Annotated in this window: 50 protein-coding genes and 1 other RNA gene (2 of these 51 running past the window's edge); 38 read left to right on the top strand and 13 right to left on the bottom strand. The window is 71.6% G+C overall.

Annotated elements, in window-relative coordinates; genetic code table 11:
• From aroA to trmD, 8 genes are all read left to right on the top strand, one after another.
• A protein-coding gene (gene aroA, locus ABC270_RS12285) for a 3-phosphoshikimate 1-carboxyvinyltransferase (protein ID WP_412881053.1) crosses the window boundary here: on the top strand, positions 1-142 show its 3' end. It extends 3083 nt beyond the left edge of the window; the window shows 142 of its 3225 coding nt (coding positions 3084-3225); its start codon lies off the left edge, out of view; its stop codon occupies positions 140-142.
• Positions 143-147: 5 nt separating this feature from the next.
• A complete protein-coding gene (locus ABC270_RS12280) occupies positions 148-1308 on the top strand; it encodes an acyl-CoA dehydrogenase family protein (RefSeq protein WP_412881052.1) in 1161 nt (386 codons plus the stop codon).
• A gap of 91 nt (positions 1309-1399) precedes the next feature.
• A complete protein-coding gene (locus tag ABC270_RS12275) occupies positions 1400-2260 on the top strand; it encodes an SDR family oxidoreductase (protein ID WP_412881051.1) in 861 nt (286 codons plus the stop codon).
• Positions 2261-2264: 4 nt separating this feature from the next.
• A complete protein-coding gene (locus ABC270_RS12270; RefSeq protein WP_412881050.1) occupies positions 2265-4370 on the top strand; it encodes an oxidoreductase in 2106 nt (701 codons plus the stop codon).
• Between the two features lie 144 nt (positions 4371-4514).
• Positions 4515-4937: a 30S ribosomal protein S16 gene (gene rpsP, locus ABC270_RS12265; protein WP_412881049.1), complete on the top strand. Its 423-nt coding sequence runs from the start codon at positions 4515-4517 to the stop codon at positions 4935-4937.
• 4 nt (positions 4938-4941) lie between these two features.
• On the top strand, positions 4942-5178 hold the full coding sequence (locus ABC270_RS12260; protein ID WP_412881048.1) for an RNA-binding protein: 237 nt from the start codon (positions 4942-4944) through the stop codon (positions 5176-5178).
• 19 nt (positions 5179-5197) lie between these two features.
• A complete protein-coding gene (gene rimM / locus ABC270_RS12255; RefSeq protein WP_412881047.1) occupies positions 5198-5755 on the top strand; it encodes a ribosome maturation factor RimM in 558 nt (185 codons plus the stop codon).
• Between the two features lie 4 nt (positions 5756-5759).
• Positions 5760-6473, top strand: coding sequence for a tRNA (guanosine(37)-N1)-methyltransferase TrmD (gene trmD, locus ABC270_RS12250; protein ID WP_412881046.1), 714 nt, complete (start codon positions 5760-5762; stop codon positions 6471-6473).
• A 353-nt stretch (positions 6474-6826) separates the two neighbouring features.
• Here trmD and map read toward each other — a convergent pair whose 3' ends face one another.
• Complete coding sequence (map, locus tag ABC270_RS12245; protein WP_412881045.1) at positions 6827-7618, bottom strand: type I methionyl aminopeptidase; 792 nt, start codon at positions 7616-7618, stop codon at positions 6827-6829.
• Between the two features lie 180 nt (positions 7619-7798).
• On the opposite strand from map, the gene rplS reads away from it, so the two are divergent.
• From rplS to ABC270_RS12200, 9 genes are all read left to right on the top strand, one after another.
• On the top strand, positions 7799-8155 hold the full coding sequence (gene rplS / locus ABC270_RS12240) for a 50S ribosomal protein L19 (RefSeq protein ID WP_058726668.1): 357 nt from the start codon (positions 7799-7801) through the stop codon (positions 8153-8155).
• Positions 8156-8309: 154 nt separating this feature from the next.
• The gene (gene lepB / locus ABC270_RS12235) at positions 8310-9053 is read left to right on the top strand and encodes a signal peptidase I (RefSeq protein ID WP_412881044.1); all 744 of its coding nucleotides are present in this window, start codon (positions 8310-8312) and stop codon (positions 9051-9053) included.
• Complete coding sequence (locus ABC270_RS12230) at positions 9050-9754, top strand: ribonuclease HII (protein ID WP_412881043.1); 705 nt, start codon at positions 9050-9052, stop codon at positions 9752-9754. Before lepB ends, ABC270_RS12230 begins: the two co-directional genes overlap by 4 nt.
• Before the next feature lie 63 nt (positions 9755-9817).
• Positions 9818-10141: a DUF2469 family protein gene (locus tag ABC270_RS12225; protein ID WP_058726671.1), complete on the top strand. Its 324-nt coding sequence runs from the start codon at positions 9818-9820 to the stop codon at positions 10139-10141.
• A 78-nt stretch (positions 10142-10219) separates the two neighbouring features.
• The gene (locus ABC270_RS12220; protein WP_412881042.1) at positions 10220-10573 is read left to right on the top strand and encodes a histone-like nucleoid-structuring protein Lsr2; all 354 of its coding nucleotides are present in this window, start codon (positions 10220-10222) and stop codon (positions 10571-10573) included.
• 149 nt (positions 10574-10722) lie between these two features.
• Positions 10723-11085: a YraN family protein gene (locus ABC270_RS12215; protein ID WP_412881041.1), complete on the top strand. Its 363-nt coding sequence runs from the start codon at positions 10723-10725 to the stop codon at positions 11083-11085.
• Positions 11082-12611 carry a YifB family Mg chelatase-like AAA ATPase gene (locus ABC270_RS12210; protein WP_412881040.1) on the top strand — a complete coding sequence of 510 codons (1530 nt, stop codon included), beginning with the start codon at positions 11082-11084 and terminating at the stop codon, positions 12609-12611. The genes ABC270_RS12215 and ABC270_RS12210 overlap by 4 nt, the downstream gene beginning before the upstream one ends.
• On the top strand, positions 12608-13915 hold the full coding sequence (gene dprA, locus ABC270_RS12205) for a DNA-processing protein DprA (protein ID WP_412881039.1): 1308 nt from the start codon (positions 12608-12610) through the stop codon (positions 13913-13915). The genes ABC270_RS12210 and dprA overlap by 4 nt, the downstream gene beginning before the upstream one ends.
• 16 nt (positions 13916-13931) lie before the next feature.
• On the top strand, positions 13932-14936 hold the full coding sequence (locus ABC270_RS12200) for a tyrosine recombinase XerC (protein WP_412881038.1): 1005 nt from the start codon (positions 13932-13934) through the stop codon (positions 14934-14936).
• Between the two features lie 140 nt (positions 14937-15076).
• Here ABC270_RS12200 and ABC270_RS12195 read toward each other — a convergent pair whose 3' ends face one another.
• On the bottom strand, positions 15077-15808 hold the full coding sequence (locus ABC270_RS12195) for a murein hydrolase activator EnvC family protein (protein ID WP_412881037.1): 732 nt from the start codon (positions 15806-15808) through the stop codon (positions 15077-15079).
• 430 nt (positions 15809-16238) lie between these two features.
• Here ABC270_RS12195 and ABC270_RS12190 point away from each other — a divergent pair, with 430 nt between their 5' ends.
• The 10 genes from ABC270_RS12190 (at position 16239) to ABC270_RS12145 (ending at position 24977) form a co-directional block, all read left to right on the top strand.
• Positions 16239-17678 (top strand): sugar porter family MFS transporter, encoded by a 1440-nt coding sequence (locus tag ABC270_RS12190; RefSeq protein ID WP_412881036.1) that lies wholly within the window; start codon positions 16239-16241, stop codon positions 17676-17678.
• Positions 17679-17958: 280 nt separating this feature from the next.
• Positions 17959-18861, top strand: a complete 903-nt coding sequence (gene rpsB / locus ABC270_RS12185) for a 30S ribosomal protein S2 (RefSeq protein WP_412881035.1) — start codon at positions 17959-17961, stop codon at positions 18859-18861.
• An 80-nt stretch (positions 18862-18941) separates the two neighbouring features.
• Complete coding sequence (gene tsf / locus ABC270_RS12180) at positions 18942-19769, top strand: translation elongation factor Ts (RefSeq protein ID WP_412881034.1); 828 nt, start codon at positions 18942-18944, stop codon at positions 19767-19769.
• Positions 19770-19880: 111 nt separating this feature from the next.
• Positions 19881-20600 carry a UMP kinase gene (gene pyrH, locus ABC270_RS12175; protein ID WP_412881033.1) on the top strand — a complete coding sequence of 240 codons (720 nt, stop codon included), beginning with the start codon at positions 19881-19883 and terminating at the stop codon, positions 20598-20600.
• 46 nt (positions 20601-20646) lie between these two features.
• Positions 20647-21201: a ribosome recycling factor gene (frr, locus tag ABC270_RS12170; RefSeq protein WP_412881032.1), complete on the top strand. Its 555-nt coding sequence runs from the start codon at positions 20647-20649 to the stop codon at positions 21199-21201.
• Positions 21201-22193 carry a phosphatidate cytidylyltransferase gene (locus ABC270_RS12165; protein WP_412881031.1) on the top strand — a complete coding sequence of 331 codons (993 nt, stop codon included), beginning with the start codon at positions 21201-21203 and terminating at the stop codon, positions 22191-22193. Before frr ends, ABC270_RS12165 begins: the two co-directional genes overlap by 1 nt.
• A gap of 79 nt (positions 22194-22272) precedes the next feature.
• Positions 22273-22821 carry a DivIVA domain-containing protein gene (locus tag ABC270_RS12160; RefSeq protein WP_412881030.1) on the top strand — a complete coding sequence of 183 codons (549 nt, stop codon included), beginning with the start codon at positions 22273-22275 and terminating at the stop codon, positions 22819-22821.
• 60 nt (positions 22822-22881) lie between these two features.
• The gene (locus ABC270_RS12155; RefSeq protein WP_412881029.1) at positions 22882-23892 is read left to right on the top strand and encodes an aggregation-promoting factor C-terminal-like domain-containing protein; all 1011 of its coding nucleotides are present in this window, start codon (positions 22882-22884) and stop codon (positions 23890-23892) included.
• 12 nt (positions 23893-23904) lie between these two features.
• The gene (locus tag ABC270_RS12150) at positions 23905-24207 is read left to right on the top strand and encodes a hypothetical protein (protein ID WP_412881028.1); all 303 of its coding nucleotides are present in this window, start codon (positions 23905-23907) and stop codon (positions 24205-24207) included.
• Positions 24204-24977 (top strand): alpha/beta hydrolase, encoded by a 774-nt coding sequence (locus ABC270_RS12145; RefSeq protein WP_412881027.1) that lies wholly within the window; start codon positions 24204-24206, stop codon positions 24975-24977. Before ABC270_RS12150 ends, ABC270_RS12145 begins: the two co-directional genes overlap by 4 nt.
• A gap of 106 nt (positions 24978-25083) precedes the next feature.
• Here the strand turns inward: ABC270_RS12145 and ABC270_RS12140 are convergent, their stop codons facing one another.
• Positions 25084-26955, bottom strand: coding sequence for a coiled-coil domain-containing protein (locus ABC270_RS12140; RefSeq protein WP_412881026.1), 1872 nt, complete (start codon positions 26953-26955; stop codon positions 25084-25086).
• A gap of 181 nt (positions 26956-27136) precedes the next feature.
• Between ABC270_RS12140 and ABC270_RS12135 the strand changes: the two genes are divergently transcribed.
• Together ABC270_RS12135 and ABC270_RS12130 are read left to right on the top strand one after the other, a co-directional pair.
• Positions 27137-28873 carry a DUF8094 domain-containing protein gene (locus ABC270_RS12135; protein ID WP_412881025.1) on the top strand — a complete coding sequence of 579 codons (1737 nt, stop codon included), beginning with the start codon at positions 27137-27139 and terminating at the stop codon, positions 28871-28873.
• Entirely contained in the window at positions 28870-29883 is a 1014-nt protein-coding gene (locus tag ABC270_RS12130; RefSeq protein ID WP_412881024.1) for a tetratricopeptide repeat protein, read from the top strand. Before ABC270_RS12135 ends, ABC270_RS12130 begins: the two co-directional genes overlap by 4 nt.
• Before the next feature lie 294 nt (positions 29884-30177).
• On the opposite strand, the gene glgB is transcribed toward ABC270_RS12130, so the two are convergent.
• From glgB to ABC270_RS12115, 3 genes are all read right to left on the bottom strand, one after another.
• Complete coding sequence (gene glgB, locus ABC270_RS12125) at positions 30178-32877, bottom strand: 1,4-alpha-glucan branching protein GlgB (RefSeq protein ID WP_412881023.1); 2700 nt, start codon at positions 32875-32877, stop codon at positions 30178-30180.
• Positions 32874-34874, bottom strand: coding sequence for an alpha-1,4-glucan--maltose-1-phosphate maltosyltransferase (locus ABC270_RS12120; protein ID WP_412881022.1), 2001 nt, complete (start codon positions 34872-34874; stop codon positions 32874-32876). Before ABC270_RS12120 ends, glgB begins: the two co-directional genes overlap by 4 nt.
• A 309-nt stretch (positions 34875-35183) precedes the next feature.
• A complete protein-coding gene (locus ABC270_RS12115) occupies positions 35184-37232 on the bottom strand; it encodes a glycogen debranching protein (RefSeq protein ID WP_412881021.1) in 2049 nt (682 codons plus the stop codon).
• A 78-nt stretch (positions 37233-37310) separates the two neighbouring features.
• On the opposite strand from ABC270_RS12115, the gene ABC270_RS12110 reads away from it, so the two are divergent.
• From ABC270_RS12110 to ABC270_RS12075, 8 genes are all read left to right on the top strand, one after another.
• Positions 37311-38495 (top strand): cysteine desulfurase family protein, encoded by a 1185-nt coding sequence (locus ABC270_RS12110; protein WP_412881020.1) that lies wholly within the window; start codon positions 37311-37313, stop codon positions 38493-38495.
• Positions 38496-38593: 98 nt separating this feature from the next.
• Entirely contained in the window at positions 38594-39703 is a 1110-nt protein-coding gene (gene prfB, locus ABC270_RS12105) for a peptide chain release factor 2 (protein ID WP_412881019.1), read from the top strand.
• A 99-nt stretch (positions 39704-39802) separates the two neighbouring features.
• Positions 39803-40561 carry a cell division ATP-binding protein FtsE gene (ftsE, locus tag ABC270_RS12100; RefSeq protein ID WP_058726342.1) on the top strand — a complete coding sequence of 253 codons (759 nt, stop codon included), beginning with the start codon at positions 39803-39805 and terminating at the stop codon, positions 40559-40561.
• Positions 40558-41472 carry a permease-like cell division protein FtsX gene (gene ftsX / locus ABC270_RS12095; protein WP_412881018.1) on the top strand — a complete coding sequence of 305 codons (915 nt, stop codon included), beginning with the start codon at positions 40558-40560 and terminating at the stop codon, positions 41470-41472. Before ftsE ends, ftsX begins: the two co-directional genes overlap by 4 nt.
• A 115-nt stretch (positions 41473-41587) precedes the next feature.
• Positions 41588-42064, top strand: coding sequence for an SsrA-binding protein SmpB (smpB, locus tag ABC270_RS12090; RefSeq protein WP_058726344.1), 477 nt, complete (start codon positions 41588-41590; stop codon positions 42062-42064).
• 94 nt (positions 42065-42158) lie between these two features.
• Positions 42159-42535, top strand: a transfer-messenger RNA (tmRNA) gene (gene ssrA, locus ABC270_RS12085).
• A 169-nt stretch (positions 42536-42704) separates the two neighbouring features.
• Positions 42705-43553: a hypothetical protein gene (locus tag ABC270_RS12080; protein WP_412881017.1), complete on the top strand. Its 849-nt coding sequence runs from the start codon at positions 42705-42707 to the stop codon at positions 43551-43553.
• 128 nt (positions 43554-43681) lie between these two features.
• The gene (locus ABC270_RS12075) at positions 43682-45349 is read left to right on the top strand and encodes an APC family permease (RefSeq protein ID WP_412881016.1); all 1668 of its coding nucleotides are present in this window, start codon (positions 43682-43684) and stop codon (positions 45347-45349) included.
• Positions 45350-45518: 169 nt separating this feature from the next.
• On the opposite strand, the gene ABC270_RS12070 is transcribed toward ABC270_RS12075, so the two are convergent.
• Positions 45519-46826, bottom strand: a complete 1308-nt coding sequence (locus tag ABC270_RS12070) for an LLM class flavin-dependent oxidoreductase (protein WP_412881015.1) — start codon at positions 46824-46826, stop codon at positions 45519-45521.
• Positions 46827-46828: 2 nt separating this feature from the next.
• The gene (locus ABC270_RS12065) at positions 46829-48238 is read right to left on the bottom strand and encodes an O-acetylhomoserine aminocarboxypropyltransferase/cysteine synthase family protein (RefSeq protein ID WP_412881014.1); all 1410 of its coding nucleotides are present in this window, start codon (positions 48236-48238) and stop codon (positions 46829-46831) included.
• A gap of 143 nt (positions 48239-48381) precedes the next feature.
• Between ABC270_RS12065 and ABC270_RS12060 the strand changes: the two genes are divergently transcribed.
• Entirely contained in the window at positions 48382-49596 is a 1215-nt protein-coding gene (locus ABC270_RS12060; protein ID WP_412881013.1) for an amidohydrolase family protein, read from the top strand.
• 20 nt (positions 49597-49616) lie between these two features.
• Here the strand turns inward: ABC270_RS12060 and ABC270_RS12055 are convergent, their stop codons facing one another.
• The 5 genes from ABC270_RS12055 to ABC270_RS12035 all read right to left on the bottom strand — a co-directional run.
• Positions 49617-50183, bottom strand: coding sequence for an NUDIX hydrolase (locus ABC270_RS12055; protein WP_412881012.1), 567 nt, complete (start codon positions 50181-50183; stop codon positions 49617-49619).
• A gap of 247 nt (positions 50184-50430) precedes the next feature.
• Complete coding sequence (locus tag ABC270_RS12050; protein ID WP_412881011.1) at positions 50431-51144, bottom strand: M50 family metallopeptidase; 714 nt, start codon at positions 51142-51144, stop codon at positions 50431-50433.
• 186 nt (positions 51145-51330) lie between these two features.
• Complete coding sequence (gene glmS / locus ABC270_RS12045; RefSeq protein WP_412881010.1) at positions 51331-53145, bottom strand: glutamine--fructose-6-phosphate transaminase (isomerizing); 1815 nt, start codon at positions 53143-53145, stop codon at positions 51331-51333.
• Positions 53146-53592: 447 nt separating this feature from the next.
• The gene (locus ABC270_RS12040; protein WP_412881009.1) at positions 53593-56292 is read right to left on the bottom strand and encodes a helix-turn-helix transcriptional regulator; all 2700 of its coding nucleotides are present in this window, start codon (positions 56290-56292) and stop codon (positions 53593-53595) included.
• A 608-nt stretch (positions 56293-56900) separates the two neighbouring features.
• On the bottom strand, positions 56901-57671 hold the 3' portion of the coding sequence (locus ABC270_RS12035; RefSeq protein ID WP_412881008.1) for an inositol monophosphatase family protein. Its footprint extends 12 nt past the window's final position; 771 of the gene's 783 nt are visible here — the last part of the coding sequence; the start codon falls outside the window, past its right edge — the gene reads right to left on this strand; the stop codon is at positions 56901-56903.

Here is a 57671-nt window from a genome sequence, read left to right as displayed (position 1 = left end):
GTACATCGACGAGCTGCCGCGCAACGCGGTGGGCAAGGTGCAGAAGAACGTGCTGCGTGACCGAGCGGCGGAACTCGTCGCGCGGGACGCAGACGAGCGCGTCGCACGGGACGCCGCGACGAAGGAGGACGGGACACGATGACCCTGGTGACGGAGACCGGAACCGAGCAGGACTTCGAGCAGCTCAAGGCCGATGTGACCGCGTGGGTCCGCGGCCGCGGCGAGGAGTGGGCCGAGGAGATCGAGCGCACCGGCCGGGTCGCTCCCGAGCTGTTCCAGGAGCTCAAGGAGCACGGCTGGCTCAGCCTCGCAGCACCGCCCGAGCTCGGCGGTGCGGGGATCCCGTTCTCGAAGTACCTCGAGGTCATGGAGATCGTCTCACGCTCGCACGCCTCGATCCGCATGCTCGTGCACGTGATCAACGGCACCTGGCGTGCCATGCAGCCGTACGCGACGCCGGAGCAGGTCGAGGAGGTCGTCAAGCCGAGCGTGGCGGGCGAGAAGCTCGTGGCGTTCACACTCACCGAGGCCACGGCCGGCACGGGCGCGGACATCCGCACGACCGTCCGCCGCGAGGGCGACACGTACGTGATGAACGGCGAGAAGCACCTCATCACCTTCGGGGTGAAGGCCGACTACTGGCTCATCGCGGCTCGTCTCGAGGGCAGCACCGGGCAGGACGGCACGGTCGCGTTCCTCATGCCGAACTCGGGCCTTCCGGGCGCCGAGGTGATCGACGACTCCGACACGATGGGCATCCGCGGCACCGACCACGCGATCCTGCGCTTCACCGAGACGCCGATCCCCGCCTCCGCCCGCCTCGGCGAGGAGGGCCAGGGCCTCGAGGTCGCGCTCGGCGGCTTCCTCCTGCCGAGCCGCGTGTCGGTCGCGATGAGCGCCGTCGGCCTCGCCGAACGCGCGAACGAACTCGCGGTCGCGTACGCGAACGAGCGCGAGACCTTCGGCAAGAAGCTCTCCACCCGCCAGGCGATCCAGTTCTACCTCGCCGAGAACTACGCCGACATCGCCGCCGCCCGGGCCCTCGTGCTCGAGGCCGCCCGCGCCTACGAGGAGGGCCGCCCCGACGCCGGCACGCTGTCCAGTGCCTCGAAGATGGTCGCGGTCGACATGCTCGCCCGGGTCACCGACAAGGCGCTCCAGGTGCACGGTGGACAGGGCTACTGGAAGCGCAACGCGATCGAGCGCGTCTACCGCGACGCGCGCGCGCAGCGCTTCGAGGAGGGCACCAACGAGATCCAGAAGCTGGTGGTCGGCCGTGCCGTCGTCACCGGCAAGGCCGGGTTCTGACGCGACCCGGCAGCGGACGGGAGGCCCGTGGCTGCCCCGCCACGGGCCTCCCGTCCGACCACACCTCCGCAACGCAACGACAAGGACCGCAGTGACCGACAGCACGACCGCTCCCATCGCCCTCATCACGGGGGCCTCACGCGGCATCGGCCGCCTGCTCGCGCAGAAGCTCGGCCAGCGCGGCGTCACCGTCGTGGTGACCTACAAGGGCAACGCCGACCTCGCCGAGGAGTCGCTGGCCGACGTCCGCGCCGCGGGTGGCGACGGCATCACGGCGCAGGTCGACATCGAGCAGCCGGAGTCGATCGACGCGCTGTTCGACCTGGTCCGGGACACCTACGGTCGTCTCGACATGTTCGTCGCGAACGCCGCCGCGAGCGCGTTCAAGCCCGTCGCCGACCTCAAGCTGCACCACCTCGACCGCAGCTACGCGACGAACGCCCGCTCGTTCGTCCTGGGCGCGCAGCGGGCCGCCGAGCTCATGGACCGCGGCGGCCGGATCGTCGTCGTGACGTCCTACGGCTCGCTCCGTGCGTTCCCGACCTACGCTGCCCTCGGTGCGGCGAAGGCGATGACCGAGGCGTACACGAAGTACATGGCGGTGGAGTTCGGGCCGCGGCAGATCACGGTGAACGCGGTCAACGGCGGCCTGATCGACACCGACTCGCTCGACTACTTCTACAACTCGGTCCCGGGGATGGCACCGATGGACTCCGTGCTCGAGAAGCTTCCGCTGCAGCGGCCGGGCACCGCGGACGACATGGCCGACGCCGTCGACTTCCTGCTGTCCGACAAGGCGTCCTACATCACGGGCCAGACGCTGTCCGTCGACGGCGGGCTCACCGTCATCGCACCGCCGTACTGGGCCGACACGACGTCGCCGCTGCGGGACGCCGTGCTGCCGGCCGCGGCGTCCGCTGCTGCGGGCACGGCCGCCGACACGGCAGAGTAGGGGTATGAGCACCGTCGCCATGCCCGACCTCGCCGTCGTCTCCTCGCCGTGGACCCTCGGCCCGCTGACCCTCCGGAACCGGGTGGTCATGGGGTCGATGCACACCGGGCTCGAGGTGCACGACGACGGGGGCGCGGGCATGGCGGCGTTCTACCGCGAACGCGCCGAGGGCGGAGCGGCGCTCATCGTCACCGGCGGCATCGCGGTGAGCGACGAGGCGCGCGGCGGCCCCGACTTCGCGGTGTTCGGCGTCGACGGCGCCGACGAGCGGTTCCGTGTCGCGGTCGACGCCGTGCACGACGCCGGGGGAGCCGTCCTCGCGCAGCTGTTCCACGCGGGCCGGTACGCGCTCGTGGACGGCATGGTGGACCGGCACGGACAGCCGCAGCGCGCGGTCGCACCGTCGGCACTGCCGTGGTCGGCCGCCCGCGGCGTCGTCCCCCAGGAGCTGACGACCGCGGAGATCGAGCGCACCGTCGAGGACTTCGCCGCCGCAGCGCGGTCGGCCAGGGACATCGGCTTCGACGGCGTCGAGATCATGGCGTCCGAGGGCTACCTCATCAACCAGTTCCAGTCGCCGCTGACCAACCTGCGCGACGACGAGTGGGGTGGCTCGCCCGAGCGGCGTCGACGCTTCGCGGTGTCGGTCGTCCGCGCCGTCCGGCAGGCAGTCCCCGAGCTCGCGGTGACGATCCGACTGTCGGGCGCCGACCTCATGCCCGGGTCGACGACCGACGACGAGGTCGACGCGCTCGTGCACGAACTGCTGCCGCTCGGCCTCGACGGGATCTCGGTCGGCATCGGGTGGCACGAGTCCCGGACGCCGACCGTGCAGGCCGCGGTGCCGCACGGCGCCTGGCTGTCGTACGCGAACCGGATCGCCGGCGTGGTCCGCGAGGCGGCGTACCCGGACGTCCGGGTGATCGCGTCCAACCGGATGACGGACCTGCGCGACGGGGAGGCCGTCCTCGCCGACGGGCTGGTCGACGCCGTCGCCCTCGCGCGGCCGTTCCTGGCCGACCCCGACCTCGTGCAGCGGTCCCTCGCCGGCGCGTACGACCTCGTGAACACGTGCATCGGGTGCAACCAGGCGTGCCTCGACCGGTCGATCGTCGGCGCGCCGGTTTCCTGCCTCGTGAATCCCCGCGCGGGGCGCGAGGTCGCGTTCCCGCTCCGACCGACTGCCGACCCGAAGCGCGTCGACGTGGTCGGCGGCGGGCCGGCCGGGCTCGCGGCGGCCGTCGACGCCGCTCGTCGGGGGCACGTCGTGACGCTCTGGGAGGCGTCGGACCGGCTCGGCGGGCAGTTCGGCCTCGCCGCTCTCGTGCCCGGCAAGGAGGACTACGCCGCCACCGTCCGGGCAGCGCGCGCGGAGCTCGCCGAGCGCGGAGCGACCGTGCACCTGGGACGGACCGCGACGCTCGACGACCTGGTCGGCAGCGATGCCGTCGTCGTGGCGGCCGGGGTCGTCCCGCGCGAGATCGACGTGCCCGGGGCGGACCTGCCGCACGTGCTGTCCTACGAGCAGGCGCTGCGCGACGGTGTCCCGTCGGGGACCGTGGCGGTCATCGGCGGCGGCGGCATCGGTGTGGACACCGCGGCGTTCCTCGTCGAGTCGCCGGACGAGGCCGCGCGGGCGGCGGAGTTCGGGCAGCGCTGGGACGTCGACGTCAGCGACGAGATCGTCGGGGACGTGCCGCAGCGGCTCCCGGCGGCGGCGCGGGTGCTGCGTCCGGGGAGCGCGGTCACGGTGCTCCGGCGCAGCGGCAAGTTCGGCGCAGGCATCGGCATCACGTCCCGCTGGGTCGCGGTCGGACGGCTCCGGGACGCCGGGGTCCGCATGGTCGGCGGCGTGCAGGAGTACCTCCGCATCGAGCCCGGTGCGCTGTGGGTCCGCGACGAGCAGGGCGAGGAGCGAGCCGTCCCGGCGGACACCGTCGTGGTGTGCGCCGGACAGGAGCGGCGGGGCGACGCGGACGAGCTCGTCGGGGGCCTGCGCTCGGCCGGCATCCCGTGCGAGGTCGTCGGGGGCGCGCGTGACGCCCGGAGCGTCGACGCCGTCCGGGCGACGAGCGAGGCACTCGAAGCGGTGCGTCGACTCGCGCCCTGACGCGGAATCTGCAACAATGAACGGTCGAATCGTGGCTGCTCGACCCTCTATCCAGCAGTTCACGACTTCCTTCGAGCTTCCACCGTGTGTGCCCCCACGCCCGCGGTTCCGGTTCAACCACAACAACACGCAACAGGAGCAATTGTGGCTGTCAAGATCCGTCTCAAGCGTCTCGGTAAGATCCGTGCGCCGTACTACCGTGTCGTCGTCGCCGACTCGCGCACCAAGCGCGACGGTCGCGTGATCGAGGAGATCGGCAAGTACCACCCCACCGAGGAGCCGTCGGTCATCGAGATCGACTCCGACCGCGCGCAGTACTGGCTCTCCGTCGGCGCGCAGCCGTCGGAGCAGGTCGCCGCGCTGCTCAAGCTCACCGGTGACTGGGCCAAGTTCAAGGGCGAGAAGGACACCGCCTCCAAGGTGAAGGTCGCGGAGCCGAAGCAGGCCTTCGTCGCCGACTCCTCGAAGAAGGCCGTCCTCAAGCCGAAGTCGGAGAAGAAGGCGGAGGCCCCGGCCGCTGCCGAGGAGACTCCGGCCGACGACGCAGCCGAGACGACCGAGGCGTAATTCCTTGCTCGAATCCGCGCTGACGCACCTCGTCAAGGGGATCGTCGATCACCCGGACGACGTGCGCGTCGCCAGTTCCACCTCCGCGCGGGGCAAGGTCCTCGAGGTGCGTGTGCACCCCGAGGACCTCGGCCGCGTGATCGGTCGCGCCGGACGGACCGCAAAGGCGCTCCGCACCCTCGTCTCGGCTCTCGCCGACGGCAAGCGGGTGCGGGTCGACGTGGTCGACACCGATTCCTAGGGAGACGACCCAGCTCCGGGTGGGTCGCATCACGAAGGCGCACGGGCTCAAGGGCGGCATCAAGCTCGAGCTCTACACCGACGACCCGGATCGTCGGTTCACGTCCGGAGCGACGTTCACGCTCCAGGTCCCGGACGACTCCCCGTGGTCGGGCAAGACCATCACGCTGGACGAACTCCGCTGGTACAACGGCCACCCGGTCGCCTTCTTCGAGGGCGTCGAGGACCGCACCGCTGCTGAGACCCTTGCGCGGGCGATCCTCTGGGTCGAGCAGGACACCGACGCCGAGACCGGCGAGGACGACGCCTGGTACGACCACCAGCTGGTCGGACTCCGCGTGCTCCGCGACGGCGTCGAGGTCGGCACCGTCGCACGGGTCGACCACCTCCCGGCGCAGGACCTCCTCGCCATCGACACCCCTGACCGCGGTGAAGTGCTCGTGCCCTTCGTCTCGGCCATCGTGCCCGCGGTGGACATCGCCGCCGGGACCCTCACGGTGACGCCGCCGACCGGGCTGTTCGAGGACCCCGAGGACACGTCGCGACCCGAGACGGTCGCACCGTCCGACCAGGGGTAGCGCCGTGCGCATCGACATCGTCACGATCTTCCCCGAGTTCTTCTCCGTGCTCGACGTCTCGCTGCTCGGCAAGGCACGAGTCGACGGGCTGCTCGACCTCCACGTGCACGACCTGCGCGACTGGACCACCGACCGGCACCGCACCGTCGACGACACCCCGTACGGCGGCGGAGCGGGCATGGTCATGAAGCCGGAGCCGTGGGCGCAGGCGCTCGAGTCGGTCTTCCGCGCGGACGGCACGTCCACCCTGGTCGTCCCGACGCCCGCGGGCACGCCGTTCACCCAGTCGATCGCGCGGTCGCTCGCCGCCACCGCCGACCACCTCGTGTTCGCCTGCGGGCGGTACGAGGGCATCGACGCGCGGGTGTTCGAGTGGGCGTCCGAGCGGGCGAACGTCGTCGAGTTGTCGCTCGGCGACTACGTGCTGAACGGCGGCGAGGTCGCGGCGATGGCCATGATCGAGGCCGTCGGGCGACTCGTCCCCGGCGTCGTCGGCAACCCGGAGTCGCTCGTCGAGGAGTCCCACGAGGACGGCCTGCTCGAGTACCCGTCGTACACGAAGCCCTCGTCGTGGCGCGGTCTCGACGTGCCCGACGTCCTGCTCAGCGGGCACCACGCCCGGGTCGCCGCGTGGCGGCACGAGCAGCAGGTGGAGCGCACGCGGCGCGTGCGGCCGGACCTGCTGCAGGACCCCGCGGAGCTGCGCAGCGCGGAGTAGCCGGCTCGGCCGTCTGCGCCGTCCCGGCTCCGCCGTCCGCGCCGTTGCGGCTTCGCTGTCTGCGCTGTTGCGGCTTCGCCGTCTGCCACGTTGCGGCTCCGCCGTTGCGGCCTGGAGGCGCGGGGCGGGGTCGCACCGTGCCTCCAGGCCGTCAGACGGGCGCGTCTCGGCGCGGTGGCTGCGCTGGTCCCGCTGGTCGCGCTCGCTGCGCTGGCTGCGCTGGGTGCGCTGGCTGCGCTGGCGGCATTGATCGCAGGATGTGTCGTCGGCGTCCGTGCGAGGCGACGCTTCCTGCGACCAGCGCGCTGCACGCGCGGCATGTCGCGCGACCACGTGGCGCCGCGCCGAGGTCGTCAGGAGGTCGTGCCGGCCCGCTGCGCGCGGCGCAGCGTGAGGATCTCGGGACCCGCCTCCGTCACGGCGACCGTGTGCTCGACGTGCGCGGCGCGCGAGCCGTCGGCGCTCTTCAGGGTCCAGCCGTCGTCGTCCTGGTAGAGCTCGTCCGTGCTCTGCATGAGCCACGGCTCGATCGCCACCACGAGTCCCGGCCGCAGCTTCAGGCCGCGTCCGGGTCGGCCGTCGTTCGGGACGTGCGGCTCGCCGTGCATCGTCCGACCGACCCCGTGGCCGCCGAACTGCGTGTTGACGTCGTAGCCGGCCTCGTGCGCGACGTGCCCGATGGCGTACGAGACGTCGCCGAGCTTGTTCCCGACGCGGAACTGCGCGATGCCGGCAGCCAGCGCCCGTTCCACCGTGTCCACGAGTCGCTGGTCGTCGTCCCGCGGCGCGCCGACCTGCACGGTCACGGCGGAGTCCGCGACCCAGCCGTCGACGCTCGCGGCGAAGTCGAGGCTGACGAGGTCGCCGTCGACGAGCACGCGGTCGTACGGCAGGCCGTGCAGCGCGGCGTCGTTGACCGAGGTGCAGAGGTTCTTGCCGAAGGGGCTCTTCCCGAAGGAGGGGTGGTAGTCGACGTAGCAGCTCTCGGCGCCGCGGTCGGCGATCATGCGGGCGGCGACGCGGTCGAGGTCGAGCAGGTTCACTCCGACGTCCACCGTCTCGAGCAGTTCGTCGAGGACGTCGGCGACGAAGCGCCCGGCGACGCGGAGGCCGTCGAGTTCAGCGGGCGTGCGGAGTTCGATCATGGGTCCATCCTGCCCGTGCTCCGCGGTGCGTTTTGTCTCCGGAGCGTCGTGTGGCAAGATTGTCCGCTGTGCCTTGGCTGGACTCTGCCACGGGGGAGTCGCCGACACCGGGCACCGACACCACACTTTCCGATACCGATCCGCGGCGACCCGTGTGCGTCCGCAGAGAGTAGACCCATCATGAGCCAGCTCCTCGACTCCGTCGACGCAGCGTCGCTGCGCACCGACGTCCCCGACTTCCGCCCCGGCGACACCATCAAGGTGCACGTCAACATCATCGAGGGCACGCGTTCGCGTATCCAGGTCTTCCAGGGTGTCGTCATCGCACGTCAGGGCCACGGCCTCGGCGAGACCTTCAAGGTCCGCAAGGTGAGCTTCCAGGTCGGCGTCGAGCGCTGGTTCCCGGTGCACTCGCCGATCATCGACCACATCGAGGTCGTCACCCGCGGTGACGTCCGTCGTGCGAAGCTCTACTACCTGCGCGAGCTCCGCGGCAAGGCGGCCCGCCGCAAGATCAAGGAGAAGCGCGACGCCTGATCGCCTTCGCAGTGGGCGGCCGCGAGACGGACGCCGCTGACGAGCCCTCGTCCATGTACGGTTGTGCGTGGACGGGGGCTCTTCCCGTTCCCGGACGCATTTCGTCGAACGGGGCCGCTGTCCGCGGGGGAGCCGTGCACGAACGAGAGTGGAAATGACCGACACGACGAAGGAACCGACGCTGCGGCCACGCTCGGGGAAGAAGCGGAACGGCGTCCTCACCTTCATCCGCGATCTCCTCATCATCTTCATCGCAGCGCTCCTCGTGTCGTTCCTCGTGAAGACGTTCCTGATCCGCTCCTTCTACATCCCGTCGGGGTCGATGGAGAACACGCTGCAGATCAACGACCGGGTCATCGTCAATGAACTCGTGCCGGACGTGGTCGCGCTCAAGCGCGGCGACGTGGTCGTGTTCAAGGACCCGGGCGGCTGGCTCACCGGCACGGACGTGCCGAACGTGACGCCGACGACACCCGTCGGCCGGGCAGCCGACTGGGTCCTCACCCAGATCGGCCTGGGTACCGGTGACAGCGACGACCACCTCATCAAGCGGGTCATCGGGCTCCCCGGTGACACGGTGTCGTGCTGCAACGATCTCGGGCAGATGTCCGTCAACGGCGTGCCGATCAAGGAGCCGTACCTCAAGCTGCCGGCTGGTGCGCCGGCGTCCGCGACGAACTTCTCCGTGACCGTGCCGAAGGGCACCATCTGGGTGATGGGCGACAACCGCAACGACTCGAAGGACTCGCGGTACAACCGGGACACCCCGTCGAAGGGCTTCGTCCCGCTGTCCGACGTCACCGGGCGAGCGTTCGTGATCTCCTGGCCCACCAGCCGCTGGACGTGGCTCGACGACTACCCCGACGTGTTCGCGGGCGTGCAGGAGCGGGACGAGTGACCGCTGTCAGACCCTCCCTGCGCGTCGAGAAGCGCCTGCTCGGTGACGGGCGGGTCACGGTGATCGGGATGGACGAGGTCGGTCGCGGTGCGATCGCGGGCCCGGTCGCCGTCGGTGTCGCGGCCGTGACGCTCGACATCGGCCGTGTGCCGAAGGGGCTCGCGGACTCGAAGCTCCTGAGCCCTGCCCGACGGGACGCGCTCGTGCCCGTCGTCGAGCGGTGGGCGCCGACGGCGGTGGGCATGGCGTCGGCCGAGGTCGTCGACCGGCAGGGCATCGTGCCCGCGCTCGGGCAGGCGGGTGCTGCGGCGCTCGGGCGGCTCGTCGACAGCGGGGTGTCCCTCGACGGCGCGGTGGTCGTGCTCGACGGGTCGTTCGACTGGCTGTCCCGTGCGGTGCCGGCGGCGTTGCTCGTCGGCTCCGACCCACTCGACGTCGTCGTCCGGGTCAAGGCGGACCGGGACTGCGCGTCCGTGGCAGCGGCGTCGGTCGTCGCCAAGGTCGCCCGAGACGCGCTGATGGTGGCCGCGCACGATGACGCACCGCACTACGGCTGGGCGTCGAACAAGGGGTACGGGTCGACCGCGCACTACGAGGGCATCCGGAGCGTCGGGGCGCACGCCCTGCACCGGAAGTCGTGGCTGCACCAGGCAACGACCGTCACGCTCGACGGGTTCGCGGAGCTCGACGCCGTCGGGTGACCGCCGCTCGTACCGTGCGGGTGTGGGACGCGCGTTCGGCATCGCCGTAGACTGTGGGGCGCGATGGATGACGACGAATTCGACGACTACGACCGCGAGGTCGAACTGGCTCTGTACCGCGAGTACCGCGACGTGGTGTCGCAGTTCCGGTACGTGGTCGAGACCGAACGACGTTTCTACCTGGCGAACGAGGTCGAACTCGTCCGCCGCGACACCGAACACGACTTCTACTTCGAATTGTCGATGAAGGACGTCTGGGTGTGGGATGTCTACCGTTCCGATCGATTCGTGAAATCTGTTCGAGTGCTCACTTTCAAGGACGTGAACGTCGAAGAACTGACGGCACGCGAACTGGAATTGCCGAAGGAACTCGCGCTCGACGAGTGAAACGCCGGGGCGCGGTGACCGAATGCATTTGTTTGCGATAATCTCCGGGAGAGGACTTTCCCCGATCAAGGAGTCGCAATGGCACAGAAGGTCACCGTCCAGCTCGTCGACGACCTCGACGATTCTCCGATCACCCCCGGCGAAGGCCGCACGGTCGAGTTCGCGTTCGATGGGTCGACGTACGAGATCGACCTCTCGAACGACAACGTCGACAAGTTCCGTGAGGCGATCTCGGACTACGTCGCTGCTGCGCGCAAGGTGAGCGGCCGGCGTTCCAGCGGCGGAGGGAGCGCGTCGAAGTCCGCGCCCAAGCGTGGCAACTCGGAAGAACTCGCGAAGATCCGCGAATGGGCGAAGGACAACGGGTACGAGGTCTCGTCCCGCGGACGCATCTCGACCCAGGTGCAAGAGGCCTACGCGGCCGCACACTAGCAAGACGACGAACGGGCTCGGGCGAGTGATCGCCCGGGCCCTTTCGTCATTCCTGCACAGCATTCTCCGTCTCGCTCACGGTCCACAATCCCCGTGCGGTCGGGCGCACCGGCCCCGACGATGTCGCAACCTGGCGTCGGAGGCGGAACATGGGAAACGGAACGACGACACCACTCGGCGCGCACGGCGAATCGATCGCGGCGGAATGGCTGAGCGAGCGCGGTTACGACGTGCTCGAACGCAACTGGCGCTGCGCCCGGGGCGAGATCGACCTGATCGCACGCGACGGCGACGCGCTCGTGTTCATCGAGGTGAAGACGCGGGCAGGGGGAACGACAGGCCACCCGTTCGAGGCGATCACGGCGGTGAAGGTCGCGCGCTTGCGTCGCCTCGTGCCCGCGTGGTTCGCCGAGCACCCCGACGTGTCCGCGCGCTCGATCCGGATCGACGCGGTCGCCGTGCACGTCGACGGCCCGCGGTACGCCGTCGAGCACGTGGCGGGCGTCGAGTGACGGGCATCGGACGGGCAGCGGCGGTCGCCCTGCTCGGGGTCACGGGGCGTCTGGTGGAGGTCGAAGCACACCTCACCAGCCAGCTGCCCGCGTTCCGGATCATCGGGCTGCCGGACACCTCCCTGGGCGAGGCCCGCGAGCGGGTGCGCTCGGCCGCGGCGAACGCGGGGTGCCCGCTGCCGGCGCGCCGCATCACCGTGAACCTCACGCCGGCCGCGGTGCCGAAGCGTGGGTCGGGGTTCGACCTCGCGATCGCCATGGCCGTGCTCGCCGGAGCGGGGAAGGCGCCCCGCGTGTCGCCGGAGACGGTCCACCTCGGCGAACTCGGCCTCGACGGACGGCTGCGACCGGTCGTGGGGATCATCCCGATGCTGCTCGCCGCGCGGAACGCGGGCATCCGCCGCGCGGTGGTCCCCACGGGCAACGTCGCCGAGGCCGAGATCGTCAGCGGCCTGACCGTCACGGGTGTGGACTCGCTCCGCGCAGCCGCGATCGACGCCGGTGCGGCGCTGCCCCCGGTCGAGGTCGATCCCGTGGGGGTGACCCTGCCCGAGCCGGATGCCGTGGACCGGCCGGTGTCGGAGCTCGGCGAGGTCGTCGGCAACGAGGTCGGTGTCCGTGCGGTCCTCGCCGCCGCCGCCGGGGGACACCACGTCCTCATGCTCGGGCCACCCGGTGCCGGCAAGACCATGCTCGCCGAGCGGCTCCCGGGGATCCTGCCGGACCTCGACGACACCGCGGCGCTCGAGGTCGCGGCCGTCCGGTCGGTCGCCGGTCACGGGGTGCGGTCCTGGACGCGCCGCCCACCGTGGGAGGCTCCGCACCACTCCGCCTCGGCCATCGCACTGATCGGCGGCGGGTCGGGTGTCATCCGGCCGGGCGCCGTGTCCCGAGCGACGCACGGTGTGTTGTTCCTCGACGAAGCGCCCGAGTTCCCGCGGGCCGTGCTCGACGCGCTGCGGCAACCGCTCGAGTCCGGGCGGATCAGCGTGCACCGCTCCGCGGGGACGGTCGAGTTCCCCGCGCGGTGCCAGGTCGTCCTCGCGGCGAACCCGTGCCCGTGCGGCAATGCGGGGGTCGCGCACGCCGCACCGTGCGAGTGCTCGCCGAACACCGTCCGGCGGTACCTCGCGCGGTTGTCCGGGCCGCTGCTCGACCGCATCGACATCCGCGTGCAGGTGCCGCGGGTCACGTCGGCAGCAGTCCGGAGCGCCGCATCCCGGGCGCCCACCACCGCGGAGGCCCGGGCGCTCGTCGAGGCGGCGCGCGCTCGGGCCGGGGTGCGCCTGGCCGGGACCGGGTGGAGTCGGAACGCCGAGGTCGCGGGCACGTGGCTCCGCCGCGAGGGGAGGGGCGATCCCGGTTCGACCGCCGTCATCGACCGGGCACTCGACCGCGGCACGATCACGATGCGCGGGTGGGACCGGGTCATGCGACTCGCATGGACGCTCGCCGACCTCGCGGAAGCGGACCGGCCGACCGCGGGCCACGTCGCGGGTGCGCTGGCGCTGCGGAGCGCGCTGTGACCCGGCACGGACGGCCTGAGCTCCTCGACGCGGTGGCGCGCGCGACGGGCCTCGGCCGCGCAGGCGGCGTCGGCGGTCCGGGCGGTCCCTGCGGTCCAGACGATGTCGACGCGGTCGAGGTCGTCACGCGGGTCGCGTGGTCGGTCGTCGCTGAACCCGGTGACGCGATCGCCGGCGGCCTCGTGGACACGCTCGGCGCGCCGCTGGCGTTCGAGTCGGTCCTCGCGGCCGTGGACGACGGGATCGACGGACTCCTCGGGATCTGTGTGGAGCGCGGGGTCGCCGGCACGGACGACCCCGGTGCATACGCCCGTGCGCTGACGAAGGCCGTCGAGCGGTGGCGTCCACGGTTGGACACCGCTGACGTCGGCGCGGTCCTCGCCGCCGCCGGGTCCGTGGGGGCCCGCCTGCTCGTCCCGGGGAGCCCTGGCTGGCCAGAGCGGGTCGACGACCTCGGGCACCATGCGCCCCTCGTGCTCTGGACCCGTTCGTCGCTCGGTCCGGCCCCGTCGGTCTTCGGCCCACCAGCGGTCGCGGTCGTCGGTTCCCGCGCGAACACGATCGCGGGCTCGGAGGCCGCGGCGGACGTCACCTCACGCGCCGTCGACTCCGGATGCGTCGTCGTCAGCGGCGGAGCGTACGGCATCGACGCCACGGCGCACCGGGTGGCGATCGCTGCCGGGGCGGTCACGGTCGCGGTGCTCGCCGGCGGGGTCGACCAGCTGTACCCGACCGGCAACGTCGAGCTGCTCCGCAACGTGGCGCAGCGCGGAGCCGTCATCGCGGAGTCACCACCGGGCACCCGTCCGTCGCGGTGGCGGTTCCTCGCCCGCAACCGCCTCATCGCCGCGTTGGCCGACGTGACCGTGGTGGTCGAGGCGGGAGCCCGATCGGGGGCGTTGAACACCGCGCACCACGCAGGGCAACTCGGTCGGACGGTGTTCGCGGTGCCTGGGGCGTTCTCGTCCGCCGCGTCCGTCGGGTGCCACCGGCTCGTGGCGCAGGGGCGGGCGCAGCTGATGGTGCACCCGGACGAGGCGGCTGCCGCGGCGATCGAGCAGCGCGGCGGCGTGGTCCCGCTGTCGTCGGGCACACCGTCGTCGGGCACGCCGTTGCTCGTGCACGACGACCCTGACGTGCTGCGGGCGCTGGACGCCCTCGGCCGTCGATCGCTCTCCATCGACGAGGTCGCGCGGCGGAGCGGGATGTCCGTCTCCGACGCGACCGATGCGCTGGCACTCGCGCAGGTGCAGGGGCTCGTCCAGCACGGGGTCGGCGGGTGGTCGAAGGTGGCGCAGCGGTGAGCCGTAGCCTGGGACCGTGGACGGTACGGGCGGCGAGCGGGATCTGGGCCGGGTGGTCGACGCCTTCCTCGGCCATGCCCGACACGCGCGCGGCCTCAGCGAGCAGACCGTCCGGGCGTACGCGAACGACCTCGGGCAGTTCGTGGACTTCGCAGCCGCCCGAGGCGCGGGGGAGATCGACGACGTCTCGCTGGAACTGCTCCGCGACTGGCTGTGGGAGGCCGACCAGCGTTCGGTCGCGCGGTCCACGATCGCCAGGAGGTCCTCGTCCGTCCGGGCCTTCACCCGGTGGGCGAGCGAGATCGGGGTGCTCGCATCCGACCCGGGCGTGCGGCTCCGAGCACCGAAGGGGGCGTCGCACCTGCCCCGCGTGGTCACGACCGACCAGGTGCGGACGGTGCTCGACGGGCTCGCGGCCAGAGCGGGGACGGACGACCCCGGCGCACTGCGCGACCTGGCCGTCGTCGAACTGCTGTACGCAGCGGCGATCCGGGTCAGCGAGCTCGTCGGCATCGACGTGGTCGACGTGGACCGGAGCCGCCTGACCGTCCGCGTGCTCGGGAAGGGCGGCAAGGAGCGGGTGGTGCCGTTCGGTGTGCCCGCGAGGGATGCGCTCGAGGCGTGGCTCGATCGGGGACGTCCGGTCCTCGCCGCCCGACGCACGACCGCTGGCGGACCAGGCGGTGCGGCTGGGTCGACGGCAACGGACGCAGCCGGGCACACCGTCGCGGCCGGACACGGCGAGCCTGCGCTCTTCCTCGGCGACCGCGGCGGCCGACTCGGGACGCGGAGCGCCTACCGGATCGTCGCCCGCCTGCTGCAGGACCTGCCGGGGGAGGGACCGAGCGGTCCGCACACCTTCCGGCACACCGCGGCGACGCACCTCCTGGACGGCGGAGCCGACCTGCGGGCGGTGCAGGAACTGCTCGGACACGCGAGCCTCGGGACGACGCAGATCTACACACACGTGTCCTCGGCTCGACTTCGCGAGGTGTACCGGACAGCGCATCCCCGCGCCTGACACCAGACCGCGCCTCCGCGCTTGACGCCGAACAGCGCGCCCCGCGCCTGACACGGGGCGCCCGCGCACCGAGTGGCGCGCGCGCCGGACAGCGAACCCCGGGCCTGACGCCCGGCATCCGCGGACCCGGCACGACAGCGTCAGCCTGGCCAAGCGGACTCCGGCAGCAGCACGGGCCACGCCGCCGCGGGCAGGTACCGCGTCGGGTCGACGTACCGGTCGTCGAGCCGCGCGCCCAGGTGCACGCAGGGATCGGTCGCAGGACAGTGCCCGACAGCGACCCGCCCGACCACGTCGCCCTGCGAGACGGTGTCGCCCCGCGAGACCTTCGGGCTGACCGAGTCCACCGTGCTGATGAGCCCGCCGCCGTGGTCGACGGACACGACGGACCTGCCGGCGACCGGGCCCGCGAACGAGACCGTGCCGTCCGCCACCGCGACCACCGGGGTACCGATCGACGCCGGGACGTCGATGCCCCGGTGCCCGGCCGAGTAGTCGTCGACTGGCGCCTCCCACGGGCGGACGACTACACGCGAATCCGTCGGCCACGCCCACGGTGCCTGACCGGCCGCGTCCGCCCCGTGGCCCGCCGCGAGGACGACGCCGACGTTGCCGACCGCGTGCCCGGCCACCGCATGCCCTGCCATCGCGTGCTCGGACGCCGCGTGCCCGGCCTCCGCGTGCCCGACCTCCGCGTGCCCGGGAATCGCGTGCCCGGCCACGGCGTGCCCGGCCCCGGCGCGCTGGAGCTCCGGCGCCGTCGCACGAACCGCCGCCCACTTGGACGCCGTGTCCGTCGGGTCGGCCATCGCAGCCACCACCATGGCCATGCACGCAGCGAGCCCGACCGTGATCCTCACCAGAACGTTCATGCGACCGATCGTCGCGTCCGCCAGCCGGCCACGGGCGCGACCGCAGCCCACCTGTGGGCGGTGAGCCGCGCCTCCTGGCCGGTGCAGGAGTCGTGGGAGACCCCGAAGCGCGCACGTTCCGACTTCGCACCGGTCGTTCGACGCATGCCGCGTCGAAACGCGCGCGTTTCATGGAACCGACCATGGAACCGACCACGGAACCGACCACCCGAGCCGACCAGACCACCGACTCGAGCGGAACCGATCACGCGACCTGACGCCCGCAGGCCGACCGCCCGACGACACCCGGACGAACCGGTTATGACCACACGGCGCGCGAGGAGTACAGTCGGGGCCGCTCCGGAACACGCAACGCCGCTCGGACGGCGAACCAGCCGACCGCCGGGGCACCGTGCGCCCACCCAGCACGGCGGCAAGAACCTGGAGCACCGTGTCGAACACGTCCACCCAGCACGGTGAGGACCGTGCGTTCAAGGGGAAGGTCACCGCGTTCGCGATCGCAGCAGCGGTCGGCGGCTTCCTCTTCGGATTCGACTCCTCCGTCATCAACGGAGCCGTCGACGCGATCAAGGGCGAGTTCGGCCTGTCCGAAGCCGCCAGCGGCTTCGCGGTCGCCTCCGCACTGATCGGCTGCGCCTTCGGTGCCTACTTCGCCGGTCGGCTCGCCGACCGCTGGGGCCGCACCCGGGTGATGTTCTGGGCCGCCGTCCTGTTCTTCGTGAGCTCGATCGGCAGTGCCTTCGCGTTCGCGACCTGGGACCTGGTGATCTGGCGGCTCATCGGCGGCCTCGGCATCGGGACCGCCTCGGTGATCGCTCCGGCGTACATCTCGGAGGTCGCGCCGAAGCAGATCCGCGGCACCCTGGCCTCGTTCCAGCAGCTCGCCATCACCATCGGTATCTTCGCCGCCCTGCTCTCCGACCAGCTCTTCGCCGTCACCGCCGGCGGCGCGTCCGAGGTCGTCCTCGGGCTCCCGGCGTGGCGCTGGATGTTCCTCGTCGGCGTCGTGCCGTCGGTGGTCTACGGCATCCTCGCGATCACGCTGCCGGAGTCGCCGCGCTTCCTCCTCGCGAAGGGGCGCAAGGAGGACGCCCGCGGAGTCATGGAGAAGATCGTCCCCCGCGACACGGTGAACACCAGCCTCGAGGAGATCCAGGACGGCATCGACAAGGAGGCCAACGAGAAGAAGGGCTCCATCCGGGGCAACCGCCTCGGCCTGCAGCCCATCGTCTGGGTCGGCATCATCCTCGCCGTGCTGCAGCAGTTCGTCGGCATCAACGTGATCTTCTACTACTCGACGACGCTGTGGCAGGCCGTCGGGTTCAAGGAGGACCAGTCCTTCCTCATCTCGACCATCACCTCGGTGGTGAACGTCGCGGTCACCTTCATTGCGATCTTCACGGCCGACAAGCTCGGCCGGAAGCCGCTGCTGGTCGCGGGCTCCGCGGGCATGTTCGTGTCGCTGGCGATGGTCGCGATCGCGTTCTCGCAGGCCACGATCGTGAACGGCGAGCCGCAGCTGCCGGGTGCGTGGGGCATCATCGCGCTGATCTTCGCGAACCTCTTCGTCGTGTCGTTCGGCGCCACGTGGGGTCCGCTCATGTGGGTCCTGCTCGGCGAGATGTTCCCCAACCGCATCCGTGCGACGGCGCTCGGCGTCGGATCGGCGGCGAACTGGATCGCGAACTTCGTCGTCACGATCTCGTTCCCGGTCCTCTCCGGCTTCAACCTCACCGTGACGTACGGCATCTACGCCCTGTTCGCACTCCTGTCCCTCTTCTTCGTCATCAAGAAGATCCCGGAGACCAAGGGTCGTTCGCTCGAGGAGATGGGCATCACCGCCGAGGGCGAGACGGTGGACGCCCGGTAACGACGTCGGGGAGCGACGCACCAGCTTCACCACCGGCCGGGAGGCGCGGTGCGGGTCCGTCCCGCACCGCGCCTCCCGTCTGTTAGCATTTGTCCAGCAGCGCGCTGAGCGCGCTGACTTCGCGTGTCCACACGCACCCCACGGCCACCGGTCCCGCTCTCGCGAGCGGGCGGCCGTCCGGGGTGGGGCACCAGGGGCCACGACCACCGGTCGTGACCGACACAACCGCAACCGTGCACGCGGCTCGAACAGCCGCGCGCCGAGAACAAGGAGGGACGGCATGGCCGTCGTCACCATCCGCCAGCTGCTCGACAGCGGCGTCCACTTCGGACACCAGACCCGTCGGTGGAACCCGAAGGTGAAGCGATTCATCCTCGCCGAGCGCTCGGGCATCCACATCATCGACCTGCAGCAGTCGCTGGCCTTCATCGACCGTGCGTACGACTTCGTGAAGGAGACGGTCGCGCACGGCGGCACGATCCTCTTCGTGGGCACGAAGAAGCAGGCGCAGGGCTCCATCGCCGAGCAGGCGACCCGCGTCGGCCAGCCGTACGTCAACCAGCGTTGGCTCGGCGGTCTGCTCACGAACTTCCAGACGGTCTCCAAGCGCCTAGCGCGCATGAAGGAGCTCGAGGAGATCGACTTCGACGACACGACGAAGGGCTTCACCAAGAAGGAGCTCCTCATCAAGAAGCGCGAGCTGGACAAGCTCCACAAGACCCTCGGCGGCATCCGCAACCTCACGCGGACCCCGAGCGCGCTCTGGATCGTCGACACCAAGAAGGAGCACCTCGCGGTCGACGAGGCGCAGAAGCTCGGTATCCCGATCATCGGCATCCTCGACACCAACTGCGACCCGGACGAGATCACCTACCCGATCCCGGGCAACGACGACGCGATCCGCTCCGTCGGTCTCCTGACCCGCATCGTCGCCGACGCCGCGGCCGAGGGCCTCAAGACCCGCCACAACGGCGGCGACGAGGAAGAGGCCGAGCCGCTGGCCGAGTGGGAGCAGGAGCTCCTCGGTGGCGAGCAGGCCGCTCCGGCCGCTGCTGAGGCCCCCGCCGCCGTCGCCGAGACGCCGGTCGAGGAGAACGACGCCGACGCGCAGGTCGCGGAGAAGGAGATCGGCGAGCCCGTCGCCGAGGCCTCCAAGAACGCGGACGCCACCCCCGCCGAGTGACCTCTCGGGGCGTCGGACCTCCACGGTCCGGCGCCCCGCTCCACGTCCCACACACGCAAGTCCAGAAAGGACTCCAGTCAATGGCAAACTTCACCGCTGCTGACGTGAAGAAGCTCCGTGACGACCTCGGCGCCGGCATGATGGACGCCAAGAACGCGCTCGTCGAGGCCGACGGCGACTACGACAAGGCCGTCGAGCTCCTCCGCATCAAGGGTGCCAAGGCCGTCGCCAAGCGCGACGACCGCGCCACCTCCGAGGGCATCGTCGTGGCCTCGGCCGAGAACGGTGCCGCGACCGTCGTCGAGCTCGCCAGCGAGACCGACTTCGTCGCGAAGAACGAGCGCTTCGTGGCACTCGGCGACAAGGTCCTCGCAGCCGTGGCGGCCGCCGGTGCGACCGACGTCGCGTCCGCGAACGCCGCCGAGGCCGACGGCAAGACCGTCCTCGACGTCGTGAACGAGGCCGCCGCGCAGCTCGGCGAGAAGATCGAGATCCGCACGGTCCGCCGTGTCGAGGGCTCGGCCTTCGAGATCTACCTGCACAAGACCTCGCAGGACCTCCCGCCGCAGATCGCCGTCGTCGTCGCCTACGAGGGTGACAACGCCGCCGAGGCACGCTCGATCGCGCAGCACATCGCCTTCGCGAACCCGACGTACCTCACCCGCGACGAGATCCCGGCCGAGGACATCGAGAAGGAGCGCGCGACCGTCGAGGCGATCACGCGCGAGGAGGGCAAGCCGGAGGCCGCCCTCCCGAAGATCGTCGAGGGTCGCCTGAACGCGTACCGCAAGCAGGTCGCGCTCCTCGAGCAGGACTACGCGAAGGACAACAAGATCTCCGTCGCGAAGGCCGCCGAGAACGCCGGCATCACGATCCAGGGCTTCGCCCGCGTCAAGGTCGGCGCGTAACGAACCCGTGACGGGGCTCGGAACCAGCATCTGGTTCCGAGCCCCGTTTTTCGCGCGCCGTCGTGTGCGCGAGTAGATTCCCACGAGACATCCGACGAAGGGTCCCACCACATGACGAACGAGAAGACCGGGCGACGCCGCGTCCTGCTGAAGCTGTCGGGGGAGGCGTTCGGTGCCGGGTCCCTCGGGGTGAACCCCGACGTCATCAGCACCATCGCCAAGGAGATCGCCTCGGTGGCACAGGAGGTCGAGGTCGCGATCGTCGTCGGCGGCGGGAACTTCTTCCGTGGAGCAGAGCTCTCGCAGCGTGGCATGGACCGTGGCCGCGCGGACTACATGGGCATGCTCGGGACGGTGATGAACGCCCTGGCGCTGCAGGACTTCCTCGAGCAGGCCGGCGCGGCGACGCGTGTGCAGTCCGCGATCAGCATGACCCAGGTCGCCGAGCCGTACATCCCGCGGCGCGCCGAGCGGCACCTCGAGAAGGGCCGGATCGTCATCTTCGGTGCCGGCGCGGGGCTCCCGTACTTCTCCACCGACACCGTCGCGGCACAACGTGCCCTCGAGATCGACGCGCACGAGGTGCTCGTCGCCAAGAACGGCGTCGACGGCGTGTACACGGCGGACCCGAAGAAGGACGCGTCTGCCGAGAAGCTGCACCACGTGACGTACCAGGACGCGCTCCTCAAGGGACTCAAGGTCGTCGACGCCACGGCGTTCTCGCTCTGCATGGACAACGGCATGCCCATGCACGTGTTCGGCATGGAGGGTGCGGGCAACGTCGCGGCGGCCATCCGTGGTGAGCGGATCGGCACGGTCGTCAGCAACTGACCGCGACCGCTGACTAGACTCGACGCAGTACCGAAGGAGAACCACCGTGATCAGTGATGTCCTGACCGAAGCCACCGAGAAGATGGCGAAGGCCGTCGACGTCGCCAAGGACGACTTCGCCACCGTCCGTACCGGACGCATCAACCCCGCGCTCTTCCAGAAGATCCCGGTCGACTACTACGGCACGCCGACGCCGCTCGCACAGCTCGCCGGCCTGCAGACCCCGGAGGCGCGCACGCTCGTCGTGACGCCCTACGACAAGTCCGCGCTCAAGGAGATCGAGCGAGCCATCGCGACGTTCCCGAACCTCGGGGCCAGCCCGTCGAACGACGGCGAGGTCGTCCGTGTGACGATCCCGGAGCTCACGCAGGACCGCCGCAAGGAGTTCGTGAAGCTCGTCCGTGGCAAGGGCGAGGACCACAAGGTCGTCGTCCGCAACATCCGCCGCAAGGCGAAGGACGACCTCGACGCGCTCAAGGGCGAGATCTCGGACGACGAGATCGCGCGCGGCGACAAGGAGCTCGACGTCATCACGAAGAAGCACGTCGACCAGATCGACGACGCGCTGAAGAAGAAGGAAGCCGAACTCCTCGAGGTCTGATGCGTCGTCACGACCAGGGCGGTGACCGCCCCACGACCCAGGAACCCGCCAAACGGGGACTCCGACAGGACTTCGACGCCCGAGCCAGGGCGGCGCGGGCCGACTTCGAAGCCTCGATCCAGCGGCGCCGGGCGGACTTCGACGCGCGCAACGAAGCACTGACGGCCCGGACCGGGCGCAACCTGCCGGCAGCGATCGGCATCGCGCTCGCGTTCGCGGTCGTCATGCTCGCGGCACTCCTCATCTGGAAGCCCGCCTTCATGGTGGTCGCGGCGTTCCTGCTCGGCGTCGGGGTCTACGAACTGACGAGTGCGATGCGGTTCGCGGGGCGCGACGTCCCGCGGATCCCGAGCGTGGGCGTCGCGATCGCGATCGTCCCGGCAGCCTTCGTCGGCGGCCAGGTCCCCGCGCTGTTCACGCTGATCGGCGGCATCGTGCTCATCAGCGTGTGGCGGCTGGGGGAGGTGGCGTTCCAGCGGACGAAGCCCCCGGCGGGCAACGTCGCGCGCGACCTCACGAACGGGTTGTTCGTGCAGGCGTACATCTCCCTGCTCGGAGCGTGCGTCGTCCTGCTCTCCCGTGAGGACCGCGGCCAGTTGTGGGTGATCGCGTTCATCCTCGTCGTCGTCGCGGTCGACACCGGCGCCTACGCCACGGGCCTCAACCTCGGCAAGCACCCGATGGCCCCGCGGATCAGTCCGAAGAAGACGTGGGAGGGGTTCGCGGGCTCGGTGGCGGCGAGCATCATCGTCGGCATCGTCGTGAGCACGCTGCTGCTCGGGCTGCCCTGGTGGACGGGTGTGGTCCTCGGGGTGCTCATCTCCGGGTCGGCGACCCTCGGCGACCTCACCGAGTCGATGATCAAGCGTGACCTCGGGATCAAGGACATCTCGTCGTTCCTGCCGGGGCACGGTGGACTCCTGGACCGGATCGACAGCATCCTGCCCTCGGCAGCGGTGGCCTACGTCCTGTTCCTCGTCGTCAACCACTGAGCCGAGCGACCGCGACTCCCTGAGGGGGCGGCCCGCGCGTCCAGGTCGCACCCGGGAACGGTGCTGGCAGAATGTCGCCGTGGCCACCACCTTCCCGAACGCAGCACGCAAGACCCTCGGGTACGACGTCGACGAGGTCGAGCGCTTCCTCGAGGACGCGCGTCGCGCCTACACGGCGAACGACACCGAGCCCGGGCTCGAGGCGGCGAAGATCCGCGCGACGGCCTTCTCGATGCGGAAGGGCGGGTACTCGACCGCACACGTCGACGCCGCGCTGGAACGACTCGAGGACGCGTTCGCCGCACGGGAGCGGGAGCGCGAGATCGCCGAGGGCGGCAAGAAGGCATGGTACGCCGAGGCGCGCGCGAAGGCCTCCGACGTCGTGGCCCGACTCGAACGACCGGACGGGCAGCGGTTCTCGCGCGTCAGCTTCCTCGGCACCGGGTACCACCCGAAGGACGTCGACGCCTTCGCCGCGCGGCTCGGCGGGTACTTCCGCGACGGCAAGCCCCTCAGCCTCACCGAGGTCCGGTCGGTCGTGTTCCGTCCGAAGCACGGCGGCTACCGCGAAGCCCAGGTCGACGCGGTCCTCGACGCCGTCGTCGAGGTCATGCTCGCCGTCCGCTGACGACGCGCGGGCGGGGAGTGCTTCGCTTTCCGTGATGCTTCCGTTATCCTGGTCGGACTCATGGGCAGGCACACGGCAGACTCCAGCTCCGACCGCGATCCTCGCGAGCACCTCGACCGCACGGTCTCGGGTGAGCGCCGCGCGGCACTGAACCGAACCCGCACCGGGGGCACCGCGGTCCTCACGGGTGACCCGTCCACCCGGGCGACCGCGCCCCAGACGGTGCCCGAGGTGACCGGGCCGGTGCTCGTCGCACCGAAGTCGGTCGCGGCCAACCGGGTCTCCGACGCGACGGTCGCGCACGCGGTGCCCAGCACCCCGGCCGACCCGCGCATCGTCAAGCAGCGTCGCGCGCGTGTGACGTCCGCGTCGCTCCGGTCGAAGCCGGCACACGAGCAGCCCATCCGTGGTGTCAACTCGTTCATGCGCAAGCGTGCGACCATCCCCGCGCTCTCCTTCTTCGCCGTCTTCGGGTTCGTGGGCGGGTCGCTCTTCAACCCGATGCAGCCCGACGTCGCACAGGCAGCGGTGCAGACCGCGGTCCTCGCGAAGGCCCCCGCCGCGGCTCCGCAGCAGTACTCGCCGCACGGCACGTACGCTGCGTTCGACGCCGGCCGCGACGGCTACGACGTCAGCGTGCCGAAGCCCAAGGTCACCAAGGCGCCCACGGACGACGCCACCGCCGACGCGGACAGCACGGACGACAGCTCGACGACGCAGGTCTCCGCCACGAACACGCTCGCTCCAGCTGCTGTCGCTCCGGACCCAGGCAGCGCCCAGGCTGAAGCACTTCGCCAGGTCACCGCTCGTGGTTGGGGCACGGATCAGTACAACTGCCTTGTCCAGCTCTGGAACGGCGAGTCTGGTTGGCGAGTCGACGCGGCCAACCCGAGTGGGGCATACGGCATTCCGCAGGCGCTCCCCGGCAGCAAGATGTCCAGTGCGGGTGCTGACTGGCAGACCAACCCGGCGACCCAGATCACGTGGGGCCTGAACTACATCGCCGGCATCTACGGGACCCCCTGCGGCGCTTGGGGAACGTGGAACGCGCGCTACCCGCACTGGTACTGATCGGCAGCCGGGGTGCCGCGGAGCAACCGGCCGCGGCGACCCCGGGGTCGCGGGCCCGAATCCGAGGACGAGGTCGGCCTCGACCGCCTCATGAGCGGCTGGAAGCGGACCGAGGTCCGTCGAGGCCGTGAGTACACGGTCCAGCCCGTGTCGGCAGCATCGGCGCAGAAGGAGTACGTCTGCCCCGGCTGTGGCGGAACGGTCCTGCCCGGCACGGCACACGTCGTCGTCTGGCGCGCTGACGGCGTCCTCGGGGACGAGGCCGACCTGGCGTCCCGCCGACACTGGCACAACCACTGCTGGAGCATCGCATGACCGAACAGACCCAGCCCGAGCAGACCCAGCCCGAGCAGACCCAGCCCGTCGAGATCCGTTCGGGCACCGAGCTCCCCGCCCGTCGGACCGACATCGAGCTCGTGACGGACGACCACCTGACCCTCGTCGGTGAACTCGCCGAACCCCTGGAACGGCCCGCCGGTGGCACGATCGTGACGCTGCACCCGCTGCCGACGGCGCAGGGGTTCATGGACTCGCACGTCCTGAAGAAGGCCGCCGCCCGGTTGCCCGCCCTCGCCGACATCGCGGTGCAGCGCTTCAACTTCCGCTCGGTCACCTCACCGCGCGGCACCTCCGAGGGCGTCTTCGGCGACGGTGTCTCCGAGGGCTTCGACCTCCGTGCCGCAGTCACCGACGTCGTGGAGCGCGGTCTGCCGACACCCTGGCTCGTCGGGTGGTCGTTCGGCACCGAGGTGATCCTCAAGCACGCCCTCGAGCACGTGCGCGCGGGCCGGGTCGCGGGCGTGGTGCTCCTGTCTCCGCCGCTGCACCGCACCACCGACGAGGAACTCGCCGCCTGGGCCGACGTCGACGTCCCGGTCGTCGCCCTCGTCCCCGAGCACGACGACTTCCTCCGCCCCGACGCCGCCCGCGCACGGTTCGCCATCGCGCCGGGCATCCGGGTCGAGCCCGTCGAGGGCGCGAAGCACCTCTGGGTCGGGGAGCGGTACGTGCGGATCGTCCTCGACCGGATCGCCGACCTCGTCGTGCCGGGGAGTGCACCGCTGCCGACGCACTGGCCCGCCTGACCGGAACCGTCCGCACGTCGCGCCGCGCGCATGCGCGGGCCGGAACGGACGGGAGGCCCGTGGCGACGCAGCCACGGGCCTCCCGTCCGTCGTCGGGTGACGACCGTCAGCGCGCGGTCGCGTCCTCGGGAGCGTCAGCGTCCGCGACGGCGTCGTCGTCGGGCCCGAGGTCCGACGCGGCGCGGCTCACGCCGTCCTCGCCGAGGAGGCCCGTCGCGTGCGTCAACACACCCCGCAGGTTCTCCAGGTAGCCAGCGACGGCGTCCCGCTCGGTGCGGATCGCGGCGAGCCGGTCCTCCGCGTCCGCCACGATGGCGGCGGAGCGGCTCTCGGCGTCCTCGACCATGCGGTGGACCCGCTCCTGCGCGTCCGCGATGATGGTGCGTGCGTGCTCCTGCGCCTCGGCAGTGCTCGTCCGCTCGAGCTCGTCGGCCTCCTGCTGGAGTCGCTCGGCACGCTCCCGGGCCTCGCTCGCACGGCGCGTCGCCTCGGCGAGCTGCAGGTTCGCCTCGTCGAGGTACTTCTGCGTCTCGGTGACGGTCTCGTGGTGCTTCTGCAGGTACTCCTGCTCGGCGTCATCCCGGCGAGCCGCGAGCTCGGACTCGAGCGCGGTCCGGGCGTCGTCACGCATCCGGGCGATCTCCGCCGCGGCCTCGTCCCGCTCACGCGCCAGCGCGGCGCGAGCGGTGTCGATCTCCTGGCGGAGCGCGGTGCGCTCGGCCTCCAGGGCCCCGATGTCGGCGGCGCGGCGGTCGGCGATCTCGGTGTCGAGTTCGCCGTGCTCGCGGTCGCGACGGGCGGCGAGCTCGGCCTCGTGGTCCCGGACCGCCCGCTCGTGGGCGGCGTCCGCCTCGGTGCGTTCGCGGTCGATGCGGGCCCGGTGCTCCTCGAGTTCTCGGGCGATGCGGTCCGCGGTCTCCTGCGCGATGCGGTCGTTCTCGGCGCGCGTCTGCTCCTCGTCCACCCGGAGCTGCGCGCGGGCCGCTTCGACCTCCTGGGCGAGGGCGGTGCGTGCGGAGGCCAGTTCGCGGTCCCACTCGGCGCGGGCGGCGGCGAGTTCCTCGGCGGTCTCGCGACGGCGGTCGGCGAGCTCGGTGTCCAGTTCGGCGCGGCGGCGGTCGACCTCGGCGGCGAGGTCGGCGCGGCCGGTCTCGAGTTCGAGCGCGTGCGCCCGCTGCTGCTCGTCCCGCTCGTGGTGCCAGGCGACCCGGCCCTCGGTGACCTCGCGTTCGAGTGCGGCACGTCGCTCGGTCTCGGTCCGGTCGAGGTCCTCCGTGCGGCGGGCGTGGTCCGCCTCGAACTCGGCACGGCGGTGCGCCGTCTCGCGCTCGAGGTCGGCGGCCGCGGCGCGGGCGTCGGCGGACTCGCGGTGCGCGGTCTCGCGGAGCTCGGCGACCTCGTGTTCGACCCGGGCCCGCAGGGCGTTCGTCTCGCGGATGGCGACGGAGCGGACCTCGGCGGCTTCGGTGACCGCGGCCCCACGGACCGCGGCGCCCTCGTTCCTCGCGTCCTGCAGGAGCAGACCGGCCTCGGCACGGGCGCGCTCGACGGTGTCGGCGGCCTCGGCCCGGGCGCGGGCGAGCTCGTCGGTGGCGCGCGTGCGGGCGTCCTCGAGGGTCTCGCGGGCTTCTTCCCGGGCTTCCCGCAGCAGCCGGTCGGCCTCGGCACGGCTCGATGCGCGCAGTCGCTGGGCGTCGATGTCGGCCTGGCTGATGAGGCGCGTCGACTGCTCCTCGGCGACGCGGAGGGTCGACTCGAGCCGCGTACCGAGCCCGCTGTACGTGGGCGTGCCCGCCTCGTCGAGTTCGCCCTGGAGCTCCGAGACGCGGGACTGCAGGAGGCGGATCTCCTTGGCGGCGTCCGCGCGGTCCTTGTTCGACTTGATGAGCTCGCGCCGGAGGTCGCCGAGCGCACGGTCCACCTCGTCGCGGCGGTACCCCCGCAGTTCCGAACCGAACTCTGCCTCGTCGTTCGCCACGTGTCGCTCCTGGTGCTCGCCGGCGGACCCGTGCGGCCCGCGCGTCGATCGTAGCGTGGCCGTGACCTGGGAGTCTGAGGCGGGGAGGAGCCTGCGGGATGCACTCCACAGGGATGCTCGGTATCGTGGACCGCTGATCCGGCGCCGATTCCCCACCCCGGCGCGGTAGGGAGAGAGTTCCGTGCGGTTCGTCCTGGCGATCGTCAGTTTCGTGGTCGGCCTGCTGCTGGTCGGCCTCGCGGTCGGTCAGCGCACCGTCTTCGCGCCCCCGTCCTCGCTCGTCGCGGAATCCACGGCGAAGTCGTCCGCGCCGGTGACCGTCATCCCGGGGACGACGCTCAACGCGAACCCCGGCTACCAGGAGGTCAACGTCAAGGGCTCCGGTGACGTGTTCGCCGCCTACGGCAAGACGTCCGACGTGCTCGCCTGGGTCGGAGACGCCGCGCACACGACGCTGCGCTTCGACGCCGAGAACGGCACCCTGACGGGCCGGACGACCGGTTCCGGGACGAGCGTGCCCGACCCGGCAGGCAGCGACCTCTGGTACCAGGAGTACGACGGCGCGGGCCAGTTCACGGTCCGGCTGCCGGAGGACGTCTCCGTCGTCATCGTCGGGAACGGGAAGGACGCCGCTCCGAGCGACGTCTCCGTCACCTGGCCGCGGGACACCGCGACACCGTCGGTCGGGCCGCTGCTCGTGGCCGGCGGCGTCTTCCTGCTCGGCGGGATCGCGCTCCTGGTCTGGGCGATCGTGCACCAGCGTCGCGGCCGTGGGCCACGTCGGCGCAGCGGCGGGACGCGTCCGCCGCGCGTGCGTGCCTCCCGCCGTGCCGCCGCAGCGGGGGCGCAGGTGCCGAGCCGTGGTCGTCGCGGTCGGCGTGCGTTCGTCGCGGTACCGGTAGTGCTCGTCGGCGCCCTGACCCTCGCCGGGTGCTCCGCCGAGTACTGGCCCCAGGGCGGCGGCGCGACCCCCACCCCGACGCCCACCGCCAGCGGGACGGCCGACCAAAGCGAGCCGGTCGCCGCGACGAAGCAGCAGATCAAGCGCATCGTCGAGCGTGTGGCGACGACCGCGCGGAAGGCCGACACCGCCCGCGACGCGACGCTCGCGGCCGAACGGTTCACCGGCGCCGCACTGGAACTCCGCAAGGCCAACTACACGATCCGCGCGAAGGACTCCGACGTCGACGCTCCGCCGAAGATCTCCGCCGACGAGGTCTGCGTCGCCCTCCCGCAGCAGACCGACACCTGGCCCCGGACGGTCTTCGTGATCACAGCGGCCGACTGCTCGGCCAAGACCGCTGCGCCCCAGGCGCTCACGCTGACCCAGGAGACCGCCCGAGACCCCTACAAGGTCGCGTACGACGTCTCGCTCGAGGCCGACGCGCAGATCCCCACGCTCGCGCCGACCTCGGTGGGAGCCGCGCTGCTCGCACCGAACACGAAGCTCCTGACGATCGAGCCCGACCAGGTCGCGTCCGCGTACGCCGACATCCTCGCGAAGGACACGAAGAGCGAGTACGCCGACCTGTTCCAGGTCGACGGCGACGCCCTCCGGTCCACGATCGGCAAGGCGTACAAGGACAAGAAGGCCAAGGCGCTGCCGGACACCGCGAAGATCGAGTACTCGTCGGAGATCCCCGACGACAGCGCGGTCGCGTTCGCCACCGACAAGGCCGGCGCGTTGGTCTCCGCCGACCTCGACGAGGTCGAGAAGGTCACGCCGACGGCGTCCGGCGCCGAGGTGAACACCGAGGGAGCCGTGAAGGCGCTCTCGGGTGTCGACTCCAGCAAGAAGGGCATCAGCGCCACCTACGGCGTCCAGGTCCTGTTCTACGTGCCGCCCGTCGGCTCCGATGAGAAGGCGGTCCTGCTCGGCTTCACGCAGGGTCTGACCGCCGCGAGTGAGGTGCAATGAGCAACGTCCCCCCGACCCCGTCCGGACTCCGCGGCGCGGTCGACCTGTCGTCCCTCGTCGACCGGGCGCAGCGCCCGGCGCCGGGTTCCGGTACGCCGACGGCCCCGGGTGGGCCCGCCGCGACCGGCTCCGGTCCCGCCGCAGGCGGTGCGACCGGCGGTGCGGACCTGACCGTCCCGTCCCTCGTCCTCGACGTCACCGACCAGACCTTCCAGGACGTCCTGCAGCTCTCGACGATCGTTCCGGTGATCGTGGACATCTGGGCCGAGTGGTGCGGGCCGTGCAAGCAGCTCTCGCCGATCCTCGAGCAGCTCACCACCGAGTACGACGGCCGGGTGCTGCTCGCAAAGGTGGACGCGGACACGAACCCGCAGTTGGTGCAGGCGTTCCAGGCGCAGTCGATCCCGACCGTCGCGGCGCTCATCGGCGGTCGCCCGCTCGGGCTCTTCGTCGGCGCGCTCCCGGAGGCCCAGGTGCGCGACGTCTACGAGCAGGTCCTGGCCGCCGCCGAGCAGAACGGCGTCTCCGGTCGCGTCACCGTCGACGGCAGCGTGCCGGCCGACGTCGCCGAGCAGGGTCAACCCGAGCCGGAGCCGCTGCCGCCGCACCACCAGGCCGCGTACGACGCGATCGAGCAGGGCGACTACGCCACGGCGATCCAGGAGTACAAGACGGCGATCGCACAGGACCCGCACGACCAGATGGCCGTCGCCGGCCTCGCGCAGGTGTCGCTCCTCGACCGGTTGAGCGGCCGCACCGCCGACGAGATCCGGAGTGCCGCCGCCGCTGCCCCGACGGACCCCGAGGCGCAGCTCGCCGTCGCGGACCTCGACATCAGCGGCGGACACGTCGACGACGCGTTCGGGCGGCTGCTCGACCTCGTGCCGACCGTGTTCGGTGCCGACCGCGAGGCTGTGCGCGTCCGGCTCGTGGAGTACTTCGAGCTCATCGGGACCGACGACCCGCGGGTCGTCGCCGCCCGGCGTCGGCTCGCCAACGCGCTCTACTGACGCGCGCGGCCGCGGGCGCCGTCCGGCCGTGCGCGGTCGCGGGCGGCGTTCGGCCGTGCGCGGTCACGGGCGGCGTCCGGCCGTACGCGGCCGCGGGGGGCGTTCCATCGTGCGCGGTGGCGCCTGGGCGGTTCGTCACACCACGAGGGCGACGTCGAACCAGGCGCAGACGCCGGTTCGACGTCGTCCTCGTGGTTCGAGGCCGACGGCCGACGCGGCCATGCGCCACGTGGCGACGTGGCGGACGGGAGGCGCGGTGCCAGCCGGCACCGCGCCTCCCGTCCGCCGTCCGCGCTAGTGGGCCAGTTTCAGCCAGACCGCGCCGAGGGGCGGGACCACGAGATGCGCGGACGCCGGACGGCCCGCCCACGGGGTCTCCTCGGCGGTGACGGAGCCGAGGTTGCCCACGCCCGACCCGCCGTACTCGGCCGCGTCGGTGTTCAGCACCTCGTCCCACTGCCCGGCGGCGGGGAGGCCGAAGCGTCGCTCGACCGGGACCCCGGAGAAGTTGACGAACACCGCGAGGCGGTCGTCACCGTCCTTCCGGAGGAACCCGAGCGTCGAGTGCGGAGCGTCGCCGCCCTCGATCCACTCGAAGCCCTCCGGGGTCGAGTCATGGGTCCACAGCGCCGGGGTGTCGCGGTACACGCGGTTGAGCGCGGCGACCAGGTCCTGCACGCCCCGGTGCCCGGGGTCGTCCAGGTGCCACCAGTCGAGCCCGCGGGCCTCGGACCACTCCTGCGCCTGGGCGAACTCCTGACCCATGAACAGCAGCTGCTTGCCCGGGTGCGCCCACATGAACGCGAGGTACGCCCGCACGTTGGCGAGCTTCTGCCACTCGTCGCCGGGCATCTTCCCGAAGAGCGATCCCTTGCCGTGCACGACCTCGTCATGGCTGATCGGGAGCGTGAACTGCTCGCTGAACGCGTACACGAGCGAGAACGTGATCTCGTCGTGGTGGTAGCTGCGGTGCACGGGCTCGCGGCCGATGTACTCGAGCGAGTCGTGCATCCACCCCATGTTCCACTTCTGCCCGAACCCGAGGCCCCCGGCGCTCGTCGGCTGGGTGACGCCCGGCCAGGAGGTGCTCTCCTCGGCGATCATGACGATGCCGGGGTAGCGCTTGTAGGCGGTGGCGTTGGTCTCCTGCAGGAAGGAGATCGCCTCGAGGTACTCGCGACCGCCGTGGATGTTCGGCAGCCAGTCGGTGCGGGAGTAGTCGAGGTACAGCATCGAGGCCACGGCGTCGACCCGCAGGCCGTCGATGTGGAACTCCTCGAGCCAGTACAGCGCGTTGGCGACCAGGAAGTTCCGGACCTGCGGCTGGCCGAAGTCGAACACGTACGTGCCCCAGTCGAGCTGTTCGCCACGGCGCGGGTCCGGGTGTTCGAACAGGGCGTGCCCGTCGAACTTCGCGAGGGCCCACTCGTCCTTCGGGAAGTGGCCCGGTACCCAGTCCATGATCACGCCGATGCCGGCCGAGTGCAGCCGGTCGACGAGGTACCGGAGGTCGTCGGGGGAGCCGAACCGTGCGGTCGGGGCGTAGTACCCGGTGACCTGGTAGCCCCACGACCCGCCGAAGGGGTGCTCGGCGAGCGGCAGGAACTCGACGTGGGTGAACCCGAGGAACTGCACGTGGCCGATGAGCTGGTCCGCGACCTCGCGGTAGGACAGCCCCGGACGCCACGACCCGAGGTGCACCTCGTAGACGCTCATCGGGCGGTCGTGCGTCGTGGTCCGTGCACGGTGCTCCATCCACGCGGTGTCGCCGTCGGACCACGTGTACGAGGACGCGGTGATGACCGAGGCCGTCGCGGGCGGCACCTCGGTGCGCCGTGCGAACGGGTCCGCGCGCTCCACCCAGCCGGAGTCGGTGAGGATCTGGAACTTGTACCGCTGGCCCTCGAGGGCGCCGGGCCAGAAGAGCTCCCAGACCCCGAGGTCGTTCAGCCGGCGCATCGCGGTCGTCCGGCCCTCCCAGCCCTCGAAGTCGCCGATGACCCGGACGGCCGTGGCACGGGGCGCCCAGACCGTGAAGGCGACCCCGTCGACGCCGTCGACCGTCTGCACGTGCGCGCCGAGGTGGTGCCAGAGCTGCTCGTCGCGGCCCTCGCCGAACAAGTGCAGGTCGAGCTCGCCGATGGTCGGGGCGAAGCGGTAGGCGTCGTCGGTCGTCCAGGTGATGTCGTCGGTGTCGCCGGAGGGGTCCGGGTCGTAGTCCGCCTCGACCCGGTAGCGACCGAGGGTGCCCTCGGTCGCGCCGGCCCAGAGCCCGTCGCCCTCGTGCGTGAGTTCGATGTCGTCACCGTCGGGTCGGACGATCCGGACCGCGCTCGCGAGGTGCCGGACGACGCGGACGCTCGTCCCGCCGTCGACGGGGTGCGGTCCGAGGACGTCGTGCGGCTGCGACCAGCGGGCCTCGGCGACCTGCTGGCGGAGCCAGTCCTCGACCGGCGCCGGCCGCGGCCCGTCGGGGGAGGGCGCCGAGGTGGCACCGCTCACCGTGGGAGCAGGGGCAGCCGTCGAGGCGGCGGGCGGCTCGCTGTCGGCCAGCGGTGTGCCGCCCTCGGAGGTGGGGGCATCGGCACCGTCGTCGACCGAGGTGGTCAGGTGGCGGGGGTGTGCCGCGTCGGGAGCGTGCCCGGCGAGCGTTGCCGACTCCGGGACACCGCGGTCCGGCGCTTCCTTCGCAGGGGCGGGGGCGCCGGGCAGGTCCTCACCGGGTCCGGAGACCCGGGGCTCGTAGCGCGGCTCGGGAGGACGCGACGCGGCGGACGCGGCCGCGGGTTCCGTCGGGCCGTCCGTCTCGGGAGCAGCGACGTGCTGCGCCGGGTGCATCGGGCGAGGGGTGTCCTCGGGCATCCGCCGTGGGAGCACGGGCGGCGGCGGGGGCGGCACGGGGGGCACGCTCGGCCCCTGACCACGACCGGGCTGCTGCGGTGCGGGTCGCGCCTCCGTCCCGCGGTCCTTCGGCGTCTTGTCGGCGTCGGTCATCGGTGCGGTCCCTCCACGACGAGCAGGTGTACGGGCTCCTGGAAGGCGTCCAGGCGTACGTAGTTCGACGAGCCCCACACCCAGCGCTGCCCGGTGACGACGTCGCGGACGTCGAACGGCTCCTCTGTGGCGAGCCCGAGGGCGCCCAGGTCGAGGTGCACCGTGGTCTCACGGGCCGAGTGGGGGTCGACGTTGGCGACGACGATCACGGTGTCGTCGCGGCCGGACCGGACGAACCGCCCCGGCAGGTGCTTGGAGTACACGACGATCGCCGGGTCCTCGGCGTGGTGCACGTGCAGGTTCCGGAGCTGCCGGAGCGCCGGGTGCGCGGCACGGAAGCGGTTGAGCATCGTCACGTACGGCGCGAGGCTCGCACCCTCGGCCTCGGCGAGGGCGAAGTCGCGCGGCTTGTACTCGTACTTCTCGTTGTCGATGTTCTCCTCGGACCCCGGTCGGGCGACGTCCTCGAAGAGCTCGTACCCGGAGTACATGCCCCACGTCGGGGCACCCGTCGCCGCGAGGGCGGCGCGCACCTTGTACCCGGCCCGCCCACCGAACTGCAGGTACTCGGTGAGGATGTCCGGCGTGTTCACGAAGAGGTTCGGCCGGAGGTACGCACTCGTCTCGTGGCTGAGCTCCTCGAAGTAGGACTCGATCTCCTCCCGCGTGTTCCGCCAGGTGAAGTACGTGTACGACTGCTGGAACCCGACCTCGGCGAGCGCCCGCATCATCGCCGGGCGGGTGAACGCCTCGGCGAGGAACACGGTGTCCGGGTGTTCGTCGCGGATCTCACGGATGACCCGCTCCCAGAACCAGAGCGGCTTCGTGTGCGGGTTGTCGACGCGGAAGATGCGCACGCCGAAGGACATCCAGTGCCGCAGGACCCGCAGGACCTCGGTGACGAGCCCCTCGGGGTCGGCGTCGAACTGGATCGGGTAGATGTCCTGGTAGCGCTTCGGCGGGTTCTCGGCCGTGGCGATCGAGCCGTCCGCCCGCTGCGTGAACCAGTCCGGGTGCTCGGTGACCCACGGGTGGTCGGGGGAGCACTGGAGCGCGAAGTCGAGCGCGACCTCCATCCCGGTGTTCTTCGCGGTCTCGACGAAGTCGCGGAAGTCGTCCTCGGTGCCGAGGTCCGGGTGGATCGCGTCGTGGCCGCCGTCGGCCGACCCGATGGCCCACGGGCTCCCGGGATCGTGCGGGCCGGGGGTCAGCGTGTTGTTCGGACCCTTCCGGGCGGTCGTGCCGATGGGGTGGATCGGCGGCAGGTAGACCACGTCGAAGCCCATCCGGGCGACCGCCGGCAGTCGACGGGCTGCGGTGCGGAAGTCGCCGCTCTTCCAGGAGCCGTCGGCGTTCTTCTTCGCACCCTCGCTCCGGGGGAAGAACTCGTACCAGGCGCCCACGCCCGCGCGGGTGCGCTCGACGTCGAGCAGCTGCGTCGGCGAGTGGGTCCGGAGCGAGGTGAGCGGTGACTCCTCGACCTCGCCCGTGATGCGGGGGTCGTCGATCGCGGCGAGGCGTTCGGCGGCGTCGAGGGAGGTGTCGCGGATGCGCGCCGCGGCGCGCGTGGCAGCGGGGGAGTCCGTCTCGGTCGCGAGTCGGTCGAGCAGCACGCCGCCGTCCAGGAGCGTGGCCTCGGTGTCGACGCCGGCCGCGATCTTGAGTCGCGCCGCGTGCACCCAGGTCGCCCAGTCGTCGGAGTAGGACTCGACGTGCCACGACCAGACGCCGACGTGGTCGACCTGCACGGTCGCCTCGTACCGGTCGGTCCCTGGTGCGACGAGGGTGAGCGGGACGGTCCTGGTGCCACCGTCGGGACGCTCGAGCACGAGGTCGGCGCCGATGACGCCGTGCCCTTCCCGGAAGACGGTCGCGCCGAACGTGATCACCTCGCCGTCGAACGCCTTGCTCGGGTAACCGTTCGGCGTCGCGGGTGCGAGTTCGGTGATGGGGATGCGCCCGGGCTTCGGTCGCCGGGGTCGGTCTGCGGTGGCCACGGAGCCGACGCTACCCGGAAGCCGCGGCGGCGTTCTCCGGAAGGCGTGTCGTGTGGACGACGGGCGCGACCTGGGGGCCTGTGGAGGAGCGGTCCGGAGCGGTGCGTCGCGCCGGCCGGGAGGCGCGTGGCGGCCCCGCACCGTGCCTCCCGTCCGAGACGTGCCCAGGGCGCGACCGGGCGGCGGGATCCTTCCCAGAACGGGTGACGTACCAGGCAGGATCGGGCACGGCTGGTCGTTCGGAACGACCAGCCGTGCCCGGAACCACCAGCCATGCCCGGGCCGACCAGCGCCGCCGCAACCGCCGCGCTACGCGATCTCGAACACGTGGATGCCCGGCCCGTACGCGGTGAAGACCTGTCCGGCGGGGCGGAGCCGCTCGTGGTCGCGGTGCTTCTCGCTCGACCACGCCAACCGGTAGCCGAGCACGTCCTCGCGCACGGGCAGCGTGATGTCCCGTGTCCGGCCGCTCCCGTGCACGACCACGAGCACGCGGTCGTACGGCTCGTGCTCCGGGGTGGACTCCACGAAGTACTGCAGCGCCCGGTGGATCGGCTGGTCCCAGCCCTCGAGGGTCATCGGGCCGCCGTCGGGGCCGTACCAGGTCATCCGCGAGGCCCCTGGGGTCTCCTGGCCCTCGACACCGAAGCGCGTCGGCCGGAGCGCCGGGTGGGCCGCACGGAGCCGGGTGAGCTCGGCGACGGTGTTCGTGGTGGACTCCGCGTCCTCGTCGTCGGACCAGTCGACCGGGGTGAGGTCCTCCGACACGACGTAGGCGTTGTTGTTGCCGTGCTGGGTGCGGCTCCGCTCGTCGCCGGCCGTGAGCATCGGGATGCCGGCGGAGAGCAGGAGCGTCCCGAGGAGGTTCCGCATGCTCCGACCACGAGCCGCTCGGACGCCCCTGTCGGCCGTGTCGCCCTCGACGCCGTGGTTGAACGAGCGGTTGTCGTCCGTGCCGTCGCGGTTCTCCTCGCCGTTCGCGGAGTTGTGCTTGCGGTCGTGGGACACCAGGTCGAGCAGCGTGAAGCCGTCGTGTGCGGTGACGAAGTTGACGCCGGCGAGCGGTCCGCGGTCCGCGCCGAACACGTGGCGTGAGCCGGTGAGCGCTCCGGCGAGCGCTCCGATGCCCGTGCGGGGTGCGCCGTTGCGACGCTCCTCGGCGATGTCGGTCAGCCAGAACTGCCGGACCGTGTTCCGGAAGCCGTCGTTCCACTCGCTCGTGCGCGGGCCGGCGCCGCCGAACGACCCGGTGCGCCACCCGTCCGGGCCGACGTCCCACGGTTCGGCGACCACGAGCACGTCCTGCAGGTCCGGGTGCTCCCGGATCCGTTCGAGCAGCGGGTGCGCCGGGTCGAAGACGTGGCGTGCGTCACGGGCGAGCGAGGCCATGAGGTCGAAGCGGAAGCCGTCGACCCGCACCTCCTTCGCCCAGTACCGGAGGCTGTCGACGACGAAATCGGCGCTCGTCGCGACGGACGTGTCGAGTGTGTTCCCGCACCCGGTCGTGTCGTAGTAGGCGTCGGCGTCCGCCGCCCACCGGTAGTGGTTCGCGCCGTCCAGGCCACGGAGCGAGGACGTCGGCCCGCCGAGCCCCTCTTCCGCGGTGTGGTTGTAGACGACGTCGAGCACGACCTGGATGCCGGCTTCGTGCAGGAGCCGCACCATGCCCTTGAACTCGCGGAGCACGGCCGAGGCGCCGGCGGCCCGGGCAGCGGGGGAGGCGTACGCGGCGTGCGGTGCGAGGAAGCCCAGGGTGTTGTAGCCCCAGGCGTTCTCGCGCCCGGCGTCCCGGAGCCACCGCTCGGTGTCGAAGGCGTGCACGGGCAGCAGCTCGAGCGTGGTGACCCCGAGGCGGTGCAGGTGCGCGATCGTGCTCTCGTGCGCGGTCCCGGCGTAGGTGCCGCGGAGGTCCTGGGGCAGGTGCGGGTTCGCCGCGGTGAGGGTGCGGACGTTCGCCTCGTACACGACCATCCGGTCGCGCGGGGTGCGCGGTGCCACCGAGTCGCCCCAGTCGAAGGACTCGTCGACGACCTCGGCGCTCCAGCGCGCGCCGTGCCCGGACCCGTCGTCGATCGACACGATGCCGCGCGCTGCAGGGTCGAGCAGGGGGAGTGCCGGGTCGAACGCGTGCCGTGGGCCGGTGGGGCCGTCGGCGAGCAGGTGGTACCGGTCGCCGGGGACGACCCCCTGGACCTCGACCGACCAGCCGTCGCCGTCCGGGTCGCGGGTCAGCGGGTGCGCCCCGCGCCCCTCGACGACGAGGGTGAGCTCCGTGGCGGACGCCGAACGCACCGTGAAGCGGCCGCCGCCGTCGCCGAGGACGAACCCCGGCATGGCCTCGATCGCGGTCTCGTGCATGACGACAAGGGTACGAGGGCCCACAGGTATCCTGGAAACGCCCGATCAGGGGGCACGCTTCGTCGATGGGAGAGCAGGGTGAGCGTCTACCTGGACCACGCCGCGACGACGCCGATGACGCCCGAGGCGCTCGCCGCCTTCACCGAGGCGCTGCGGACCGTCGGCAACCCCTCCTCGATCCACAGCGCCGGGCAGCGGGCGAAGATGCTGCTCGAGGACGGACGAGCCGCCGTCGCGCGGTCGCTCGACGCGGACCCGGTCGAGGTCGTCTTCACCTCCGGCGGGACCGAGAGCATCAACCTCGCGGTCAAGGGCATGTTCTGGGCACGGCAGCAGGACCGCCCACGCCCGCGCATCGTCGTGCCGGCGGGAGAGCACCACGCCACGGTCGACACGGTGGAGTGGCTCGAGCGCCACGAGGGCGCGGTCGTCGACGTGGTCCCGCTGGACGCGCAGGGACGGGTCGACACGGCCGCCCTGGAGGCACGGCTCGCCTCCGCCGACGACGTCGCCCTGGTCACGTTCCTCTGGGCCAACAACGAGGTCGGCACGATCCAGCCGGTGCGGCAGATCGTCGACACGGCGCACGCCGCGGGCGTCCCGTCGCACAGCGACGCGGTCGCCGCGTACGGTCAGGTGCCGGTGTCGTTCCGGGAGGCCGGGCTCGACGCGCTGAGCGTCTCGGCGCACAAGGTCGGCGGGCCGGTCGGCATCGGAGCGCTCGTGCTCGGTCGGCGCGCCACGGTCGAGCCGCTCATCCACGGCGGCGGGCAGCAGCGCCAGGTGCGCAGCGGCACGCAGGACGCCCCGGCGGCGGCGGCGTTCGGGGTGGCCGCCACGGCTGCAGCGGCGGTGGCGGCCGCCGGTGACGACGCCGTCCGTGCGCTGCGGGACCGTCTCGTGGCGGGGGTCCGGGCGGCGGTGCCGACCGCGGTCCTCATGGGCGACCCGGTCGACCGGCTGCCGGGGAACGCGCACTTCACGTTCCCGGGGTGCGAGGGCGACTCGCTCCTGTTCCTGCTCGACGCGGCCGGGGTCGCGGTGTCGACCGGGTCGGCGTGCCAGGCGGGCGTGCCGGAGGCCTCGCACGTGCTCCTCGCGATGGGGCTCGACGAGCAGGACGCCCGTGGCGCGCTGCGCATCACCCTCGGGCACACCTCGACCGACGCCGACGTCGACGCGTTCCTGGCGGCGCTGCCGGACGCGGTCGCGCGCGCCGGCGCGGCGGGGATGGCGTCGCGCGAGCCGGCGCTCGGGCGCTGATCCGGCGTCCCTGCACAGCCGACCACGCGGCCACTGCTGCTCACCGGCCGGGGTGGGTCGTGCCTCCCGGCCCGGCAGCGCCGGTAGGATCGACGATCATGGTCGAACTGGACTTCTCCGAGCAACTCTCCGCCCTCCGCGAGACGTTCGGCAACATCCGCTCCGTGGTCGACGTCGACCGCCTGCAGCGCGAGATCGCCGAACTCAGCGAGCAGGCCGGAGCACCCGACCTGTGGGACGACGTCGAGCACGCACAGCAGGTGACGAGCGCGCTCTCGCACCGCCAGGCCGAACTCCGGAAGATCACCGACACCGAGCAGCGGATCGACGACCTCGAGGTCCTCGTCGAGATGGCGAACGAGGCCGACGACCAGGACTCCGCGGACGAGGCCGAGGCCGAGCTCAAGGCGATCCAGAAGACCATGGGCGACCTCGAGGTGCAGACGCTCCTCGACGGCGAGTACGACGAGCGACCGGCCGTCATCACGATCCGTGCCGGCGCGGGTGGGGTCGACGCCGCGGACTTCGCCGAGATGCTCCTGCGCATGTACCTCCGGTACACCGAGCAGCACGGCTACAAGACGACCGTGATGGACACCTCCTACGCGGAAGAAGCAGGCATCAAGTCCGCGACGTTCGAGGTGGACGCGCCGTACGCGTTCGGGACCCTCTCGGTCGAGGCCGGCACCCACCGACTCGTCCGCATGTCGCCGTTCGGCGCGGCCGGCAAGCGGCAGACCTCGTTCGCCGCGGTCGAGGTCATCCCGCTCATGCCCGAGACCGAGGCCATCGACATCCCCGAGAACGACATCCGGGTCGATGTGTTCCGCTCGTCGGGCCCGGGCGGGCAGTCCGTCAACACGACCGACTCCGCCGTGCGCATCACCCACCTGCCGACCGGCACCGTCGTGTCCATGCAGAACGAGAAGTCGCAGATCCAGAACCGCGCCGCCGCCATGCGTGTCCTGCAGTCGCGCCTGCTCCTCCTCAAGAAGGAAGAGGAGAACGCGAAGAAGAAGGAGCTCGCCGGCAACATCACCGCGAGCTGGGGCGACCAGATCCGCTCCTACGTCCTCGCGCCGTACCAGATGGTGAAGGACCTCCGGAGCGAGCACGAGGTCAACAACCCGTCCGCCGTGTTCGACGGCGACCTCGACGGCTTCATCAACGCGGGCATCCGCTGGCGCAAGCAGTCCGACGAGGACTGAGCCCGCGGCGGGGCGAGCGGTCGGCTGTGCGGATCCACGGGGACCTGAGCCGCGCGCCTCGACACGATTCCGCTCCGGGCGACCTACCCTGAACCGGTCATGATCAAATTCGACCAGGTCACCAAGGTGTACTCGGGCAACCCGAGTCCTGCGCTCGACGACATCTCCCTCGAGATCCTCAAGGGCGAGTTCGTCTTCCTCGTGGGCGCGTCCGGCTCCGGCAAGTCCAGCTTCCTGCGACTCGTGCTCAAGGAGGAGAAGCCCTCCCGCGGGCAGATCCACGTCCTCGGGCAGCGCCTCGGCTCCCTGTCGTCGCGCAAGGTCCCGTACTTCCGCCGCAACCTCGGCGTGGTGTTCCAGGACTTCCGCCTCCTGCCGAACAAGAACGTCTTCGACAACGTCGCGTTCTCGCTGCAGGTGATCGGGAAGAGCAAGGGCTTCATCAGCGAGGCGGTCACCGACGTGCTCAAGCTCGTCGGCCTGGCAGGCAAGGCCACGCGCATGCCGCACGAGCTCTCCGGTGGTGAGCAGCAGCGCGTGGCGATCGCCCGCGCCGTCGTGAACAAGCCGGCGATCCTGCTCGCCGACGAGCCCACCGGCAACCTGGACCCGACCACCTCCGCGGGCATCATGGCGCTGCTCGAGCGCATCAACCAGGGCGGCACGACCGTGCTCATGGCGACGCACGACGCGAGCATCGTGAACCAGATGCAGCGCCGCGTGATCGAGCTGTCGAACGGCACGATCCTCCGCGACGAGCAGTCCGGCGGCTACCAGACCCAGGCCGTCCCGATCCAGCGAGGCAACACCGTGTCGAACACCACCGGCATCCAGACCATCCCGGGGATCATCCGATGAGGCTCGGGCTCGTCATGTCCGAGGTCGGCTCGGGCCTACGGCGCAACGCGTCGATGGTCGTGTCGGTCGTCCTCGTGACGTTCATCTCGCTGACCTTCGTCGGCACCGCGATCCTGCTCCAGATGCAGATCAACCAGATGAAGGGGTACTGGTACGACCGGGCGCAGGTCGCCGTCTACCTGTGCACCGACACCGACACGACCGGCAACTGCACGGGTGCGAAGGCCACCGACGACCAGCGCAAGCAGGTGGAGTCCCAGCTGGAGTCGTCGACGCTGAAGCCCTACATCGAGAAGTTCTACTTCGAGAACCAGCAGGACGCCTACACCCGGTTCAAGCAGCAGTTCAAGGATTCGCCCGCGACCGAGTTCGTGAAGCCCGAGTACCTCAACGAGACGTACTGGGTGAACCTGAAGAACCCGTCGCAGTCCGACGTCCTCGTGGAGAGCCTGTCGAAGGTCGCCGGCGTCCAGAGCGTCGTCGACCAACGCGGGTACCTGCAGCCGATCTTCAACCTGCTGAACGCCTCGTCGTACACGGCGATCGGCATCGCTGCGCTGATGCTCGTCGCTGCCGTGCTCCTCATCGCCACCACGATCCGACTCTCGGCCTTCAGTCGACGGCGTGAGCTCGGCATCATGCGGTTGGTCGGCGCCTCGAACCGGTTCATCCAGACGCCGTTCGTCCTCGAGGGCGTGATCGCCGCGGCCATCGGGGCGGTCCTCGCCGGTGGGGCGATCACGGCGGTGGTCTGGTTCTTCGTCAGGAACTACCTGGCGGTGCGGTTCTCCGGCACGGCGTTCATCGGCATGGGCGACGCTGCGGTCGTCGTCCCCGCGGTGGTCGTCATCGGTGTCCTGCTCGCGGGGCTCTCGGCGCTCGTCGCGATCCGTCGCTACCTCAAGGTCTGACGCCGAGGAGCTGCAGCGACGCGCCGGGAAGGTGCGCCGCTCGCTCGGTGTTCAGTAGTCTGTAGGGCTGCGCCGGGCACCGGGTCCGGAGCGCACGCCCAGGAGAGGAGCCGTCATGGCCAAGGAACGCGGTGAGAAGATCGTCGCCACGAACCGTCGCGCCCGTCACGACTACCTCATCGAGGACACCTACGAAGCGGGCCTGGTGCTCTCCGGCACCGAGGTCAAGTCGCTCCGGCAGGGTCGGGCATCGCTCGTGGACGGATACGCGTTCATCGACGGCGGCGAGGCGTGGCTCGACTCCGTGCACATCCCCGAGTACACCGAGGGCACGTGGAACAACCACTCGCCCCGGCGGAAGCGCAAGCTCCTCCTGCACAAGCAGCAGATCGTGAAGATCTCGCACAAGACGGCGCAGGGCGGCTACACGCTCGTGCCGCTGCAGATCTACTTCCACGACGGCCGGGCCAAGGTGGAGATCGCGGTCGCGAAGGGCAAGCGCGAGTTCGACAAGCGCCAGGCCCTGCGCGAGAAGACCGACAAGCGTGAGGCCGAGCGGGCCATGCGCACCCGGAACCGCGTCGGCGAGTAGCGCGACGCACCTCGGTCGACTAGACTGAGGGACCGCCTGAACGGCGGACTGGTAACTCAACAGCGTGACAGTGGCTCGCACGTCCGGCCTGCACGGGGATGATCGGTTTCGACATTGCCTGTGTGCCGACGGGAAGCGGGCCGAGGACCCACGGTCATCTCGTGAACGATCCGTGGAAAACAACAAGTGCCAATTCCAAGCGCACTGACTTCGCTCTCGCTGCGTAAGCAGCCCAGCACATGAAGTCCGTCGGCCAGGTGACCGTCCCCTAACCTGATCCCGGCGTCATCCAGAGGACTTGCTGCACGGTTGCGCCTCAGGGCCGTGCGGGACTTGCACTGAGACTGGGCCCGTCGTCCAAGAAGCCGGTAGCAATGGACGGGGCCGAGCAGAACGCCTGATCCGGATACGCCCGTAGAAGACGTCGAATCGCAGCGATGGACGGGGGTTCGATTCCCCCCATCTCCACCATCCGCCGGTCGACGAGCCACTGTCACGCGGAGTCCCGTCCGAACGCCCCACCCGCAGGAGTGGGGCGTTCGTCGTACCGGGCAGCACCGGTCGTCCTTCCGGGTGCCCGGAATACCCTCGGATCCATCGGCGCGAGGACACGCCCGCGCCCGGAACGAGAGGTGCGACCGTGGTGCAGGAGATCGCGATCCGAGTCCGTCTGCGAGAGCAGGAGCGTCTGGCCCTGGGGGAGTACGAGCGCATCGTCGGCTCCGTGGCCACGGTCGCCGCACTGATCCCGTGGCTCCCGGACCCGGAAGCGAAGCTCGTCCTCCGTGGTCGGGGTGCCGAGCCGGTCCGCGTCGAGACCGTCACGTACGGGTCGGTGTTCGAGATGCTCGTCGTCCTCGACCAGCGTTCCGCCGCCGTCGAGCGGGCGGCAGCGGTGGTCGCGGCACTCATCGAATCGGTCCGCCACGAGCACGTCGCCGACGACGTGGCCGGTGTCGCGGGCGAACTCGACCGGCTCGACCGCTCCGCTCCCCGAGGGCGTTCCCTCGCGGAGCGCTCACTCCGCGCACTGCTCGAAGGAGCGCGGGCCGACGTCCTCGCCCGGCGGACGACGACCCGTGTGCGTGCGGCCCAGGGGCTGCTGCGGCTCGCTGAGGACGGTGCAGAACTCATCGTCGAGCGGGTCGACGACGCGCTCGCCCCCGTCGTGGACGAACGATCTGTCGACGTCGCGGCCGACACCGGCGCAGCCGTCGTCGTGCGGTCCGTCGACGGGGTCGTGGACGACGAGCCGGCGGCAGCGGACGTGCGGGCCCGCGAGGAGCAGGGCGGCGAGCAGCAGTCCGGCGGGAAGAAGCACGCGAAGAAGGACGGCGGGAAGAACGACGGCAAGAAGAAGGACGGCGGGAAGAAGCACGCGAAGAAGGACGGCGGAAAGAAGGACGGCGGGAAGAAGCACGCGAAGAAGGACGGCGGGAAGAAGGACGGCAAGAAGAAGGGCGACGGCAAGAAGTCCAAGAAGAAGTAGTCTGTGGGGTTATACAGGACGGATGTTTCCACCTCGTTAAATAATCCGGCGAGACTCCTGTCCAGTGCCATTGTCGATGCACGCGCTCCCCATGATCGCGGGGTTCGCGTCACTCGACAGGAGCAACAGTGGCAACAACGACGACACAGGCGCTGCCGGACTCCGGCCTGAAGCGCAACGTCGGCTTCATCGGCCTCATCTGGGCATCGACGGGGTCCATCATCGGATCCGGATGGCTCTTCGGCTCGCAGGAAGCCCTGAAGACGGCGGGTCCCGCCGCGATCATCTCGTGGGTCATCGGCGGCGTGGCCGTCCTCGTCCTCGCGCTCGTGCACGCGGAACTCGGCGGCATGTTCCCGATCGCCGGCGGCACGGCACGGTTCCCGCACATCGCGTTCGGTGGCATCGCCGGCGCGTCCTTCGGCTGGTTCTCCTGGTTGCAGTCCGTGACCGTCGCCCCGATCGAGGTCGAGGCGATGATCAAGTACGCGCAGCACTGGCAGTTCGCGCACCCCTGGCTGCACACCACGGTCGTGGACGGCGAGACGCAGCAGCTGCTCACCGGGTCCGGCATCGCGGTCGCGATCGTGCTCATGGCCGTCGTCACCGCGGTCAACCTGCTGAGCGTCCGCATCCTCGCGAACACGAACTCGGCCGCGACCTGGTGGAAGGTCGCCATCCCCCTGCTCGTCATCATCGTCCTGGCGTTCAGCGGCTTCCACGGCAGCAACTTCACGGCGGCGGACGGCTTCCTGCCCGGCGGCGCGAAGGGCATCCTCGCGGCCGTGTCGACGTCCGGCATCATCTTCGCGTTCCTCGGGTTCGAGCAGGCCGACCAGCTCGCCGGCGAGGCGAAGAACCCGAAGCGCGACATCCCCCGCGCCGTCATCGGCTCGGTCATCATCGGCCTCGTGATCTACCTGCTGCTGCAGATCGTGTTCCTCGGTGCGCTGCAGTCGGGGGCGATCCAGGGCTCGTGGGCGACCGCGGACTTCACCAAGTACACCGGTCCCTTCGCCGACATCGCGATGGCCGCCGGCATCACCTGGCTCGCGGTGATCATCTTCATCGACGCGATCATCTCTCCCGGTGGCACCGGCCTCATCTACGTCACGGCGACGACCCGCATCTCCTACGGACTGAGCCGCAACGGCTACTTCCCGAAGGCGTTCGAGTGGACGACCAAGGCGGGTGTTCCGTGGGTCGGTCTGGTCACCGCCTTCGTGGTCGGCTGCGCCTGCTTCGCGCCGTTCCCGTCGTGGCAGGGCCTCGTCAGCCTCATCACGAGTGCGTCGGTCCTCATGTACGCCGGCGCGCCGCTCGCACTCGGGGCGTTCCGGAAGCGCATCCCCGACATCGAACGGCCGTACCGCATGCCGGCCGCGGCGGTGTTCTCGCCGATCGCGTTCATCGTGGCGAACCTCATCATCCTCTGGACCGGATGGGACACCGACTGGAAGCTCGGCGTCGCGATCCTCATCGGCGCGGTCGTCATCGTCCTGAACAACGTGTTCCGCGGCGCCTCGAGCGTTCGCCCCCGCTGGGACTGGAAGGCGGCCCAGTGGCTGCTGCCCTACCTGATCGGCATGGGGCTCATCGTGTTCCTCAGCGACTTCGGTCCGCTGCAGAACCCGGTCTTCCCGCTGTGGGTCGACATCGTCGTCGTCGCGGTCTTCTCGCTGGTGATCTACTACTGGGCGATCAACTCGGCGAGCTCGCGCGAGGAGATCCTCCGCACCGCCGAGGACGTCCGCGAGGTCGAGGAGTCGAACGTGGTGGAGCCCGTCCACCACTGACCCCGGTCCACCACCGCCCCAGGGCCGAGGAACGCGCGCGCTCCGACGTCGCACGTGTCGATCGACACGAGCAACGTCGGGACGCGCGCGTTTCGTCGGGACGCGCGCGTTTTGTCGGAACGCGCGCGTTTCGTCGCCCAGACGACCCCGGTGCCCGGAGAACAGCCGGTCAGAAGTCGAACAGGTTGCCCCGGATCCCGCCGTCGCCGTACTCGCGCCGCAGCAGCCCGCGCTGCCGCAGCACCGGGACCAGGTCGCCGAGCATCCGGTACACCTGCGCCGGGTGCAGGTCACCGGAGAGGATGAAGCCGTCGTTGTCGGCGTCGGCACCGAGCTCCTCGACGAAGTCGGCGAACTCGTCCGCCGTGCCGACGAAGCCGTCACGGGCGCTGATCCGACCGAGTCGTGCCTTGCGGGTGAGGAGCTCCCGGAGCGGCGCGTCCGGGGTGTCCCCGACGAGGCCGCGGATCGTGCCGGCGGAGACGTGGTCGCCGAAGGTCCCGGCGGGGATCGGCCGGTCGAGGTCGAGCGACAGCAGGTCGGTCTCGGAGTCGCTCGACCAGGCGACCGCGGCGGCACGGAGGGCCTCGTCCGTCGGGTGTGCGGACGCGGCGACGATCCGGTCGGCCTCCTCGGGGGAGGACACGACGACGGGTTTCAGCACGAACAGCACGCGGATGTCGTCGGCCGACCGTCCGGCGTCGGAGGCGGCGGTGAGCACCCGGGCCCGGTAGTCGCGGACGGCCGCAGCCGAGAGCGGCGCGAGGGCGAGCTGCACGTCGGAGTGTGTCCCGGCGAACCCGAGTCCTCGGCCGGACCCGCCGGGAGAGACGATCACGGGGTCGGTGTCGAGGGGGAGTGCGTTGAGCGGCCCGTCGGCCGTGAAGTACGCGCCCTCGTGGTGGAACGCGTCGAGCGCGTCGCCGTCCGCGAAGTGCCAGTCGGACGAGTCCCCGACGAAGCCGTGCGGCCCCCACGAGTGCCACAGCCGACGGACGAGCTGCAGCCACTCCTCGGCCCGGTCGTACGCGGCGTCGTGCGGCAGCGGCGCGAGGCCGGCGTGCCGGGAGCTCCCGGTGTCGGTCACCACGTTCAGGCCGAAGCGGTCGCCGGACAGGTGCGCGAGCGTCGCGGCCTGCCGAGCGGCGAGGTACGGCGGCGTGAACCCGGCGTTGATCGTCGGCGCGATGCCGATGCGCGACGTCGCCGCGAACAGGTACGGCGCGAGGAGCAGCGGATCGTGCTTCGGTCCGCCGTACGCCTGCCGGATGCGCAGGTCCAGCGTCGACGGGTTCCCGAGCGAGATCGCGTCCTCGGCGATCACGAGGTCCATCCCGGCCTGCTCGAGCGCGCGGACGGACTGCTGGTACAGGTCCGGCTTCGTCCAGTCGTGCCCCCAGTGCCAGTCGTCGCGGCCCCACGCCTGCGGGCCGAACCCGCGCGAGAAGAAGTACCCGAAGTGCTGCAGTCCGGCCATGCTCAGACCTCCTCGGCGATGACGTGCCCCTGCGGGACGGTGTGCGCGAGCGACGCGACCTCCGAGGCGGGGTCGACCCGAGCCTCCAGGCCGGTGCCCGGTCGCGCGTCGACGCGGCCCTCGCGGATCGCGGAGAAGCCGCGGTCCAGGTCGCGGATCAGGTCCGCGACGTCCTCGATGCCGACCGACAGTCGGATCAGGCCGTCCCAGATGCCCTGCTCGGCGCGCTCCTCGGGGGTCCGGCCCGCGTGGGTGGTCGTCGCGGGGTGCAGGATGAGCGACCGCACGTCGCCGAGGTGGGTCATCCGGCTGAACAGCTGCACCGCGTCGATGAACGTGCGTGCGGCCGGCTCACCACCGGCGAGCGTGAACGCGAAGACGGAGCCGGCACCGCGCGGCAGGTAGCGACGGGCGAGGTCGTGGAACGGACTGGAGGCCAGGCCCGCGTGGTCGACGCTCGTCACCTCCGGCTGCTGGTCCAGGTACTCCGCGATCGCCAGCGCGTTCGCGCTGTGGCGCTCGACGCGCAGGCTCAGCGTCTCGATGCCCTGCCGGAGCAGGAACGCGTTGAAGGGCGACGGCGTGGGACCGATCCGGGAGGCGACCACGTCCCGCGCGTACACGACGAACGCCCGGCTGCCGAAGCGCTCGACGTAGCTCTGCCCCCCGAGCGAGCGCTCCGGCGTCGTCAGGTGCGTCCACCGCTCGGGAGCCGCCGACCAGTCGAACCGTCCTCCGTCGACGACCACGCCGCCGAGCCCCGCCCCGTGCCCCGAGAGGAACTTCGACGCGGAGTGCACGACGATGTCCGCGCCGTGCTCCACCGGACGGACGAGGTACGGCGTGGCGAGGGTGTTGTCGACCACGAGCGGCACACCCGCCCGGTGTGCGACGTCGGCCACGCCCGTGATGTCGAGCACGTCGTTCTTGGGGTTCGGGATCGTCTCGGCGAAGAACGCCTTCGTGTTCGGTCGGACCGCGGCCGCCCACGCGTCGAGGTCGCGGGCGTCGGCGACGAAGTCCACCTCGATGCCGAGCCGACCGAGGTTCTGGACGAGCAGACCGCGGGTGCCCTCGTAGATGCTCCGTGCACTGACGACGTGGTCACCGGCCTGCAGCAGCCCGAGGAAGGCCACCGTCGCCGCCGCTTGGCCGCTGCCGACGAGGATCGCCTCGGCACTCCGCTCGAGCAGAGCGATGCGTCGCTCGACGTCCGCGGTGGTCGGGTTGCCGAGGCGCGTGTACGTGTAGCCGTCGTCCGTGCCCGCGAAGCGGTCGCGGGCCTGGTCGAAGTCGTCGAAGAGGAACCCGGAGGACATGTGGATCGCGGGGACCCGGGCGCCGTGCGCGGTGTCCGGCACGAAGCCGCCGTGCACCTGCTCGGTCGCGAAGCCGTGCTCCTCGTTGCTCATGGTTCCTCCACCGGTCGTCGGGTGTCGGAACTCTTGCACGCTGCGCTCGGTGGACAGGCGAATGCTGCGGTCGGTTACGACCCGAGGTCCAATCGGCACGAGCGCGCGAGGTCGTGCCCCGGCACTTCTGCCACGCTGGAGGCATGCTCCACGCCGACGTCGACCTGGTCCTCCGCAACGTCCGACCGTGGGGTGGTGACCCGTCGGACGTCCTCGTGGCCGACGACCGCATCGCCGCCGTGGTCCCGACCGGCTCGGACACGCCGGACGGAGCGGCCGTCGTCGACGGGTACGGCCACCTCGCGCTCCCGGGGCTCGTCAACGCCCACGCACACGTCGACAAGAGCTGGTGGGGCCGCCCGTGGGAGTCGTACGGCGGTGACGGCGGGACCCAGGGTCGCATCGCCCACGAGCGCGCACGACGGGACGCCCTCGGCATCCCGGGCGTCGACGTCGCCACGCGGGTGCTCCGCGAGGGGCTGCGCACGGGCACGACCCGGGTCCGTACACACGTCGACGTGGACCTCGGGGTCGGACTCCGGGGCATCCATGCCGTCCGAGCTGCGGCAGCGGCGCTCGACGACGCGGTGGAGGTCGCGATCGTGGCGTTCCCGCAGGACGGGGTGCTCCGTCGGCCGGGTGTCCTCGACCTGCTGCGGCAGGCGGCGCTCGCCGGCGCGGAGCACATCGGCGGGCTCGACCCGTCGCTCATCGACCGCGATCCGGTCGGGCAGCTCGACGGACTGTTCGCGATCGCGGCCGACACCGGCTGCGGCATCGACCTGCACCTCCACGAGCCGGCCGAGCTCGGGGCGTTCGCGTTCGACCTCGTGCTCGACCGGGTCGAACGCGGCGGGATCGCGCCGGGGAAGGTCAACATCGCGCACGGCTTCGCGATCGTCGACGTCGACCCCGTGCGGCGGCGCGACCTGCTCGCCCGGATGGCTGGGCTCGGCGTGACGATGACGACCGTCGCACCGGTGCGGATGCGCCAGTTGCCGTTGCACGAGTTCGACGAGGCCGGGGTCCGGTTCGGCCTCGGCACCGACGGGATCCGCGACCTGTGGAGCCCGTACGGCGACGGGGACCTGCTCGGGATCGCGTGGCAGTACGCCCGCGCCGGCGGGGTCGTCCGCGATGCGGACCTGCTGCGGGTCGTGGAGCTCGCGTCGCGGGACGGTGGCGCGTTCGTGACGGACGAGGTGCACGACCTCGTGGCCGGGGCGCGGGCGGACGTGGTGCTCGTCGACGCGGAGAACCCGATGGACGCGCTGGTGCGGCGGGTGCCGCGGTCGCTCGTCGTCGCCGGTGGACGGGTGTTCGACCCCGTGGCGCTGGAGCAGCATCCCTGGGAGTGACGGTGCGCCGAGCGGGCTGATCAGCCGGCGCGGGCGGCGTTGCGCGTCGCGTCGTCGCGTGCGGCTTCCCGCGCGGCGAGGAGTCGGTGGGGGAACGTCGAGGGCAGGGCGTCCGGCAGTGCGTCCACGGGGAACCACCGCACGTCGTCGCTCTCGTCGCTGACCGCCGTCGTGGCCGACGGGTCGACGAGCGCCACGAACCCGACGTCCCAGTGCGCGGTGCACGCCCCGAAGCCGCTGTGCAGGTCGTGCCGGTCGACGTCGACGATGCGGTCGTCGAGGAGCTCGAGGCCGGCGATGCCGGACTCCTCGCGGGCCTCGCGTCGGGCGGTGTCCGCGAGGTCGCGGTCGTCCGCTTCGAGGTGCCCGCCGACCTGCACCCAGAAGCCGCCCTTCCGGTGCAGGCAGAGCAGGGTCAGCTCGAGGTCGGGTGAGAACACGAAGCACGAGGCGGTGAGGTGCTCCGGACCGTCCTCGCGTCGGAGCGCCGCGTCGCCGTGCTCCGCCACGAACCGCCGTGCTGCGACGACCCCGGGGACGGTGTCGTCGGTGCGGGCGAGGGCGATGGTCACGTCGGTGTGGCGCATCGGTCCATCGTCGCAGGTCGGGCGGGCGCCCGGCGGGTGCCGTCGTCCGCCGGGCCGCACTGTCGGGCGCGCACCACCGAACGGCTGCGACGTTGCACGCCTCGATCGACGAGCGGGAAGTCGCACCATGCACGCGCATCCGCTGCGGGCGTACGGATCGACGTTGCACGTGTCGATCGACGCGCGCTTCGTCGAGACGCGCGCGTTTCGTGATCCCGGCACCCCGCGCCCCGGGACCGGGGCCGCGTCAGAACAGGGCGCGGACGCCCGCGGCGACGGTCGCCCAGGACTCGGCGAGCGGGACGCGGGCGAGCCACACCGCGACGCCGTTCACGACCAGGAACAGGACGAACCACAGCGACGCCGGCACCCGCATCTCCGCCGCGGCGATGTGGAAGTCCGTCTGCACCCGGGCACCGGTGAGCAGCCACCGGGCCACCTGCACCACCGAACGCAGCCCGTCCACCACGAAGAGCGCCCCGACCGCGGCGACGACCAGCACCGTGGCGTCCGACGGGCGCACGGCCACCCAGAGCGCGAGCGCGTCGAAGCCGACCACCACGAGCAGCCCGAACCAGTTCCGGACGAAGAGCAGCGCGACGACGCCCACCACCCCGAGCACGGCGACCGGCAGCCATCGCGACCCGTGCAGCACCCCCGTGACGAGCAGCACCCCGGCCCAGAGCGGTGCGCTGTAGCCCGCGTAGAGGTTGAGCACCCGCACGAGCCAGCGGATCGCGCCCGGCACCCGCCCGAGCTGCACCCAGGCCTCGCCGGAGCCGTCCGGGTGCAGGTCGATGCGACGGATCTGCCCGCCGAACGGCACCACCACGACGACGTGCCCGACCTCGTGCACGATGGTCGCCGCGATCCGGGCCACCCTGCCCACGGCGGGCACGAACGGCAGGACGGCCCCGACGAGCAGGGCGACGAAGACGAGGGGCGGGGCTGCGGTGGTCAAGCGACCAGCATGGCAGGCCCACCCGACGAACGGGCTCCACGACCAGCGCCCCGCGAGGGAAGAGGCAGGCGCCGGACAGGGATCAGGTGGAGAGCACCCAGGCGACGACCACGACGGTGGCGATGATCGTCAGCCCGGCGAGGACGGCGAGGAACACCGTCAGGCGGTTCACGGGCCGGTGCCTGGCTATTCGACCGTCACCGACTTCGCGAGGTTCCGGGGCTTGTCCACGTCGCACCCGAGCTGGAGGGCGAGTTCACGCGCTAGCATCTGCAGCGGCACGACGGCCTCGAGCGGACCCCACGGCGCGGTGCTCGCTCCCCAGGTCAACCCGCTCGACGCCCGACCCGCGAGTGCAGGGATGTCCGAGCCCGCACCGCCGATCGTGATCACGAACCCGCCGCGGGCACGGACCTCGGCGATGTTCGCCTGCAGCCGGTGCTCGCCGTGGTCGACGACGACGACCGGGGTGCCCTCGTCGACGAGCGCGAGCGGTCCGTGCTTCAGCTCACCGGCCGGGTAGGCCTCGGCCCACCGGTAGCTGAGCTCCTTGAGCTTCAACGCACCCTCCGCGGCGTAGGCGAGGCCCTGCCCCCGCCCGAGGAACAGGAAGCCGGAGGCATCCCGGACGTTCGCCACCAGGAGCGGGATGCGGTCGGCAGCGATCGCAGCGGCGTGCTCCACCCGACCGGGCAGCTCGGACAGCTCACCGACGAGCGCAGCAGCACGCGCGGTGCCGATCCGGCCGGACGCGACCATCGCCGCGATCATCGCCGCGACGCCGACCACGACCTGCGCGGTGAACGTCTTCGTCGCCGCCACCCCTATCTCCGGACCGGCGTGGCAGTCGAGCACCGCGTCCGCACGGCGGGCGAGCGACGAGTGCAGGTTGTTCGTGAGCGCGAGCACCGGGTGCCGGTCGTCGAACCGGTCCAGCGCCCGGAGGACGTCGGCGGTCTCACCGGACTGGCTGATCGCGACCACGAGCGTCCCGGCGCCGAGCACCGCCTGGTCCGCCTCGCTCGCCACGACGATGTCCGTCGGGATCCCGCCGATGCCGCGCAGCGCCGTGGCGATCACGTGCCCGGCGTTGAGGGACGTGCCACAGGCGACGATCGCGAGCCTGTGGAAGCCGGGCAGGCCGAGGCCCACCCACAAGCTGCCGTCGACCGCTCGCCGCGCGACGCGCTCGAGGATCGACGACACGACGGCCGGCTGCTCCTCGATCTCCTTCGCCATGTGGTCCGGGTGGTCACCGAGGTCGAGCGCCGTCGCGGCGAACGGGGACGGCGTCGGGAACGGCACCGGCACGGTGATCCCGCCGGAGGACCACGTCCACGCCTCGCCGAGCTCGACGACGTCGCCGTCCCGCAGCGCCACGAACGTCTCGCACCACTCCGCGATCGCGCCGACGTCGCTCGCGACGAAGTCCCCGCGGGCCGACCGCGCGACCACGAGCGGCGAGCGGTCCGCCGCGACGACCATGCGACCGTCGCGGGCATCGAGGACGACGATCGCCCACGACCCCTCGAGCTGTGCGGTCGCGATCTGCACCGCGAGCATGAGGTCCGGGTCCACCGCGAGCGCCCGCTCGACGAGGTGTGCGATGACCTCGGAGTCGACGTCGGACCGGAACACGTGGCCCTGCCGCTCGAGGGTCGCACGCAGCTCGTCGGCGTTCTCGACGATGCCGTTGTGCACGACGCTCACACGGCCGCCGCAGTCGGCGTGCGGGTGTGCGTTCGCCTCGCGGACCGCGCCGTGGGTGGCCCACCGCGTGTGCCCGATGCCGACGCCGGTGAGGGCGTCACCCGACCGCGCGGCGACGAGCGTCCGCAGGTCGCCGACCCGCGACACGGAACGGATCGTCTCGGTCCCACCGGAGGCGGTCCGGACGGCGATGCCGGCGGAGTCGTAGCCGCGGTACTCGAGTCGCTCGAGGCCGTCGAGCAGGTAGGGGCTCGCGTCGTCACTGACGCGGGCCGCGATGATGCCGCACATCGGGCGTCCCTTCGGGTCGGGAACTGCTGGGGTGGTGCTCGGGGGATCGGCACCGACCGCCGTCGGGTCTGCCGCGCGCTCGGTCCGTCGGCTCGAGGCCGCCGCCCGTCCTCGGATCAGGCGAGGACGGACGACGGCGGTCTGGTGAGCCGACGGTTCGGGTACCGAACGGGGTACCGCGGTCGGGCTCCCGGAGGAGCACGGCGGTCGGTGCAGGAGAAGCGTGACCCGCGTGCGGTGGACACGGCAAGCACGTCCGGCCGCTCTTGCGGTTCCCCGCGCGGGGACCGCACCGCGCGTGCGGCGGTGCGGAACCCCGCATCCGGGGGACAGGTCCACCCGCCCTGGCGACCCGCACGCAGACGACGGACGGGAGGCCCGGTACCAGCTGGTACCGGGCCTCCCGTCCGTCCTGTGGTCGCGGCACGACCGAGCTGTCACCCGTGATCAGGTGAGGAGCGCGACCAGGTGCGAGCGCGACCGCGCGCCCACCTTGCGGTAGATCTGCGTGAGCCGCAGCTCCACCGTCCGCTGTGACATGAAGAGCGACGAGGCGATCTCGCGGTTGCGGTACCCCTCGGTCACCTTCTGCACGACGGCGCGTTCCTCGGCGGTCAGCGACGTGAACGCCGCCGACGCGTCCGGAGCGCTCCGCGGCGTCCCGGGGACCGGCCCCGACGCCGTCGGACCCGACCGGACCAACGACGCACCGAAGGACGGCATCGCCACCGACGGAGCCGGGGTGACGAGCGGCCGACGCAGGCCCGCGGCCTCGTAGGCGGCCGCAGCCGCCGCGCCGAGGCGCGGACGCTCGGTCGGCGTCCCGACCGCGGCCAGCGCAGCGAACGTCCGAGCACGCTCGAACTGCGAGTCGTGCGGCTGGAACAGCTCGAGCGCCCGACGGCGTGCGGTCTCCCGCGTCGTGTCGTCCGCGACGAGCGCCAGGCTCCTCGCGAGGACGAGCGCACCCCACCGCGACGGACGGGCGTGGTGGTCCGCCGCGAGCCGGGCCGTGACCGCCCGGGCGTCGTCCACCCGGCCGAGGCGCACGTACGCCTCCACCAGGTCACCGAGGTGCCGGAGCAGGACCGGGTTCCGCAGCGGACGTCCGATGGCGTCGGCGGCCTCGAGCGCCACCGCAGCCTCCTCGAGTCGACCGTCGAGCAGCAGCACCTGACCGCGCAGGGCGTGCAGCTTGGCCGTGGCGCCCCAGAGCCGGTTGGTCGACCGCTGCGCCAGGCAGGCGTCGAGGACGTCGAGCGCCTCCGACGACCGGCCCTCGGCGAAGTGCCGCCAGGCGATCGCGATCACCCGCGACGGCTCACGCAGCCGCTCCGCCGCGGCCGAACCGGCCTCCCACACGTCGATCGCCCGGAGCGCCTGCCGGAAGTTGCCGGAGCGCACCTCGTTGTCGGCGGACAGGTACCGCGCCGCCTCGGTCCACACCAGGGGCGTCTGCGGCCCCCGGGCGAGCACCAGGGCGAACACCCGACGTGCGCTGCGGTAGCGCTCGCCGAGGCTCAGGGAGTGGGCGAGGAGGAGCAGCGCCGGGTCCGACATGCCGAGCAGCACGTTCGCGGAGAGTCCGTCGTGCAGCTCCGCGTCGGCCGGGAGCGTCCCGTCGACGGCCGCGATCACGTCACGGGCCGTCGACACGATCTCGAGCGTGTGCGGCGAGGCCGTGTCGAGGTACGGCTCGGCGCGGTGCAGCAGCTCGCGCGCCTGGTCCAGCTCCCACACCTCGGCGCGGAAGCAGGCCACGGTGGCGAGCAGCCCCGCGACGGCGTCGGTCTCGACCGGGTCCGTCGTGTCCGCCGGGACAAGGAGCTCGTCGGCGTGCACGGCGTCGCCGCTGAGGAACTCGACGGAGTACTGCAGTCGCAGTCGTCGGACCTCGGTGACGGTGCTCCGGAACGGACGGATCGCCGCGAGGTACCGCGCCGCTCCACTGAGCAGGCGGTTGGCCAGCATGACCTCGGCCACGCCGAGCAGCGCCTCGTGCTCGTCCTCGGTGCCGCCGCCGACGAGCAGTGCCCGTTCGGTGAGCGCGGTCGCCGCGGAGGTGTTGCCGTCCACCACGTACGACCGGGCCGCCCGGAGCAGCGCGACGGCGTCGGGGACGTCGTCGACGAAGCTCCGGTGCCAGGCGTGGGCGCGCTGGTCGGTGTCCGCGGTGACCGCCGCGAGGGCGGTGTGCGCGGCACGGCGGTCCCGCGAGGCGGTGCCCCAGTACAGCGACGAACGCACGAGGGGGTTCGTGACGGACACGTGCTGACCGCGCACCGAGACGAGTCCCGTGTCCGCGAGGTCGTCGAGGGCGTCGCGGTCCCACCCGGCGGCGGTCGCGGTCGGCACGAGCGCGAGCCGAGCGAGGACGTCCAGATCGCGTCCCGCAGCGGCGTCGAGCACGGCAGAGGCGATCGCTTCCGTCGTCTTCGTGGGGCGGAGCGGCAGCACGAGCGGCTCGGTGCCGTTCAGCTGTCCCCGGGTGAGTGCGGCGAGCTGCTCACGCAGGACGCCGGGGTTGCCGCCGGTCTCCTGGGCGAGGACCGCGAGGACGCCGTCGTTCGCGTCCTCCGGGGCGGTCGCCCGTGCGAGGGTCAGCGAGTCGTCCTCGCCGAGGGGCTCCAGGCGCAGCGCCGGGAGCGCGGCGAGGGGGCCGTCGGCGGGGACGGAGCGGACCGAGAAGACCACGCGGAGCGCCGTGCCGGCCAACCGACCGGCGAGGAACGCGATGAGCTCCTGGCTCTCGACGTCCATCCGGTCGAGGTCGTCGATGAGGACGACCGTGGGCGGCAGGGTCAGCGTGTGCACGGCCTCGAGGAAGTCGTGCGCGGCAGCCAACCCGGCGCGGGCGGGGACCTGGCCGCCGGTGCTGCCCGCCTGCAGGAGGTGGGCGATGTGCGCGGTGGCGCGGGGGTCGTCCAGGGCGGTGAAGAGCGCGGTCACGCCGGCCAGGGGCCAGTGGGACTCACTGCCGTTCACACCGACGCGGACGACGGGGAGGGAGACGCGGTGTGCGACCGCGTCGAGGACGCTGCTGCGCCCGGAACCAGGGTCGCCGACCACGACCATCGCCGACTCCCGAGGGAGCATGGCGAGGGTCGCGATCCGGTCGACCTCGAGACGGCGACCGGTGAGTGCCATGACTCACCGGCTCCCGGGTCCGGAGGCGGATGCAGCGAGGGACAGGCGCGCGGAGGCGGACCGGAGGTGGGCGCGGAGGGAAGCCGTGCGCTGCACCGGTCGTGTGGGAGCTTCGTGGTTGGAATGCGGAGAACGAGTGAGGGTGCACTCGGTTCCGCTCGGGAACGATGATGTCATCGTCTGTATCACCCCTCGGGTTAGGGTCTTCGACGAACTGACACCGGGTCGCGTTCCGAGCCGGATCTAGGGAATCCGAGACGTCACCTGACCTGGCGTCCCGTTGACAGTAACCCAGGTCCGGCCGGGGTGGACCGGTCGTCCGCGGACATTTCACCCCCGGGGTGTCCCCAGTCCGGGGGGCGGTACCCCCGTCGTGGGGAAGGCGCTCCGGGGCGTGTGGTAGAGGAACGGGGTACAGCTCGGGTCGCTGCCGGTGGCGGCCACTCCGCTGTGTCCACGGGCCTGTTCGGCTCGGTGGTCTGACCGACCGGTCCCGAGTGTCCCCGTCGGGGTACGCGCGGGTATCGAGTGGTGCACCCGGACGAGGGGGGACCTGCGGGGACCCCGCGGGAAGGGGGAGTGCGCTCTCCGGATCGTCCGGCAGCGTGTCAGCGACGCAGGAGGTCCACGACGGCGTCGTGCACCAGGCCGTTCGTGGCCAGCGCGCTGCCGTGCCAGGGCCCCGGGTCGCCGTCGAGCGAGGTGAACCGGCCGCCGGCCTCCTCGACGATGGGGACCAGTGCGGCGATGTCCCACGGCTTGAGGTCCGGTTCGCCGGCGACGTCGAGGACGCCCTCGGCGACCATCATGTACGACCACATGTCCCCGTACGCCCGCGTTCGCCAGACCGTCCGGGACAGCGCGACCAACGCCTCCAGACGGTCGTCCTCGTCCCACTGCTGGATGCTGTTGTAGCTGAGGCTGGCGTCGCCGAGCTCGTCGACGCCGGAGACGCGGAGCGGCCCGTCGAGCGAGTGTGCGCCGAGCCCCTCGGCGGCCCACCACCGCTTGCCGAGCGCCGGAGCACTCACGACGCCGAGGACCGGACGACCGTCCACGGCGAGCGCGATGAGGGTCGCCCACACCGGTACGCCCCGGAGGTAGTTCGCGGTGCCGTCGATCGGGTCGACCACCCACTGCCGGTGCCCCTCGCTGACCGCGTCGGCGCCGGAGTCCGCCGTGGTCTCCTCGCCGAGGAACGCGTCGCCCGGCCGTTCGGCGGCGAGGCGCTCGCGCAGGGCCCGCTCGACGGCCTGGTCGGCGTCCGTGACGTGCGTGCTGTCGGCCTTCTTCGACACGTGCAGGTCGGCGGCGCGGAAGCGTTCGAGGCTGATCGCGTCAGCGGTGTCGGCGAGGGAGCGGGCGAAGTCGAGGTCGGC

The sequence above is a fragment of the Curtobacterium phoenicis genome, from assembly GCF_047238015.1.
Classification (GTDB): domain Bacteria; phylum Actinomycetota; class Actinomycetes; order Actinomycetales; family Microbacteriaceae; genus Curtobacterium.
The sequence above is the reverse complement of the archived record's forward strand: the minus strand, read 5'-3'. Positions and strand labels throughout refer to the sequence as shown.

Coding starts and splice junctions, on each gene's coding strand:
- ABC270_RS12270 (WP_412881050.1), top strand. CDS start 2,265: ATGAGCACCGTCGCCATGCCCGACCTCGCCGTCGTCTCCTCGCCGTGG.
- map (WP_412881045.1), bottom strand. CDS start 7,618: ATGATCGAACTCCGCACGCCCGCTGAACTCGACGGCCTCCGCGTCGCC.
- rplS (WP_058726668.1), top strand. CDS start 7,799: ATGAGCCAGCTCCTCGACTCCGTCGACGCAGCGTCGCTGCGCACCGAC.
- lepB (WP_412881044.1), top strand. CDS start 8,310: ATGACCGACACGACGAAGGAACCGACGCTGCGGCCACGCTCGGGGAAG.
- ABC270_RS12225 (WP_058726671.1), top strand. CDS start 9,818: ATGGATGACGACGAATTCGACGACTACGACCGCGAGGTCGAACTGGCT.
- ABC270_RS12220 (WP_412881042.1), top strand. CDS start 10,220: ATGGCACAGAAGGTCACCGTCCAGCTCGTCGACGACCTCGACGATTCT.
- ABC270_RS12215 (WP_412881041.1), top strand. CDS start 10,723: ATGGGAAACGGAACGACGACACCACTCGGCGCGCACGGCGAATCGATC.
- ABC270_RS12195 (WP_412881037.1), bottom strand. CDS start 15,808: ATGAACGTTCTGGTGAGGATCACGGTCGGGCTCGCTGCGTGCATGGCC.
- rpsB (WP_412881035.1), top strand. CDS start 17,959: ATGGCCGTCGTCACCATCCGCCAGCTGCTCGACAGCGGCGTCCACTTC.
- tsf (WP_412881034.1), top strand. CDS start 18,942: ATGGCAAACTTCACCGCTGCTGACGTGAAGAAGCTCCGTGACGACCTC.
- pyrH (WP_412881033.1), top strand. CDS start 19,881: ATGACGAACGAGAAGACCGGGCGACGCCGCGTCCTGCTGAAGCTGTCG.
- ABC270_RS12165 (WP_412881031.1), top strand. CDS start 21,201: ATGCGTCGTCACGACCAGGGCGGTGACCGCCCCACGACCCAGGAACCC.
- ABC270_RS12155 (WP_412881029.1), top strand. CDS start 22,882: ATGGGCAGGCACACGGCAGACTCCAGCTCCGACCGCGATCCTCGCGAG.
- ABC270_RS12145 (WP_412881027.1), top strand. CDS start 24,204: ATGACCGAACAGACCCAGCCCGAGCAGACCCAGCCCGAGCAGACCCAG.
- ABC270_RS12130 (WP_412881024.1), top strand. CDS start 28,870: ATGAGCAACGTCCCCCCGACCCCGTCCGGACTCCGCGGCGCGGTCGAC.
- glgB (WP_412881023.1), bottom strand. CDS start 32,877: ATGACCGACGCCGACAAGACGCCGAAGGACCGCGGGACGGAGGCGCGA.
- ABC270_RS12115 (WP_412881021.1), bottom strand. CDS start 37,232: ATGCACGAGACCGCGATCGAGGCCATGCCGGGGTTCGTCCTCGGCGAC.
- prfB (WP_412881019.1), top strand. CDS start 38,594: ATGGTCGAACTGGACTTCTCCGAGCAACTCTCCGCCCTCCGCGAGACG.
- ftsE (WP_058726342.1), top strand. CDS start 39,803: ATGATCAAATTCGACCAGGTCACCAAGGTGTACTCGGGCAACCCGAGT.
- ftsX (WP_412881018.1), top strand. CDS start 40,558: ATGAGGCTCGGGCTCGTCATGTCCGAGGTCGGCTCGGGCCTACGGCGC.
- smpB (WP_058726344.1), top strand. CDS start 41,588: ATGGCCAAGGAACGCGGTGAGAAGATCGTCGCCACGAACCGTCGCGCC.
- ABC270_RS12070 (WP_412881015.1), bottom strand. CDS start 46,826: ATGGCCGGACTGCAGCACTTCGGGTACTTCTTCTCGCGCGGGTTCGGC.
- ABC270_RS12065 (WP_412881014.1), bottom strand. CDS start 48,238: ATGAGCAACGAGGAGCACGGCTTCGCGACCGAGCAGGTGCACGGCGGC.
- ABC270_RS12060 (WP_412881013.1), top strand. CDS start 48,382: ATGCTCCACGCCGACGTCGACCTGGTCCTCCGCAACGTCCGACCGTGG.
- ABC270_RS12055 (WP_412881012.1), bottom strand. CDS start 50,183: ATGCGCCACACCGACGTGACCATCGCCCTCGCCCGCACCGACGACACC.
- glmS (WP_412881010.1), bottom strand. CDS start 53,145: ATGTGCGGCATCATCGCGGCCCGCGTCAGTGACGACGCGAGCCCCTAC.
- ABC270_RS12040 (WP_412881009.1), bottom strand. CDS start 56,292: ATGGCACTCACCGGTCGCCGTCTCGAGGTCGACCGGATCGCGACCCTC.